Origin of the sequence: Microvirga terricola (assembly GCF_011777495.1) — a bacterium.
Classification (GTDB): domain Bacteria; phylum Pseudomonadota; class Alphaproteobacteria; order Rhizobiales; family Beijerinckiaceae; genus Microvirga; species Microvirga terricola.
Window position 1 is genome coordinate 338231 of sequence record NZ_JAATJS010000002.1, and the last position, 57481, is coordinate 395711.

Annotated in this window: 53 protein-coding genes, 1 tRNA gene and 1 pseudogene (2 of these 55 cut by a window edge); 17 read left to right on the forward strand and 38 right to left on the reverse strand. The window is 61.2% G+C overall.

Annotated elements, in window-relative coordinates; all coding sequences use genetic code 11:
• Positions 1 to 257 carry the 3' portion of a class I SAM-dependent methyltransferase gene (locus HB375_RS05960; RefSeq protein WP_167672059.1) on the forward strand. Its footprint begins 571 nt before the window's first position, so 257 of the gene's 828 nt are visible here — the last part of the coding sequence; its start codon lies off the left edge, out of view; its stop codon occupies positions 255 to 257.
• A 3-nt stretch (positions 258 to 260) separates the two neighbouring features.
• Here the strand turns inward: HB375_RS05960 and HB375_RS05965 are convergent.
• Both HB375_RS05965 and sciP read right to left on the reverse strand, forming a co-directional pair.
• Positions 261 to 497 (reverse strand): annotated as a pseudogene (locus HB375_RS05965) (helix-turn-helix domain-containing protein); the annotation flags it as partial.
• A 169-nt stretch (positions 498 to 666) separates the two neighbouring features.
• On the reverse strand, positions 667 to 942 hold the full coding sequence (gene sciP / locus HB375_RS05970) for a CtrA inhibitor SciP (RefSeq protein WP_167672060.1): 276 nt from the start codon (positions 940 to 942) through the stop codon (positions 667 to 669).
• Positions 943 to 1175: 233 nt separating this feature from the next.
• On the opposite strand from sciP, the gene mnmA reads away from it, so the two are divergent.
• The 4 genes from mnmA (at position 1176) to HB375_RS05990 (ending at position 3494) form a co-directional block, all read left to right on the forward strand.
• Entirely contained in the window at positions 1176 to 2327 is a 1152-nt protein-coding gene (gene mnmA, locus HB375_RS05975; protein WP_167672061.1) for a tRNA 2-thiouridine(34) synthase MnmA, read from the forward strand.
• Between the two features lie 21 nt (positions 2328 to 2348).
• On the forward strand, positions 2349 to 2990 hold the full coding sequence (locus tag HB375_RS05980) for a class I SAM-dependent methyltransferase (protein WP_167672062.1): 642 nt from the start codon (positions 2349 to 2351) through the stop codon (positions 2988 to 2990).
• A gap of 82 nt (positions 2991 to 3072) precedes the next feature.
• Entirely contained in the window at positions 3073 to 3291 is a 219-nt protein-coding gene (locus HB375_RS05985; protein WP_167672063.1) for a hypothetical protein, read from the forward strand.
• 126 nt (positions 3292 to 3417) lie between these two features.
• Positions 3418 to 3494 (forward strand) — tRNA-Met (locus HB375_RS05990).
• Between the two features lie 107 nt (positions 3495 to 3601).
• On the opposite strand, the gene HB375_RS05995 is transcribed toward HB375_RS05990, so the two are convergent.
• Positions 3602 to 3979, reverse strand: a complete 378-nt coding sequence (locus HB375_RS05995) for an excalibur calcium-binding domain-containing protein (RefSeq protein ID WP_205800078.1) — start codon at positions 3977 to 3979, stop codon at positions 3602 to 3604.
• 226 nt (positions 3980 to 4205) lie between these two features.
• Positions 4206 to 5876, reverse strand: a complete 1671-nt coding sequence (locus HB375_RS06000; RefSeq protein WP_167672065.1) for a methyl-accepting chemotaxis protein — start codon at positions 5874 to 5876, stop codon at positions 4206 to 4208.
• A 189-nt stretch (positions 5877 to 6065) separates the two neighbouring features.
• Here HB375_RS06000 and petA point away from each other — a divergent pair, with 189 nt between their 5' ends.
• A complete protein-coding gene (gene petA, locus HB375_RS06005; RefSeq protein ID WP_167672066.1) occupies positions 6066 to 6716 on the forward strand; it encodes a ubiquinol-cytochrome c reductase iron-sulfur subunit in 651 nt (216 codons plus the stop codon).
• Here the strand turns inward: petA and HB375_RS06010 are convergent.
• From HB375_RS06010 to HB375_RS06090, 17 genes are all read right to left on the reverse strand, one after another.
• Positions 6713 to 7399 carry a phosphoribosyltransferase gene (locus tag HB375_RS06010; RefSeq protein ID WP_167672067.1) on the reverse strand — a complete coding sequence of 229 codons (687 nt, stop codon included), beginning with the start codon at positions 7397 to 7399 and terminating at the stop codon, positions 6713 to 6715. The two genes, petA and HB375_RS06010, sit on opposite strands and share 4 nt — an antisense overlap.
• Positions 7399 to 8562 (reverse strand): M20 aminoacylase family protein, encoded by a 1164-nt coding sequence (locus HB375_RS06015; RefSeq protein WP_167672068.1) that lies wholly within the window; start codon positions 8560 to 8562, stop codon positions 7399 to 7401. The genes HB375_RS06010 and HB375_RS06015 overlap by 1 nt, the downstream gene beginning before the upstream one ends.
• Positions 8559 to 10337, reverse strand: a complete 1779-nt coding sequence (locus tag HB375_RS06020; RefSeq protein ID WP_167672069.1) for an adenine deaminase — start codon at positions 10335 to 10337, stop codon at positions 8559 to 8561. The genes HB375_RS06015 and HB375_RS06020 overlap by 4 nt, the downstream gene beginning before the upstream one ends.
• On the reverse strand, positions 10334 to 11260 hold the full coding sequence (locus tag HB375_RS06025) for a nucleoside hydrolase (protein WP_167672070.1): 927 nt from the start codon (positions 11258 to 11260) through the stop codon (positions 10334 to 10336). The genes HB375_RS06020 and HB375_RS06025 overlap by 4 nt, the downstream gene beginning before the upstream one ends.
• Positions 11261 to 11271: 11 nt before the next feature.
• A complete protein-coding gene (locus tag HB375_RS06030) occupies positions 11272 to 12300 on the reverse strand; it encodes an ABC transporter ATP-binding protein (RefSeq protein WP_167672071.1) in 1029 nt (342 codons plus the stop codon).
• Entirely contained in the window at positions 12293 to 13072 is a 780-nt protein-coding gene (locus HB375_RS06035; RefSeq protein ID WP_167672072.1) for an ABC transporter permease, read from the reverse strand. Before HB375_RS06035 ends, HB375_RS06030 begins: the two co-directional genes overlap by 8 nt.
• Positions 13069 to 13896: an ABC transporter permease gene (locus HB375_RS06040; RefSeq protein WP_167672073.1), complete on the reverse strand. Its 828-nt coding sequence runs from the start codon at positions 13894 to 13896 to the stop codon at positions 13069 to 13071. The genes HB375_RS06035 and HB375_RS06040 overlap by 4 nt, the downstream gene beginning before the upstream one ends.
• A 68-nt stretch (positions 13897 to 13964) precedes the next feature.
• On the reverse strand, positions 13965 to 14987 hold the full coding sequence (locus HB375_RS06045) for an ABC transporter substrate-binding protein (protein WP_167672074.1): 1023 nt from the start codon (positions 14985 to 14987) through the stop codon (positions 13965 to 13967).
• Complete coding sequence (locus tag HB375_RS06050) at positions 14984 to 16039, reverse strand: LacI family DNA-binding transcriptional regulator (protein ID WP_167672075.1); 1056 nt, start codon at positions 16037 to 16039, stop codon at positions 14984 to 14986. Before HB375_RS06050 ends, HB375_RS06045 begins: the two co-directional genes overlap by 4 nt.
• Before the next feature lie 72 nt (positions 16040 to 16111).
• On the reverse strand, positions 16112 to 17071 hold the full coding sequence (locus HB375_RS06055) for a ribokinase (protein WP_167672076.1): 960 nt from the start codon (positions 17069 to 17071) through the stop codon (positions 16112 to 16114).
• A gap of 151 nt (positions 17072 to 17222) precedes the next feature.
• The gene (locus HB375_RS06060) at positions 17223 to 19016 is read right to left on the reverse strand and encodes a gamma-glutamyltransferase family protein (protein ID WP_167672077.1); all 1794 of its coding nucleotides are present in this window, start codon (positions 19014 to 19016) and stop codon (positions 17223 to 17225) included.
• A gap of 23 nt (positions 19017 to 19039) precedes the next feature.
• A complete protein-coding gene (locus HB375_RS06065) occupies positions 19040 to 19909 on the reverse strand; it encodes an ABC transporter permease (protein ID WP_167672078.1) in 870 nt (289 codons plus the stop codon).
• Positions 19906 to 20853, reverse strand: coding sequence for an ABC transporter permease (locus HB375_RS06070; protein WP_167672079.1), 948 nt, complete (start codon positions 20851 to 20853; stop codon positions 19906 to 19908). The genes HB375_RS06065 and HB375_RS06070 overlap by 4 nt, the downstream gene beginning before the upstream one ends.
• 76 nt (positions 20854 to 20929) lie before the next feature.
• On the reverse strand, positions 20930 to 22423 hold the full coding sequence (locus tag HB375_RS06075) for an ABC transporter substrate-binding protein (protein WP_167672080.1): 1494 nt from the start codon (positions 22421 to 22423) through the stop codon (positions 20930 to 20932).
• Between the two features lie 17 nt (positions 22424 to 22440).
• On the reverse strand, positions 22441 to 23535 hold the full coding sequence (locus HB375_RS06080) for an oligopeptide/dipeptide ABC transporter ATP-binding protein (protein WP_167672081.1): 1095 nt from the start codon (positions 23533 to 23535) through the stop codon (positions 22441 to 22443).
• A complete protein-coding gene (locus tag HB375_RS06085; protein WP_167672082.1) occupies positions 23532 to 24587 on the reverse strand; it encodes an ABC transporter ATP-binding protein in 1056 nt (351 codons plus the stop codon). The genes HB375_RS06080 and HB375_RS06085 overlap by 4 nt, the downstream gene beginning before the upstream one ends.
• Positions 24584 to 25357 (reverse strand): FadR/GntR family transcriptional regulator, encoded by a 774-nt coding sequence (locus tag HB375_RS06090; protein ID WP_167672514.1) that lies wholly within the window; start codon positions 25355 to 25357, stop codon positions 24584 to 24586. The genes HB375_RS06085 and HB375_RS06090 overlap by 4 nt, the downstream gene beginning before the upstream one ends.
• A gap of 750 nt (positions 25358 to 26107) precedes the next feature.
• Here HB375_RS06090 and HB375_RS06095 point away from each other — a divergent pair.
• Complete coding sequence (locus HB375_RS06095; RefSeq protein WP_167672083.1) at positions 26108 to 27646, forward strand: family 16 glycosylhydrolase; 1539 nt, start codon at positions 26108 to 26110, stop codon at positions 27644 to 27646.
• 123 nt (positions 27647 to 27769) lie between these two features.
• Here the strand turns inward: HB375_RS06095 and HB375_RS06100 are convergent, their stop codons facing one another.
• The 8 genes from HB375_RS06100 to HB375_RS06135 form a co-directional block, all read right to left on the reverse strand.
• Entirely contained in the window at positions 27770 to 28003 is a 234-nt protein-coding gene (locus HB375_RS06100) for a hypothetical protein (protein ID WP_167672084.1), read from the reverse strand.
• Between the two features lie 212 nt (positions 28004 to 28215).
• Positions 28216 to 29274, reverse strand: a complete 1059-nt coding sequence (locus HB375_RS06105) for a polysaccharide deacetylase family protein (protein WP_167672085.1) — start codon at positions 29272 to 29274, stop codon at positions 28216 to 28218.
• 11 nt (positions 29275 to 29285) lie between these two features.
• A complete protein-coding gene (locus tag HB375_RS06110; protein ID WP_167672086.1) occupies positions 29286 to 31499 on the reverse strand; it encodes a family 16 glycosylhydrolase in 2214 nt (737 codons plus the stop codon).
• Positions 31496 to 32674, reverse strand: coding sequence for a glycosyltransferase family 2 protein (locus HB375_RS06115; RefSeq protein ID WP_167672087.1), 1179 nt, complete (start codon positions 32672 to 32674; stop codon positions 31496 to 31498). Before HB375_RS06115 ends, HB375_RS06110 begins: the two co-directional genes overlap by 4 nt.
• On the reverse strand, positions 32671 to 34104 hold the full coding sequence (locus tag HB375_RS06120; RefSeq protein WP_167672088.1) for an O-antigen ligase family protein: 1434 nt from the start codon (positions 34102 to 34104) through the stop codon (positions 32671 to 32673). Before HB375_RS06120 ends, HB375_RS06115 begins: the two co-directional genes overlap by 4 nt.
• Positions 34105 to 34121: 17 nt before the next feature.
• The gene (locus tag HB375_RS06125; protein ID WP_167672089.1) at positions 34122 to 35438 is read right to left on the reverse strand and encodes a GumC domain-containing protein; all 1317 of its coding nucleotides are present in this window, start codon (positions 35436 to 35438) and stop codon (positions 34122 to 34124) included.
• A 127-nt stretch (positions 35439 to 35565) separates the two neighbouring features.
• Positions 35566 to 36474, reverse strand: coding sequence for a glycosyltransferase (locus tag HB375_RS06130; protein ID WP_246728369.1), 909 nt, complete (start codon positions 36472 to 36474; stop codon positions 35566 to 35568).
• Positions 36471 to 37193, reverse strand: a complete 723-nt coding sequence (locus HB375_RS06135) for a sugar transferase (RefSeq protein WP_167672090.1) — start codon at positions 37191 to 37193, stop codon at positions 36471 to 36473. The genes HB375_RS06130 and HB375_RS06135 overlap by 4 nt, the downstream gene beginning before the upstream one ends.
• A 647-nt stretch (positions 37194 to 37840) precedes the next feature.
• On the opposite strand from HB375_RS06135, the gene HB375_RS06140 reads away from it, so the two are divergent.
• The gene (locus HB375_RS06140) at positions 37841 to 38572 is read left to right on the forward strand and encodes a LuxR C-terminal-related transcriptional regulator (RefSeq protein WP_167672091.1); all 732 of its coding nucleotides are present in this window, start codon (positions 37841 to 37843) and stop codon (positions 38570 to 38572) included.
• A 359-nt stretch (positions 38573 to 38931) separates the two neighbouring features.
• On the opposite strand, the gene HB375_RS06145 is transcribed toward HB375_RS06140, so the two are convergent.
• Positions 38932 to 39222 carry a DUF6894 family protein gene (locus tag HB375_RS06145; RefSeq protein ID WP_167672092.1) on the reverse strand — a complete coding sequence of 97 codons (291 nt, stop codon included), beginning with the start codon at positions 39220 to 39222 and terminating at the stop codon, positions 38932 to 38934.
• Between the two features lie 348 nt (positions 39223 to 39570).
• Between HB375_RS06145 and HB375_RS06150 the strand changes: the two genes are divergently transcribed.
• The gene (locus tag HB375_RS06150; RefSeq protein ID WP_281409326.1) at positions 39571 to 40380 is read left to right on the forward strand and encodes a LuxR C-terminal-related transcriptional regulator; all 810 of its coding nucleotides are present in this window, start codon (positions 39571 to 39573) and stop codon (positions 40378 to 40380) included.
• Positions 40381 to 40393: 13 nt separating this feature from the next.
• Here HB375_RS06150 and HB375_RS06155 read toward each other — a convergent pair whose 3' ends face one another.
• The gene (locus HB375_RS06155; protein WP_167672094.1) at positions 40394 to 41320 is read right to left on the reverse strand and encodes an NAD-dependent epimerase/dehydratase family protein; all 927 of its coding nucleotides are present in this window, start codon (positions 41318 to 41320) and stop codon (positions 40394 to 40396) included.
• A 300-nt stretch (positions 41321 to 41620) separates the two neighbouring features.
• Here HB375_RS06155 and HB375_RS06160 point away from each other — a divergent pair, with 300 nt between their 5' ends.
• The gene (locus HB375_RS06160) at positions 41621 to 43036 is read left to right on the forward strand and encodes a mannose-1-phosphate guanylyltransferase/mannose-6-phosphate isomerase (protein ID WP_167672095.1); all 1416 of its coding nucleotides are present in this window, start codon (positions 41621 to 41623) and stop codon (positions 43034 to 43036) included.
• Positions 43037 to 43292: 256 nt separating this feature from the next.
• The gene (locus HB375_RS06165) at positions 43293 to 44780 is read left to right on the forward strand and encodes an NAD-dependent succinate-semialdehyde dehydrogenase (RefSeq protein WP_167672096.1); all 1488 of its coding nucleotides are present in this window, start codon (positions 43293 to 43295) and stop codon (positions 44778 to 44780) included.
• Between the two features lie 52 nt (positions 44781 to 44832).
• On the opposite strand, the gene HB375_RS06170 is transcribed toward HB375_RS06165, so the two are convergent.
• A complete protein-coding gene (locus HB375_RS06170; RefSeq protein ID WP_167672097.1) occupies positions 44833 to 45630 on the reverse strand; it encodes an HAD family hydrolase in 798 nt (265 codons plus the stop codon).
• Positions 45631 to 45814: 184 nt separating this feature from the next.
• On the opposite strand from HB375_RS06170, the gene HB375_RS06175 reads away from it, so the two are divergent.
• Complete coding sequence (locus HB375_RS06175; protein WP_167672098.1) at positions 45815 to 46858, forward strand: aldose epimerase family protein; 1044 nt, start codon at positions 45815 to 45817, stop codon at positions 46856 to 46858.
• An 8-nt stretch (positions 46859 to 46866) separates the two neighbouring features.
• Positions 46867 to 48114, forward strand: a complete 1248-nt coding sequence (locus HB375_RS06180; RefSeq protein ID WP_167672099.1) for a glycerate kinase type-2 family protein — start codon at positions 46867 to 46869, stop codon at positions 48112 to 48114.
• 9 nt (positions 48115 to 48123) lie between these two features.
• On the opposite strand, the gene HB375_RS06185 is transcribed toward HB375_RS06180, so the two are convergent.
• From HB375_RS06185 to HB375_RS06200, 4 genes are all read right to left on the reverse strand, one after another.
• Complete coding sequence (locus HB375_RS06185) at positions 48124 to 48786, reverse strand: sensor histidine kinase (protein WP_167672100.1); 663 nt, start codon at positions 48784 to 48786, stop codon at positions 48124 to 48126.
• 471 nt (positions 48787 to 49257) lie between these two features.
• Positions 49258 to 49479, reverse strand: a complete 222-nt coding sequence (locus HB375_RS06190) for a sulfurtransferase TusA family protein (RefSeq protein ID WP_167672101.1) — start codon at positions 49477 to 49479, stop codon at positions 49258 to 49260.
• 26 nt (positions 49480 to 49505) lie between these two features.
• Positions 49506 to 50138, reverse strand: coding sequence for a molybdenum cofactor guanylyltransferase MobA (gene mobA / locus HB375_RS06195; RefSeq protein ID WP_167672102.1), 633 nt, complete (start codon positions 50136 to 50138; stop codon positions 49506 to 49508).
• 9 nt (positions 50139 to 50147) lie between these two features.
• Positions 50148 to 51281: a P-loop NTPase gene (locus HB375_RS06200; RefSeq protein WP_167672103.1), complete on the reverse strand. Its 1134-nt coding sequence runs from the start codon at positions 51279 to 51281 to the stop codon at positions 50148 to 50150.
• A gap of 226 nt (positions 51282 to 51507) precedes the next feature.
• On the opposite strand from HB375_RS06200, the gene HB375_RS06205 reads away from it, so the two are divergent.
• The 4 genes from HB375_RS06205 to HB375_RS06220 all read left to right on the forward strand — a co-directional run bounded on the left by HB375_RS06205 (position 51508) and on the right by HB375_RS06220 (position 55656).
• Positions 51508 to 52767, forward strand: coding sequence for a PQQ-dependent sugar dehydrogenase (locus tag HB375_RS06205; protein ID WP_167672104.1), 1260 nt, complete (start codon positions 51508 to 51510; stop codon positions 52765 to 52767).
• Between the two features lie 75 nt (positions 52768 to 52842).
• Complete coding sequence (pncB, locus tag HB375_RS06210) at positions 52843 to 54135, forward strand: nicotinate phosphoribosyltransferase (protein WP_167672105.1); 1293 nt, start codon at positions 52843 to 52845, stop codon at positions 54133 to 54135.
• A gap of 9 nt (positions 54136 to 54144) precedes the next feature.
• Entirely contained in the window at positions 54145 to 54909 is a 765-nt protein-coding gene (locus HB375_RS06215) for a LamB/YcsF family protein (protein ID WP_343232372.1), read from the forward strand.
• A gap of 3 nt (positions 54910 to 54912) precedes the next feature.
• Positions 54913 to 55656 (forward strand): class I SAM-dependent methyltransferase, encoded by a 744-nt coding sequence (locus tag HB375_RS06220; protein WP_167672107.1) that lies wholly within the window; start codon positions 54913 to 54915, stop codon positions 55654 to 55656.
• 28 nt (positions 55657 to 55684) lie between these two features.
• On the opposite strand, the gene ade is transcribed toward HB375_RS06220, so the two are convergent.
• Entirely contained in the window at positions 55685 to 57397 is a 1713-nt protein-coding gene (gene ade / locus HB375_RS06225) for an adenine deaminase (protein WP_167672108.1), read from the reverse strand.
• Positions 57398 to 57412: 15 nt separating this feature from the next.
• Positions 57413 to 57481, reverse strand: the final stretch of a protein-coding gene (locus HB375_RS06230) for a D-Ala-D-Ala carboxypeptidase family metallohydrolase (RefSeq protein ID WP_205800080.1). The gene runs 306 nt beyond the window's last position; the window shows 69 of its 375 coding nt (coding positions 307-375); its start codon lies off the right edge, out of view; it ends in the stop codon at positions 57413 to 57415.

A 57481-nucleotide genomic window follows, 5' to 3' on the forward strand; every position in this document is an offset into this window, starting at 1 on the left:
CGCGCCTTGCTTCCGGCGCGCTCGTCCACATCCACGACATCACGCTGCCCGAGGCCTATCCGGAGGCCTGGAGCTGGCGGTCCTACAACGAGCAGATCCCGGTCGGAACGCTGCTGCAAGGCGGCGGCTATGAGATCGATTTTGCCAGCCATTTCGTCGCGCGGCACATCCTGCCGGGCCGGGAGGGTGGCATTCTTGCAGAGTTGCCGCTGCCGGTCGGTGCGTTCGAGACGAGTCTCTGGCTCAGAAAACGGTGAGGGTTAGGCGGCCTGGCGCCGCTGCCCCGGCTCCGGCACCAGGATGCCCGCTTCCATATATTCGTTCAGCTTGTTGCGCAGGGTCCGGATCGAGATTCCGAGGATCTTGGCCGCATGGGTGCGGTTGCCCACACAATAGTCCAAGGTATCGAGAATGAGATGCCGCTCCACATCGGCCACGGTCCGGCCGATCATGACCCAGCGGGCCGTTTCCGGGCCCGGAGCGGGGGAGGGGGACGCTGAAAGGGGCTGTTCCGACAAATCGCGATCTCTTGCAAGCTTTTGGCAAGAGCGATTCATGCCCGAAACATGGTTAGTGAACCCTTAATGGGCGGGCAAAAGTCCACCAAAGGAAAAGGCGCCGCCTGGAAGGCAGCGCCTCGTCCCTTGGAGGTCAGGGGGAAAGGTTTTACTGGCGGTATTGCTGGATGCGCGTGGTGCGCAGGCCGGCCAGGCCATGCTGATCGATGGAAAGCTGCCAGCTCAGGAATTCTTCCGTGGTCAGCGTGTAACGCTGGCAGGCTTCCTCAAGGCTCAAGAGGCCCCCGCGGACGGCGGCAACGACCTCAGCCTTGCGGCGGATGACCCATCGACGCGTGGAAGATGGGGGAAGATCGGCAATCGTCAGGGGACTGCCGTCAGGCCCAATGACATACTTGGCCCTTGGGCGGTGGGGTTCGGTCATGATACGCTCACACAAAAATTCAACGACCTCGTTGAGCCTGAAACTACGCGACGGGGTTTAATGTTTTCCTAAGCGCGCAAAAGACGTTGCGGGGCGTGCCTCGATTTGGCCCTAATGGTTAAAGCGCCCTTATTTCGGTGCTCCGTCACTGGAACATTGGAACCGCAATCGCTATAGAAGGCCTTTGGCCCCCCTCCCGTGCGCCGCCTTGAACGGCGCCTCTGGACGGAACGATGCTCAACTCACTCGATCTTCCCAAGGACCCGTCAAAGACCCGCGTCGTCGTCGCGATGTCGGGCGGCGTGGATTCCTCCGTCGTCGCAGCCCTTCTCAAGCGGGAAGGCTATGACGTGCTCGGCATTACGCTTCAGCTTTACGATCACGGCGAGGCCGCGCATCGCAAAGGCGCCTGCTGCGCGGGACAGGACATCTATGATGCCCGCCGCGTCGCCGAAGCCATCGGCATTCCCCATTACGTGCTCGATTACGAAGCCCGCTTCCGCGAGGCGGTGATCGACCGCTTCACCCAGAGCTATCTCGCCGGCGAAACGCCTATTCCGTGCGTGGAATGTAACCGCTCCATCAAGTTCCGCGACCTGTTGGAGACGGCGAAGGAGCTGGGCGCGGATATTCTGGCGACCGGGCATTATGTGGCCAGCCGGGCCCTGCCCGATGGCCGCCGCGCGCTGCACCGCGCCGCCGATCCGGACCGGGACCAGAGCTATTTCCTTTATGCCACGACGCCCGAGCAGCTGAGCCTGCTGCGCTTCCCCTTGGGCGAATTGCCGAAGGACGAAACCCGGGCACTCGCCCGTGAGTTCGGCCTGACGGTCGCCGAGAAGGCCGACAGCCAGGATATCTGCTTCGTCACCCAGGGGCGCTACAGCGACGTCATCGAGCGCCTGAAGCCGGGAGCCGTCCAGGGCGGCGAGATCGTCCATGTGGACGGCCGGGTGCTGGGACGTCACGAAGGCATCATCCATTATACGGTCGGGCAGAGGAGGGGGCTTGGCCTCTCCACGGGCGAGCCGCTTTATGTGGTTCGTCTCGACGCCAAGGAGGCGCGCGTCATCGTCGGCCCCCGCGAGGCGCTGGCGACCCGGCTCATCCGCATCGACGAGGTGAACTGGCTCGGCGACCAGCCGCTCGAGAGCCTGGGCGAGGAGGGGCTGGAGGTGGCCGTGCGCGTCCGCTCCACCCGCGAGCCGCGCCCGGCGATCCTGCGCTATGGCGTGGATGGCGCGACGGTGGAGCTTTTGGCAGCGGAAGATGGGGTGTCTCCCGGTCAAGCTTGTGTCATCTATGAGAGCGATACTCCCCGGGCCCGCGTGCTCGGCGGGGGCACCATCGTTCGCACCGTTGCCGAAGCCGCCGCCGCGGCCTGAGGCCTCATTTAAGGGACCCGCATGACGGAAGGACCGACCACGGCCCTGATGCGCAAGGCTTATGCGCGCTGGGCGCCGATCTATGACCTTATCTATGACAAGCTGACCGAGCCGGCGGCTCGGGCCGCCGTCAACGCGACCGTTGCCTGCGGTCCGCGGGTTCTGGAAGCGGGCGTCGGCACCGGCCTGTCGCTTGGTTACTATCCAAAGACCGCCGAGGTTTATGGGGTCGATCTGTCCGAGGACATGCTCAAGCGGGCGCAGGAGAAGGTCGAGAAACGCGGCCTGACCCATGTCAAAAGCCTGCAGGTCATGGACGTGACCCATCTCGCTTTCGCCGACGAGATGTTCGATGCGGTCACCGCGCAGTTCATCATCACCCTCGTGCCCGACCCGGAAAAGGCGCTCTCGGAATTCGCCCGCGTGCTGAAACCCGGCGGTGAGATCGTGCTCGCCAACCATTTCGGCCAGCCCTCCGGCCCCATTGCGACGCTTGAGGAAATCGCCGCGCCGCTTGCCAAGGCCATCGGCTGGAGCTCGTCCTTCAAGGCTACGCGGGTCGAGGAATGGGCGCGCAGCACCGGCTGCATGGAGGTCGTGGAGCTGCGCTCGCTCTTCCCAGCGGGCTTCTTCAAGCTCATGCGGATTAGGAAACGCGCTTAAAGCCCCTCTCGACTGACTTTCGGCGGCCAAGCCCTATCTATTTGAAGAGCGACGCGGGTTCCTCAGGACGGAGGATGCTCCCATGCGTATTTTCATGTTCTCCTCGCAGAGCAGGGACGATCTTCATGCTTTCGCGGGCGACGAGGCAGGCAGCAAGCTGCCGACCAAATACGGCCCCTGGGGCCTGACCGGCACCCTCCATTCCCGCGAAGCCCCGCCCCACAACTTCGCCCGCCGCGCCATCGAAAAATCGATTGCAGCCGAGGGGTTCCAGCTTTGGCGCACGAAGCCGAAGGGGTGAGGTTGAAAAGGTGTGGCACCTAATTCGCGACAAATCCGCAGCGTAGCCGCGGGTCTTCCTTGACACCGGGCCAGAACCTTTTCTATATCGCCCTCACTTGACCTCGGGGCCTGCCCCGGTGCCTGTGGCGGAGTAGCTCAGTTGGTCAGAGCAGAGGAATCATAATCCTTGTGTCGGGAGTTCAAATCTCTCCTCCGCTACCACTCTCTAAAGACCTGCATTTCTCAGTAAAATACTGAAAGGTCTCACGAAATTGCGGCTCTCGTTTCGGCGGCCTGTTGCGCCGCATGTTTGCGTGCGAAGTGATTGCCTAGAACGGATACGGTTCACACGCGATTCCGTCACGGTCTCGGTCAAGGCTTTCTCTGTATCCCGCGAAGCCCTTGTACAGGGGCGTGACACCGATCAGCCGAGCAGATGCGCAATCGGGAATGTAGCGGGCCTGAAGCAGCGCTTGGTTCGACGGCCAGAGGTTGGAATTCCAAACCCAAGCGTAGAGAAGATAGGCCGCGATAGCGAACAGCGCGGCGAGAATCATGGCGCTGTTCGAGGACCAGCGCTTCTTGCGAAAATTCCGTTTCTTGAAACTCGCCTCCGAAACAGCCTGAAACCGGCGCTTGAGCTTCTGCGCTTCTTGCCCGGGGTCACGGCCCGTGTGAACGGACCAACCTTTTGCTTTGCCCTTCATCTTTCCCCCAGTAATGCGCAATGAGACCGTTCTGGCCAGCATTCAGTTGTCGAGGGGTTCTGCACTCGAAGGTTAGCTTATTGGCCTCGTTGGCACAGCCGACGGTCGTTCAGTCTTTCGGAGTAGAGAAGGCTTCAGCTCGATCTGACGGAAGTGCGAGAGGGCGCTGTCGCGCCCTCTCTTGAAATGAGTTCGAAGCGCGGCTCATCGTGGAACCGCCCTCGCTCTACGCCACCCGGACGCCTTGGAGGAAGTTTTCGACCTCGTCGCTGAGCGTTGATGAGTTGTGCGCAAGTTCTCCGGCCGCTGACAGCACTTGCGAGGCGGCTGAACCCGAGTGGGTTGCCGCCCCCTGAACCTGGACGATGTTTTCTGTCACCTCCTGCGTGCCGCGCGCCGCCTCGCTGACATTGCGGGCGATTTCCTGTGTGGCCGCTTGCTGTTCTTCGACAGCGGCGGCAACGCTCAGCGCAACTTGGTGCACCTCCTCGATCGCGAGGCTGATCTCCTGAATCGCCTCGACCATGTCTTTGGTCTCGTCCTGAATCCGGGTGATTTGAGTTGTGATTTCCTCAGTGGCCTTTGAGGTTTGGTTCGCGAGTTCCTTGACTTCGGAAGCAACGACGGCAAACCCCTTGCCGGCCTCGCCAGCACGCGCCGCCTCAATGGTTGCGTTCAACGCCAGAAGGTTCGTCTGACTTGCAATGGTGTTGATGAGCGCAACAACATCGCCTATCTTCTGCGCCCCGTCCGCCAGAACCGCGACGCGGCTGTTCGTTTTACGCGAGCTCTCAACGGCTTTCGCCGCGGCCTTCGACGTTTGAGTCACCTGAGAACCGATCTCGTTCGACGACGCAGCCAATTCCTCCGTAGCCGAGGCGACGGCCTGGACGTTTGTTGAGGTTTGCTCCGCAGCCGCTGCAACCGAGTTGGCCTGCTGATGGGTTTGCTCCGCAGTGGATGACATCGTGCGCGCCGTTGCCTCCATCTGCTGGGCAGCGACCGACAGATGCTGAGCCAAAGCGCCAACACTCCCCTCGAATTTCCGCGCGAGGGTCATCATGTCCGCCTTGCGCTGCTCAGCCATCTGCATTTCCGTATTGGCCTGTGCGTGACGAAGCCGGTCTGCATCCCGCATCGCATTGGCGAAAACCTGAGTTGCTTTCCAGATGTCGCCGATCTCGTCCCTGCTGTGCCTGATTTGCGGCAGGTTGTAGTCGCCCGAAGCAAGTCTCTGGATTGCTTGCGTGACGCCTTGAAGCGGTCGAGCGATTTGCCGGTGGCCGACGAGCCACCCGATCAGGAGTGCGACAACAGTGCCGCCGAGCGCAATCGACACGAGCTGTTTCAGGCGCTGGCCATAAAGCGCCTGCGCTCCCGCCTCGACGGTCGTAACCTGCTCGCTGCCGCGTTTGGTCAGAGTATCGATGCTAGTCTGGAATGCCTTCCGGTTTGCACGGTTGGCATCGTTGTTACCTTGTGCATTGGCGGCCTCCGGTGAAACCTCAGCCCCGAGGCGAACCGTCTCGCTCCTGAACACTTTGAATTCCGCCGCATCGCGGACCACCGCATCGAACAATGCGCGGTCATCGCTCGGAACCAGAGGTTCCCATTCCTTCAGGAGGGCGTCGATATCCTTGAGGGCAGACACGAGACCGTCGCCGAACTTCCGAGCCTCCTTTGTGTCCTTGGAGGCATATATGCCGCGTGCTTCCATGACGACATGCGTCACTAGTCTGTTGAGGCGCTCGCCATAAAGCGCGCGGGTCGCCGCAACCTTCACGTCCTCAACAGCTTGGTTATAGGCGCGTAAGGTGCTGACGCCGACGCCGGCGATGAGAATGGCGACCAAGCTGAGTGCTGCTACAAGCGCAATGATCTTTGTTCGTATCTTCATTACATTTCCCCCCAAGGCCCGAGACGCGACGGGCCAGATGCTAACAAAGAGGCATGTCATTACTGCGTGGTTAAGGGGACGAGCGTTTTCATCGGAACCGTCATATGGCGACGGCGTTTCGCCCGATGAGCGAATATACTTACGCTTTCACCGCGTCGTGTTTTCGCCATGTCGGAAGGGAGACGCGCCATGTCCGAAGCGTCTGACGTCGGAGAGGCGACGGAGAGCTCCGCCACGCGGCGCGATGTCCTGTTCATCGCCACCGGTGCTTTTGTCACGATTGGCACTGGGGCATTCATCTGGCCGTTTGTTTCCTCGATGCTGCCATCTGCCGACGTGCTCGCTGCCGGCGAGCCGGTGACGATTGATGTCTCGCAGCTTCAACCGGGGCAGCAGATCTCGGTGACGTGGCAGGGAAAGCCGATTTTCATTCTGCATCGGACCGAACAGGCGCTGACCGAGCTGAAGAACAAGGATCTTTTGGCAAGGCTTAGCGATCCGGATTCGCAGGTGCTTCAGCAGCCGGGCTATGCGAGGAACTGGTCCCGCTCAAGCCGGCCCGAGTTTCTGGTCATCGTCGCGATCTGCACGCATCTCGGCTGCATTCCCTATGTCAAGGAACAACCGGGAGACACCACCATCGACGCGTCGTGGCCGGGCGGATACTTTTGTCCGTGCCACGGATCGAAATATGACCTCGCTGGGCGCGTGTTCAGGGGTGTGCCGGCGCCTTACAATCTGCCAGTGCCGCCTTACCGCTTTGTCGACGACAAGACGCTTGTGGTTGGCGAGAACCCGCCCGGCGAGAACTTCTCGCTGTCGTCGGTCGTACAGCTCTAAGTGTCCGTCCAGCCACCTTGGTCGGTGCGCCGCAGCAGCGGCGTGCGCAACACACCGATAACATGCTCATCCCATCTCGCGTTGATGGCGGCGAGGCGGCTGCGCCATCTGTCGGTCTGAAGCATGGCCGTGCCGATGGCGATGGGGGTGATGTCGCAGAGCGTCAGGAGTTCGAGTGCGGCGACGATGGAGGTCCCGCTGCTGATCACGTCATCGACCAGGAGCACGCGCCTGTTCTCAAGCAGAGCCAGCATGCGCGGGTCGACATAAAGCCGCTTCGCGTGACCGGGGCTTGTGATCGACGTCAGTGGGACGGAAAGCTCCTCACGATACCAGAACTTGCGCGATGTGCCGAGCGGAACATAGCGGGCGTGGCCGAGCGCCGCCGCGGTGCCGCGTGCAAGTGTGAGGCCGAGCGTCGGCAGGCCGACCACGACATCCGGTTCATAGGTGCGAACTTTCTCCGCAAGATCAGCGCAGAGCGCAGCTTCCACCGCGAAGCTTGCCTGGTTGATGATGAGCGAGGCAAGGGCATGTTCGCCGTCCGACAATTCGCGGATGGGCAGGCGCAACTGCCGCCCGTCGTCGAAGTTGGCTGGGAAGAAGGTGCGATGCCCCTCCGCCGGATGACGCGCGAAAGTCGCGGGCGGGTGGATCCCCTGCCAAAAGTCATGTGGCTGCATCAGGCTAGTTCCTGCTCGACGAGCGTCGCCCAAAAAGCAACGCCAGTCGGAATGGCATCGTCGTTGAAGTCATACGCCGTATTGTGGTGCAACGCGCCGTCAACGGCGGGGCCGTTGCCGAGCCACACATAGGCGCCCGGCGTGGCCTCACCGAAAAAGGCGAAGTCGTCGCCCGCGGTCGAGGGCGGGAAGTCGGTGACGACGTTTTCGCCGCACACGGCGCGCGCTGCGTTCAGCGCTCGCGCGGTTGCATCGGGATCGTTCACGACCGGCGGAATGCGGCGGATGAAATCGTAAGTGACGTCGATGCCGAACATCGCGGCCACACCGCGCGCCAGACGCCCGATCTCAGTTTCCAGCTGATCCCTGACATGGCTCGAATAAGCACGCGCGGTGCCGCCGATCTCAACAATGTCGGGAATGACGTTGAGCGCCTTTAGGTCGCCTGCATGGACGGAGCACGCGCTCACGACCGCCGGCTGAAGTGGGTCGACGACACGACCAACGATGGTCTGGAGCGAGGACAGGAAATGCGCGCTTGCCGTGATCGGATCCTTGCCAAGATGCGGCTTCGCGCCATGGGTACCGACACCTTTGAAGGTCACGAGCCAGCTGTCGGAGGAGGCAAGTTGCGGTCCGGCGACGACAGCCATCTGGTTGGTGGCGAGACCCGGCATGTTGTGAAGGCCATAGACGGCATCGCATGGAAAGAGGCTGAAGAGCCCATCTTCGACCATCTTCTTTGCGCCGCCGCGCCCTTCCTCCGCCGGCTGGAAAATGAAGTGCACCTTGCCGGAAAAGTTACGCGTGCGCGCGAGATAGCGCGCCGCGCCAAGCAGCAGCGTTGTGTGCCCGTCATGACCACAAGCGTGCATCTTGCCCGGAACGGTGGACTTGTAGAGGCGATCCGCCATCTCAGGCATGGCGAGCGCATCCATGTCCGCACGCAGGCCGACGCTGCGCGTTCCGTCGCCGATCTGCAGCGTGCCGACGACGCCCGTCTTGCCGAGGCCGCGATGCACTTGAAGTCCTGCTTCCGTCAGCAGAGACGCCACGATGTCGCTTGTGCGCTCCTCCTCGAAGCCGAGCTCAGGATGCGCGTGCAGGTCCCGGCGCAGATCGCGCAGAAATGTCAGGTCGTCGAGGATCTGGCGCGGAATCAATCCAAAATCTCCAGAACAGGGCTTTCGAGAACCGCATTCGTCGCCACATCGGCAATGCCGCGATCCGTCTGGTGCGGACCGGCGTTGCAGGCGAGCGTTGCGCCGAAGCAGGCCTTGAACACGAGATAGGGCGGCTGCCAGGGTGCGATGCGGTCGACCGCCGTGCGAATGGCGCGGAAACCTTCGGCGACATCGCGCATGGAGGCTTCGGAGACGAGGCCGCCGACGGGCAATTCCAGAAGCGCATCGAGCTTGCCGTTGGACGCCACCGCCATGCCGCCGCCCGCCGCGATCACCGCGTTTGCCGCAATCATCATGTCACGCGGATTGCCGCCGAAGACCGTGAGGTTGTGGCTGTCGTGCGAGACGCTGGTGCAGAACGCGCCGGTCCATTGACCCCACGACGTCAGAAGGCCGACGCGTGGGCGGCTATCCACTTTGCCATGACGATGAACGACGGCGATTAACGCTGCATCGTCCGGCGGTACGATGAAGCCGTCGCGGATCTCTGCAGTTCGCTCGCCCCATTGCGTGAAGCGAGGCCTGTCGATGGTGGCAACGCGCGCTTTCCTGCCGCGCGCGGGAATCATAAAATCCGCCTCGCTCAACGACTCGAGCTTCATCGTGTCGCGAAGCGATGCGGGCGGGAGCGGCGCCGTCACTCGCCCATTGACTGCAATGCGCTCCCCATTGGCGAGGACGTGGCGCGCTTTGAAATCGGTCAGATCTTCGAAGATGACGATATCGGCCCGACGTCCGGTGGCGATGAGGCCGAGATCGGCACGGCCCAGGCGGGTCGCGGCGTTCAGGGTTGCCGCGCGCAAAGCCCATTCGGGGCGTAGGCCATAGCGAACGAGGCGGCGCACCACATCGTCAAGGCCGCCGCCTTCATCGAGATCGTCCGGGAAGACATCGTCAGTACATAAAGTCACTGTCTGCGGCAAATGGCCAAGCGCATTCAGCGCTGCGACGAACTCGGGCAATAGGTGATCGTGCGAGCCGCGCAGTTCGATGGTGAGACCTGCCCGCAACTTCGCCATCAGATCGGCGGCGGAAATCAATTCATGGTCGGAACTCACGCCCGCTGCCATGAAGGCATTCAGGTCGCATCCATGCAACCCGCGGGCATGACCGCAGACGAGCTTGCCGGAGGCAAGCCCCGCCTGCACGATGCCGGTCATGCGTGGATCGCGGTCGATCACGCCGCGCATATTCATGACTTCGGCGAGCCCGCCGATCTCCGGCCATGAGAGAAGCTCTTCCAACTCTGCCGGGCCGAAATCCGCGCCCGCCATTTCAAGACCTGGCTCGGAGGGAACGCAGGAGGGCGCGAGCGTGATGACGCGCAGCGGCAGATCGCGGGACGCGTCAATCGCCCACCGCACACCAGCAAGGCCGCTGACATTGCCGAATTCATGCGGGTCCCACACGATGGTGGTGACGCCGCGCGGCAGTACGGCTTCGGCATAGGTCGCGGGCGTGACCATCGAGCTCTCGATATGCATATGCGTATCGATCAGCCCCGGCGCGATGAAGGCGCCGGCGGCGTCGACAGTTTCGCTTGCCCTGTTCAACGTGCCCGGCTCATGCACGCTTGCGATCAACGGGCCGACGAGGCCGACATCGGCAAGGCGCAACTCTCCGGTCACCATATCGACCACGGTGCCGCCGGTAATCAGCACATCGAAGGGCGCATCGCCACGCGCCGCCATAACAGCCCGGTTGCGCAGATCGCGCTGGTTCAAATCCGTAGGCTCTTCCATGCGGGCGCTCATCGTGCGGCCTCCCGGCGCAGTGCTTCCAGCGTCATCGTGCGGGCACGCTCCACGCCAATGGTGTTCGCAACTTCAGCGTTGAAGGCGGCGCTCGGGCGGCTGTCGACAACGGTGCGTCCGCGCGTCAGAAGACCGCCAAGTTCCACCTCGATCTGCGCGGGACGGAAGCGCACCACGTCGGGTGTCGTGAAGGCGATGGCCGCGATGGGATCGTAAATCGCCATCGCCGGCCGGTTGCGCTTGATGGCGATGTCGACGAAACCTGCGAGCATGTCGGCCAGCGCTGCGGCGTGCCGGCCCTTCTCTGCACGGATGGGAAGAGCGGCGGATGGTTCGACCAGAACCTTTCGGCAAATGTCGAGATCGACCATGCGAAGCGGGATGCCGCTTGCGAGCACGATGGCGAGCGCTTCCGGATCCGCATAGGCGTTGAACTCGGCGGACGGCGTGTGGTTGCCGCTGGTGACGCCGCCGCCCATCCAGGTGAGGTCGCTGATCCTCCGCGCGAGGTCGGGCCGTGCGAGAGCGAGGGCGGCGATGTTGGTGAGGGGGCCGAGGGCGAGAATGCGTCGCGTTTCACCCTCCGGCGTCTCCTCCAGCCAACGGCTCAGCGCCGTGAAGGCATCGCTGTGCGGCAGCGGCTTTGCCTCTGGCAGGGTGCCCCCTGTGGTCGGGATGCCGTTCTCGCCCAAAATGCGCTGCGCGGTCTCGATCTTGCCGAGGGTCGAGCGTGCGCGGCCTGCGTGAACCGGAAAGGACCAGCCGAAGGCCGCGACCGCGCGGGCGGCGTTGTCTTTCACGAATTCGAGTGGCGCGTTGCCGAAAACAAGCGAGACGCCGTCGATGACGAGATCCGACTGACTGACGATGGCGACCGCCAGCATGTCGTCGAACCCCATATCGGTGTCGATCCAGACTCCCATTTTTTCCGACCTCACGCAAACCGCGCGAGTGGCGCGGCGTCCTGAACGGGCAGGTCGAAGGAGAGCGTGGTGCCGGGCGCGTGGCCGGGAACGCTCGCATCGATTTCCGCCTTGATGGGACCGAGCGGCGTATCGAGAAGATATTCGCGCGTGCGTCCGGCGAAGGACGTGCCGAGCACCGTGCCCGAATAGGGGCCTTGGTCGAGCTTTACGGTGTTGGGGCGCCAGGCGAGGCCGGCCACGGCTGCTGGCGCGGGGCTCGAAAGAGAAATTGGGCCGCGCGGCGTCTTGAGCTGTCCGTCTTCCAGCGCAAACACGTTCTCGAAGCCGACGAAATCGGCGACGAAGGATGAGGTGGGGCGGTTGTAGATGTCTTCCGGTGTGCCGATCTGCTCGATCAACCCGTCGCGCATGACGACGATGCGGTCGGCAAGCGCGAGCGCCTCGACCTGATCGTGCGTCACGAAGATCATCGTGATGCCGCTTTCCTTCTGCACGCGCTGCAATTCCGTGCGCATCTCCAGCCGCAAGCGGGCATCGAGGTTGGAGAGCGGCTCGTCGAGCAGCAGCACCTTCGGCTCCATGACCATGGAACGCGCCAGCGCGACACGCTGCTGCTGGCCGCCGGAGAGTTCGGCGGGCTTGCGCGCCGCGAACTTGCTCAGACCCACCGACTTCAGGCCGCTTTCGACGCGGCTCTCAAGTTCATGCTTCGGTACCTTCTTGAGACGCAGGCCAAAGGCCACGTTCTCGAACACCGAGAGATGAGGGAAGAGCGCGTAGGACTGGAACACCAAGCCGACCGCGCGCTTGTTGGCGGGAACGCGGGTGATATCGGCGCCGTCGAGACGGATCGCGCCCGATTTCGGCTGCAGAAGCCCGGCGATGGAGCGCATGGTCGTGGTCTTGCCGCAGCCGGAAGGACCGAGCAGGGCGACCAATTCGCCGCGCTTGATGCCAAGGTCGAGATCCTTGACCGCGATGGTGTCGCCATAGGCGAGGGTCAGCCGCTCGAGGGACAGAAAGGAAGCATCAGACATAACGAGAGAATCCCAAAAAGCGTTCGGCGAGAAACACGATGCCGATGGACATGAATGCGAGAAGCGCCGACAGCGCCGCGACGGACGGATCGTAGGTGGTTTCGAGATAGGCAAGCATGTCGATAGGCAGAGTTCGCACGCCGGGGCCGGAGAGGAACAGTGAGACGGGGACCTGATTGAAGCTCGTCACGAAGCCGAGGATGAAGGCCGCGAGAATGCCGCCGCGAATGCTGGGCATGACGACACGGGAAAAGGCCCCGAGGCGCGAGCAGCCGAGAAGCACGGCTGCCTCCTCGATGTCGCCGCGCAGGTTCACCATGCTGGCCGAGACCACGCGCACCGCGTAAGGCAGCACCAGCGCCGTGTGCGCCATGAACAGCGCGAACGAGATGTTGAAGCCGAGTGGAATGACGAGGTAACGCAGGAGCGCCAGGCCGACGATGATGCCCGGGACAATGATCGGCGCGGATACGATGGTCCGCACAGTTTCTCCGAACGGCATCTTGTAGCGCGCGAGCGCATATGACACCGGAATGCCGATGGCGAGCGCTGCGAGCGTCCCGAGGATCGCGAGCATCATCGACATGGCGAAGCTCGCCCTGAAGCTTTCGATCTCGAAAACTTTCAGCACCCATTTGAAGGAGAGCCCTTGCGGCGGAAAGGCGAGGTTGTCGCCTGCCGACAGAGATGCCGCGACGATGATCAGAAACGGTCCGATCAGGAAGAGCATGACGATCGAGAGAACGAACGCCGACAGAAAGCGGGATGTCATCGCTTGGTCCTCGCGGTTGCGAGCCGCTTCAGCAAAAGGTTCGCCGCGAAGCTCATGACGATGAGGATCATCGCGATCACGCTCGCGGAGGCGAAATCATTGGCGACGGTCACGCGCTGGTAGAGCAGCGTTTCCAGCATGAGAACCTTCGATCCGCCCAGGATGGCGGGGGTGATATAGGCCGTGAGCGACCCGGTGAAGACGAGCGTTCCACCGATGACGAGCCCTTCCTTGGTGAGGGGAAGAATGACCTTCCAGAACACCTGGAGCCAGTTCGCGCCCAGCACCCGTGCGGCGGGAATGGCATCGCGCGGCATGTTCTCGAGCGCGCTGATGAGCGCGATGATCATGAGAGGAAGAAAGAGCTGCAGCAGGCCGATGAAGACGGCGGTTTCGGAAAACAGAATGCGGATCGGGCCATCGGTCAGGCCAAGCGCGGTCAGCGCCTGGTTGACGAAGCCGGTGCGGCCCAGAATGACGATCCACGCATAGGTGCGCGCCACGGGGGAAATCATGAGCGGCAGAACCACCAACCCCACCATGCGCCCGCGACCCTTCGGCGGCAGGTTCACGATGCACAAAGCTGTCGCATAACCGATGATGGCGGCGGCCACCGTCACCATTGCGCCGAGCTTGAGGGTGCGGATGAAGACCGTGAGATTGAGCGGCGTCGTGAAGAAAGTGATGTAGGACGCTAGCGACCAGCCTTCGGAATTGCGCAAGCCTTCCGAGAGAAGGATGACGACAGGCGCAATGAAGACCAGCGCCGCGAACAACGCGGCGGGAAGCGCAAGAGCCAGGGATTCGGCTCGGTTCTGGAACATGAGGGATCAGCCCGATGTGATTGGGGCGCGACGGCTCTCGTGGAAGCGAAAGTCGTCGCGGCTTGTTGTTATTGGCCGACCTTGGCGTTCCACTGGGCGAGCCAGTTGTCGCGATTGTCGAGGATCGATTCAGCCGATTGCAGATCGAGCGCCTTCACGAGGTCTTCGCCGTAGGTCAGGTTGTCGGCAATCGCCGGGGGAAGCTTCACTTCCTTGTTCGCCGGGCTGTCGATGAGGCGCTCGGCGAGTTTGGTCTGGATTTCGGTGGAGAGCCAGTAATCCATGAATTGCAGCGCCAGATCCTTGTTCTTTGCACCCTTGACCAGCACCATCACGTTCATGCCGCCGGTCTGACCTTCCTTGGGCGAGGCCCACTTGATGGGGAAGTTCATCTTGGCGAAGCCTTCCCAGGCGAAGCGGCCGATGGGCGCCGCCCAGATTTCTTCCTGCTGCATCAGTTGCACGAGCTGCGAGGAGCGGACATAGAAGGTGGTGAAGTCATCCTTGTGCTCCGCAACCTTGGCGATGGACGCCTTCAGGTCAGGCGTGTTCTGACCCATGGCCTTGCCGATCATGTAGAGCGTTGGCGGGCCCTGGTTGGTGGTGACATTCGGGAACGCGACGCGACCAGCCAGCTCCTTCGAGAACAGGTCGTTCCACGAATTGATGGTGACCTTGTCGGCGCGGTAGACGATGGACGTGGCATAGAAGGTGTAACCGACGCTGAGATTGCCGCCGATTGGGTCCTTCGCGATGTCGTAGAGCTTGTCGTAATTCGAGAGCTTCGACGTATCGATGCGCTCGATCAGGCCCGCGCGGGAAGCGGCGAGAGCGTCCGGCGTAGAGACGACGGCCATGTCGATGACCGGGTTGTTCTTGTTGGCTTCGAGCTTCGCGAGGCGCTCGACGCTGTTGCCGGATTCAACCACGACCTTGCAGCCGCATTTCGCCTCGAAGGGATCGTAGAGGATGGTCTTGAAGGCGTCCTGCGCGAAGCCATAAACGGAAATGACGAGCTTGCGCTCTTGGGCCTGAGCCGCATGTGTCAAGAGCATCAAGGCTGCGCCAGATGCCAGAAGTGCCTTTTTCATAGGACCGCTACTCCTCCAGAGGTTGAAAGTCGGCGAACGGGTGCCGGGCCGCTCGATTGACGGATCACGAGCTGCATGGGGACGCTTGAAATGTGTGGCTCCGGCTTCTCACTCGGAGACTTTGCACCACCTTCGGCCTCAATGGCCTCAAGCAGGCGCGCGACGGCGATGTCGGCGATGGTCGCCATGTCCATGCGCATGGTGGTGAGAGACGGTGTGACGACTGGCGACCAGATGAGATCGTCGAAGCCGGTGACACTCGCGGCCTTCGGCACGTCGATGCCGCCGCGTTGCAGTTCCATCAGCGCGCGCAAGGCGTGAAGATCGGACACCGCGCAGAAGACCGTCGCGCCCTCGCGGGCCTTCGCGACGAGGCCAAGATCGCAGCCCTTGCCGTTCTTGCTCTCAATATCCTCGATCCAGATCACTTCACTCGTCGCATCCGCAGGCAGCGACGAGCGGATGCCGCCGACGCGGTCGTTCTGCACGTTCGAGGTGGCGCTTCCACCAATGATGACGAAATGGCGATGGCCTTGAGAGAGAAGGTACTGCCCAATCTGCTGCCCGCCATTCCAGTGATCGGCCGCAACAGTGTTTCTGGGAGTCGAAGGGCTGTCGATCACCACTACGGGTCGGCCGATATCGCCGACGCGTGTGCCCCTGCGCGGCACAACGACGAGACCGTCCGCTCCGCGCTCCAGAAGCCGGTTGATCGCTCCCGTCTGCGTTGCGATGTCACCGCGCGAGTCGGCGATGAGAACGCCGTATCCGCAATTCGCGGCAGCGAATTCGACGGCTTGCGCAATCTGCGGGAAGAGGGGATGGGCGATATCGGCCAGCACAAGGCCGAGCACGCCGCTTCGCCCCGTGCGCAGGGCCTTGGCCGGCAGCGAGGGGATATAGCCGGATTCAGCCGCCGTTTTCCGGATTTTCTCGATCAGTTCGGGCGAGACGCGTCCCTTGCCCGACAGGGCGTTGGAGACAGTCGCCGCAGACACACCGAGCGCCGCGGCGAGGTCGCTCAAATTGGGGCGCGGGCGCGGATTGGACATGAATCGAGGAGGGTTTGATTAAGCGTTTAATCACCTTACTTTACTTGGCAGAAATGTCGAATCCTAATTTGGCTACGGGACGCGCTTCGCCGCGGGAGCGACCTTTTGGGCCAGAGCGCGCTCGATCTCGTCCCGCCCCGGCATGCCGGCCTGGGCTCCCAGTTTCAGGCAGGAGAGGGAAGCGGCAGCGCAGGCTCGCTCCATCGCCGGTGCGAGGTCGAGCCCTTCACCGAGGGCGGCGGCCATGACGCCGACAAAAGTGTCTCCCGCGCCGGTCGTGTCTGCTGCTGTGACCGGAAGAGCGGCCGCGTGAAGCCGAGTGCCGTCGGGCAGTACCGCCTGAGCGCCGCGCGATCCACGTGTGACGACGCAAGTGAGGCCGAAGGACTTCGCGAGGTAAGAGGCCGCTTGCTGTTCGTCTCCACTCTTCGCCGCGCCCAAAAGAGCTGCGGTGGCGATGGCCTCATGCTCGTTCACGACGAGGATATCGGTGACAGCGAGCAGGTCGGGAATAAGATGCTGGTGTTCCTCGCCGGGTGTAGGCGCGAAATTCCAGATGACTTTGCAACCGTGTTCACGCGCACGCCGCGCGGCCGCGAGGCTTTCCTCGACTGGCACTTCCATTTGCAGAACGAGCACGGATGTTTTGGCGAGAAGAGCATCATCGAGGAACGCGGCGCGGACGGCCAGATTGGCGCCACTGGCCACGGTGATGGCGTTTTCGCCGCTTTCATCGACGGTGATGAAGGCGCAGCCGGTGGGCTCGGCAACGGCCTTGAGGCCTACGGCATCGACGCCGTTATCTCGCAGGTTCATGAGGCACGCCTGACCAAACGGGTCGTCGCCGACCGCGCCCACCATCGCGACATCGAGAGCGCCGCGCGCGGCGCGCGCTGCGGCGACTGCCTGGTTCGCGCCCTTGCCGCCGAAGAAGCTGTCGGCACGGCGCGAGAGAACCGTCTCGCCCGGTCGCGCGATGGCGCTCACGCGTGCAACAAGATCCATGTTGATCGAGCCGAATATCGAGATCATGCCGTGCCCCATCCGATTGCGGCTGTCGACCTGCCGCTAAGGGCGGTTTAGTCCCAAAGTCGGGCTGCGGTCAAAGCGCGTTTGAGCACTGAGAAATGAAAAAAGGGCGCATCGGCTTGCGATGCGCCCCGTCCTTTTTCGTCAACCTCTGTTAGCGGCCGACTGCGTAGGCCTGCATAAGCCGCGGGGTCGCCGCGCCGTGGAGCAGGCCATCGGCATCGCGGCTCGCTGCGACGAGGCGGCCGACGGTCCAGGCCGGAACGGCTTCGACCTCGTGGCCGCGTGCACGCAACTCGTCGAGAACCTCCGTGCCGAAGGATTCCTCCGCCGCCAGATGGCCGGGCTTCTGCTCGCGCGGATAGAACGAGGAGGGGAAGTGCGCCGTGTGCGCCATGGGCTGGTCGATCGCTTCCTGCAGGTTGAGCCCGTGATGCGCGTGGCGCAGGAAAAGCAACAGCTGCCACTGCTCCTGCTGGTCGCCGCCGGGCGAGCCGAACACCATGTAGGGCTTGCCGTCCTTCTCCGCGAGGGTGGGGGTGAGCGTCGTGCGCGGGCGTTTGCCCGGTTCCAAGCTCGCAGGCAGTCCGTGCTCCAGCCAGAACATCTGCGCACGCGAGTTGAGCATGAAGCCGAGCTCCGGAATCACCGGCGAGGACTGCAACCAGCCGCCGGAGGGCATGGCAGCGATCATGTTGCCGAAACGGTCGACGACGTCCACATGTACCGTGTCGCCGCGCCGTGCGGAGCGCATGGAGGCAAGCGTCGGCTCGCCGCCTGTCACCTTGCGGTCGGTGGTGGAGAGATCGCGCAAAGCCTTCATGGCGCGCTCGACCTGCAACTCGTAACCCTCGACATGGCCGGGGCGCAGTTCGAGCGAGGCGCGATCGCCGATCAGCTTGCGGCGCTCGTCGTTGTAAGCGTCCGATAGAAGCGTTTCCATCGGCACCTTCACGAAGTTCGGATCGCCATAATAGGCCTCGCGATCCGCGAAGGCGAGCTTCATGGCTTCGACCACCGTGTGTAGGAAGGGCGCGCTAGAGTGGCCCATCGACGCGAGGTCAAAGCCTTTGAGAAGCGCCAGCGTCTGCAGGAAGACCGGGCCTTGCCCCCACGGGCGGATCTTGTTCACGCGGTAATTGTGATAGTCATACGTCTGCGGCGCATCATAGGTCGCGGACCAGGAGGCCAGGTCATCGGCCGTCAGCACGCCGCGATGGCGTGAGCCGCTCTGGTCCATCACCTCGGTCTTGCGGACGAACGCATCGATGGCCTCGGCCACGAAGCCCTTATAAAAGGCTTCACGCGCGGCTTCGATTTCACCTTCGCGATTGCGGCCCTTGGCTTCCGCCTCGCGCAGAACGCGCTTCCATGTGTCAGCAAGAGGCACGTTGCGGAAGATCTGGCGCGGAGCCGGCGCGTTGCCGCCGGGCAGGAACAGCGCGGCGGAGGTCGGCCACTCGGTTTCGAAGAAACCCTTCAGCCCTTTGATGGTGTCCGCGACGCGCGGCAACAGCGGGTGGCCCTGCTCGGCATAATAGATGGCGGGCTCCAGCACATCGCGCAGGCGCAGGGTGCCGTGGTCTCGCAGCAGCAGCATCCAGGCATCGAAGGCGCCGGGAATGACGGTGGCGAGCAGGCCGTTGCCGGGGATCAGGGACAGGTCCTCATTGCGATAGTGCTCGATGGTCGCGCCCTTTGGCGCGGTGCCCTGACCGCAGAGCACTTCCACCTTGCCGGTCTTCGCCGAATAGAAGACAGCGGGAACTTCGCCCGCCGGACCGACGAGATGCGGCTCGACCACCTGCAGAACGAAGCCCGACGCGACGCAGGCGTCGAAGGCATTGCCGCCCTTCTCCAGCATCGCCATGCCGGAGGCGGAAGCGAGCCAATGGGTCGAGGTGACGACACCGAAGGTGCCGAGAATTTCAGGCCGTGTTGTGAACATGAAACTGATCCGAGCTGACGAGACTAGTTTTCGCGGGGGTCGAGGGCATCGCGCAGGCCGTCACCCATCAGGTTGAAGCCGAGCACGATGAGGAAGATGGCGGAGCCGGGGAAGAATGACATCCACGGCGCCTGGCTCATGAAGTTCTTTGCCGTGTTCAGCATAGAACCCCACGACGGGTTCGGCGGCTGCTGGCCGAGCCCGAGGAAGGAGAGGCTGGCCTCCGCAATGATCGCCGAGGCGATGGTCAGCGTCGCTTGCACCAGGATGGGCGGCAGCGCATTCGGCAGGATGTATCGGGCAATGATCCAGAAATCCGGCAGGCCGATGGCGCGTGCGCCTTCCACATAATCCTCCGCGCGGACGGACAGAACCTGTCCGCGCGTCAGGCGGATGAAGATGGGCATGGCGGACAAGCCGATGGCGATCATCGCATTCGTCAGGCTCGGGCCGAGGAAAGCGGCGAGCGCGATGGCGAGGATGAGGAAGGGGATGGACAGCAAAGCGTCTGTCGCACGCGAGATCGAGGCGTCGAGCCATCCGCCGAAATAGCCGGAGATCAGGCCGAAGGGCACGCCGAGAAGTATGGCGATGCCAACCGAAATGACGCCCGCGCTGAGTGACGCACGGGTTCCGAGCAGCATGCGCGAGAACACATCGCGCCCAAGCTCATCTGTGCCGAACCAGTAGAGCGCGGAGGGCGCCTTGCGGATCGTCGAGAAACTCGGCTTGATCGGATCGAACGGCGCGATGAGCGGCGCAATCAGCGCGATCAGGACAAAGAACAGCACGACCCCAGCCCCAAAGACCGCAGCACGGTTCTTCAGGAATTTGGCAAGGATGCGGTTGCGCTTCTTCGGAAGGGCGATTTCGTCGGTAATGGCGAGAGTCATCGGGCGTGCCTCAGGCGAGGATTGACGAGGACATAGAGAACGTCCGCAAGAAGATTCATGAAGATGAAGCCGACAGCGGTGCACAGCACGACACCTTGCACCACCGCGTAGTCACGGTTGAAGACCGCGTCGACCACGAGCTTGCCGAAGCCTGGAATGGTGAAGATCTGCTCCGTCAGCACCGCACCGGCCAAGAGCTCGCCGAAGAGCAGGGTGGCGAGCGTGATGATGGGCATCAGCGCGTTGCGCAGGGCATGTTTCCAGATCACGACCGGTGCCAGCAGGCCCTTGGCGCGCGCGGTGCGGATATAGTCTGAGCGCAGCACGCCGAGCATGGCGCTGCGGGTGTGGCGCATCAGGCTCGCGGCAAGACCAGTGCCAAGCACGAAGGAAGGCATGATCATGGTCTTGATATTGAGCCACAGATCCTCGCTCGGCGGCACGAAGCCGGAAGCGGGCAGAAGCTGCCACTGTACCGAAACCAGCATGATGAGAAGAATGCCGAGCCAGAAATTCGGAATGGAGAGGCCGGACAAAGCCACGACGTTCGTGGCGTAGTCGATGGCCTTGCCCTTCTTGACGGCGGAGATGATGCCGGCGGGGATGCCGATGGCAAGCGCGATGATCATCGCGAAAATCGCAAGCTCGATCGTCACCGGCAGCTTGGTGAGGATGAGCTTCAGAACGGGAATGTCGGTGCGCAGCGAGATGCCGAGATTGCCCTGAATGACCTGGGTGAGCCAGGCGAAATACTGCACCGGAATCGGATCGTCGAGGCGATACTTTTCACGCAGGAAGGCCAGCACCTGCGGGTCGCGCTCTTCGCCCGCCATGGTCAAAACGGGATCGCCTGGCAGAAGCTGTTGCAAGGCAAAGACCAAAACCGACACCAGAAGAATGGTCGGAAGGGCGATCAGAAGGCGTCGAGCGATATAGCGGAGCATGAGGCTCTGTCATCTGCTGTGAGAGGGAAGGCGGGGGCGTGCCCGGCTCAATCGCCGGGCACGCGATTCATGATCGTCAGGAAGCGAACTTCACGTCCTTCAGACGGATGAGGCCATCCGGGTAGGGCTTGAAGCCAGTCACCTTCTTCGACAGTGCGAAGGGCCAGGGCTGGTAGTAGGTGTAGATGATCGGCAGTTCGTCGAGCAGGACGGCCTGCGCCGCATCATACAGCGCCTTGCGCTTGCCTTCGTCGGTGATCGAGCGGGCTTCGTTGAGGATCTTGTCGATCTCCGGGTTGCAATACCGGCCGTCATTGAGAGCGCCCTTGCAGGTGGCGAAGGCGTGGATATTGCCGTCGGGGTCGACGCGACCGGACCAGCCGATCACGTTCACATCGAAGTTACCGGCTGCGGCCTCCTTCTGCATGGCCGCGAATTCGGTCGGACGAAGGGTGATCTCGAAGCCGGCCTCGGCGGCCATCGCCTGGATCATTTCCGAGATCTGCTGCGCGGTCGTGCTGGTGCCGTAGGTCAGCTCGAACTTGACGCGCTCTTGCCCCGCTGCCTTCAGAAGAGCTTTGGCCTTCGCGACGTCGCGCTTGCGCTTGTCATACTTCGGATCGTGATAGGGGCTGGCGAGCGGGAAGGGCTGCGTCGCCGGGGGATAGATGCCTTGTCCGACGACCTCGTTGATCACATCCATGTCGATAGACAGCTCAAGTGCCTGACGGATGCGCTTGTCCTGCCCGAGCGGCGTCTTGGAGCGATCGCCGTTGTTGGTGTTGATCGTCAGGCCCTGATAGCCGATGCCGTTGACCGGCGCGAAGATGAGCTTTGCATCGCCCTTCACGCTCGGCGTGTCGCTCGGGGCGAGACGTTCAAGCATGTCGATGTTGCCCGCCTTCAGGTTGGCGAGCTTCACGGTGGTGTCCGTGATCGGCGTGAAGACGACGCGGTCGAAGTTGTATGCCTTGGCGTTCCAGTGCTCCTTGAAGCGCTCGAGAACGATGCGGTCGTTCTGCACGCGCTCGACGAACTTGAACGGGCCGGAGCAGACGGGCTTCTGGGCGAAATCGCCGAAGGCTTTCGGCGACAGCATCATGCCGGCGCGGTCGGAGAGCTGCGACAGCAGCGTGCCGTCCGGCCGGGCGAGCTTGATGGCGACAGTCAGATCGTCAACGACCTCGACGCTCTCGACTGAGCTAAGTTCGCTCTTGCGGAGGCTGTCCTGAAGGGTACGCGCACGGTCGAGGTTCGCCTTCACCGCTGCCGCGTCGATCTTCTCGCCGTCGTGGAAGGTTGCGCCGGAGCGCAGCTTGAAGGTCAGCGTCTTGCCGTCCTCGCCCCACTTCCATTCTGTGGCGAGTTCGGGTGTGAATTTCAGGTCGGGCGTGATGTCGATGAGCTTGTCGCAGAGCGACGCGAACACGATGCGGCCTGTGAACGTGCGCGCGCGGTGCGGATCGAGCACGTCCGGGTCGTCGTTGAGGGCGATCTTCAGGGTCTGGGCCGAGACGGCGGTGCTCATCAAGAGCCCGACGGCCATGGCCATCATAGAAATAGGTTTCATGGATTTTCTCCTCTGGTTTAGCGGCCCGGCGCGCCGGCCTTGTCCTGCCGGTCACGCCAAGTTCTGTAGAGTTCGAGACGTTTGGTGAGTGCGGGGCTTGCGGGCGGTGCAGCCAGAGCACCCGCGCCCGCATTCTGGATGTCGCGCCAGAAATGGCAGGCGACCTTGCGTCCGCCTTCAGCGGTTTCGAGTTTCGGATGCTGCTCCTTGCACAGCGCCTTGGCGTGCGGGCAGCGCGTGTGAAAACGGCAGCCCGGCGGCGGCGCGGTCGGGCTCGGCACGTCGCCTTGCAGCAGCGGCTTGGGTGAGCGATTGACCGGGCTCGGAACCGGGATCGCGGTCATGAGCGCCTGCGTGTAGGGATGAAGCGGATTGTCGAAAAGATCGTCCGTCTCGCTCAGCTCGACGGCCTCGCCGAGATACATCACCGCGATGCGATCGCTCATGTGACGAATGACGGCAAGATCGTGCGCGACGATCACGAGAGTGAGCCCGAACTTTTCCTTCAGATCTTCAAGCAAGTTGATGATCTGCGCCTGGATCGACACGTCGAGCGCCGAGACGGGCTCGTCGCCGATGATGAGCTTCGGCTCGCCGGCCAGCGCGCGGGCGATGCCGATGCGCTGACGCTGGCCGCCGGAGAATTCATGCGGATAGCGATCCGCATGCGCCGGAAGGAGGCCGACGGTCCGGAGAAGTTCGTCCACGCGCTTGCGCCGTTCCTCTCCGTGAGCGAGCCCATGCAGGGCGATGGGCTCGGCGATGATGTCCCGCACGGTCATGCGCGGGTTGAGCGATGCGAACGGGTCCTGGAAGATGATCTGCAATTCGCGGCGGAGGCGGCGCATGTCGCGTTGGTTCAGCGCGCGGATAGAGCGCCCTTCATAGAGCACGTCGCCTGCGGTCGCTTCGATCAAGCGTAAAAGAAGGCGGCCGAGCGTGGACTTGCCGCAGCCGGATTCGCCGACGATGGCAAATGTCTCACCGCGCTTGACCTGAAGCGAAACGCCGTCGACCGCGCGCACGACGGTCGGGGAGGAGAGAAGACCGCCGCCGCCGAAATGTTTGACGAGGCCAATGCCCTCAAGAATGATGTTGTTCGTGGTCGTCACAGAACCGCTCCCCGGTGTTGTTCGAGCGGCGCGTACCAGCAGCGCGCCTGATGCCCCGACGTAACATCGACGAGGGGCGGCGGTTCGGTTGCACAACGCGCTTCCGCGAAGGGGCAGCGAGGCGCAAAGCGGCATCCCTTCGGCATCAGTTCCGCCGGGGGCACGGAGCCGCGGATTGTCGCGAGGCGACCTTGGCGGCGACCGAGAGAAGGCACGGAGCCCATGAGGCCGATGGTGTAAGGGTGCTGCGGGTCTTCGAAGATGGCCTCGACGGAGCCGGATTCGACCACGCGGCCCGCATACATCACCGCCACTTCGTCCGCGACTTCCGCCACCACGCCGAGATCGTGCGTGATGAGGATCATCGACATGCCGCTCTCTTCCTGCAGGCGGCGGATGAGCGAGATGATCTGCGCCTGGATCGTCACGTCCAGAGCCGTCGTCGGCTCGTCGGCGATGAGAAGCTGCGGATCGTTGGCAAGCGCCATGGCGATCATCACGCGCTGGCGCATGCCGCCGGACATCTCATGCGGATAGGCCTTCAGGCGCTTTTCCGGGGCAGGGATACGCACACGCCGCAGCATTTCGAGCGCGCGCTCCCACGCTTCCGCCTTCGACACCTTGCGGTGCCGCATGATGCCTTCGGCGATCTGGTCGCCGACGGTGAAGGCCGGGTTGAGCGAGGTCATCGGCTCCTGGAAGATCATCGCTGTCCGGTTGCCGCGCACATCCGCGCGTTCGCGCTCGGTCAGGCCGAAAAGGTCCTTGCCCTCGAAATAGGCCGCGCCTTGAACGATGCGCGCCGGTGGGGTCGGAAGAAGTCCCATCAGTGAAAGCGCAGTCACGCTCTTGCCGCAGCCGGATTCACCGACGATGCACAGCGTCTTACCTTTGGCGAGCGAGAAGGACACGTCGTCGACGACATTGACACCCTTCGGCGCGCCGTCGAAGCGGATCGAGAGATTCTCGACGCGCAGAAGCGGTTCTGGCGAGGGCCGGGGAGCGACGGCCTGGTCGGTTTCTCGCGACCGGAGAGCAGCTTCATTAATCATGCCGCAGGTCTTCCTTGGTCATTGGATGGTTGCCCGTTTGCGGTTTGAATGTCGTAATTGTCTTGCGCAGGCTTCGTCATGATTTTGACGAGGCTCTCACGGACGGCTTCCAGATGTTCGCGCATGGCTTGTTCGGCACCGCGGCCGTCCCGGGCCGCAATGGCTGCGACGATCCGATGATGGTAATGCACGTAAGTCCGCTCGCCTGCAGGGCTGCGGGCCTGTTCACGCAGCCGCCGCCATGTCGGGTCCTGGCGGATCTGGTTGATCATGTCCATGAACGCGAAGAGCAGACTGTTGCCCGCAGCTTCGGCGATGGCGCGGTGGAACGCGCCGTCCCAGAGTTCGCGATTGTCCGTATCGGTTGCGGCGGAAGTACCCGTCTTGTGGGCGAGATGCTCCAGGCGCTCGATGTCTCCGTTCGAGGCGCGCAGGGCTGCTAGGCGCGCGAGCATGGGCTCGATGCCGAGGCGCGCTTCCATGACCTCAAGCGGGTTGGTGCGGCTGGAAAGCTCCTCCACGCTCGTATCCGCCCGCGCCGGGCGGGGGCCGAGAAAGGTGCCTTTGCCCTGGTGGCGCCAGAGCCGACCTTCAGCCTCCAACACGTCGAGTGCGCGCCGCAGCGTCCGCCGGCCGACACTCAATTGGAGGGCGAGGGCGCGTTCCGGCGGCAACTGCTTGTCATCGCCCGCCGCCCGGGAATCGAGCAGGGCGCGCAGCTGCCGGAGGGCAAAATCCGAGCTGTCCGAGGGGCGTTCATCCTTGGTCATCCGGATTTCCTGGAATGAACCAATGTTATCATTGGTGCTGTCCCGACTTGCCTGTTCTTGCCAAAATGATCGACTGTTTGAAATGAAGCTAAGCTGATTGCGAACCAATTGGCAATTGGTTTCATGGTCGAAGCTGTGCAACGCGTGCCGCTTTCGCGTGCATGTTGCCGTCTGAATCGGCCGGACGGCAGAGGGGCGGGGAAAAGGTTCCTCTTGGGCGTCTTGGTCTAACTGCCCGTTCACCCACTCTCGCGCCGTCAGACTTTGGTCTCGGCGAAGAGAATAGAAAAACTTAAGTATTCATCTGCATCATTCCGCCCCGTGATGGCATGTCGAGCGCCGGGAGGATGCAAAGATGAGCCGTTTTTGTGAGGTATATTGTCTTTTTATGGAATCCTAGAAGCCTCTCTTTATTCAGAAGAAGTGGGGCGCAGCAAGGCCCCGATTCCTGGGATTTTTGGCCTCCCGACCGATCGGCCGATCTCCATTCCGTTACGCTTTTTCAGCCTACACCAACGGTGGAAAGCTTATGGATAAGCCGTTGCTCTCCAATGGCATAATAGTGTTTCATTTCAGGCTATATCTCTATGTGATCATGTTCAAAGAAAGGTATAACTTTCCCGCCCATGTATTTCCTGTCTCTCAATCGCGTAATTTGAATTTATAGAGCACTTTTTCCTAAAACAACGAATTCCATAAGGACAAATAAAGCTGACCAAAGAATTATACTTTGGAAGCATGGGGTATTAAATGGCAATCGATCCAAAGAATCTTGCCGGGACGGCAACATTGACGTTTGGCGATGAGTTCAATTCGTTCAGCTATTGGAACGGAAAGTCTGGCACGTGGGACACCGGCTATCCCTGGACCGCAGCGAATGGCGGTACCAACGCGGGCAACAATGAGGAGCAGTGGTACATCAACGCCAACTATGCACCGACGCAGGGGCTGGGAACCTACTCCGCAAGCAATGGCATCATGAACATCAACGCCGCGCCTGCTTCCGCGGCGACGAAGTCCTTGATCAACGGCTACAACTACACCTCGGGCATGATCACTACGGCCCACTCGTTCAGCCAGACCTACGGCTACTTCGAGATGCGCGCCAAGCTTCCTGCGGGGCAGGGCCTGTGGCCGGCCTTTTGGCTGTTACCGACCGACGGCTCGTGGCCGCCGGAAATCGACATCATGGAGGTGATCGGCAGCTCGCCGAACCAGCTCGAGACCACTGTGCATTCTAATTCCGGCGGCTATCAGATGAACAACAAGTCGACGACTGTTCAGGGAATGACCACCGGCTTCCACACCTACGGCGTGGACTGGGAAAAGGACAAGATCGCCTGGTACCACGACGGTGTGAAGATCTATGAGACCGCCACTCCTGCCGACATGAACAAACCCATGTACATGCTGGCCAATCTGGCGGTCGGCGGCGATTGGCCGGGAAGCCCGAACAGCAGCACGCACTTCCCCGCAACCATGCAGATCGACTACATCCGCGCCTACAGGGCCGGCGCGACCCCAGGCGGCTCGACTCCAGGCGGCAGCACGGATCAGCCGACGCCTGCGCCTACGCCGAATCCTATTCCGACTGGCCAGAAACTCTTCAGTTTGCCGGGCAGCGCCGCGACGACGAAAACGATCATCGGCACGTCGGCTGCAGACTACCTCAAAGGGTCGTCCAAGCATAACGCGATCAACGGCAAGGCCGGCGCGGACGCCATGTTGGGCGGCTCGGGAGACGACACGTATTACGTCGACCACAAGGCGGACAAAGTCATCGAGAGCGCGGGGAAGGGCATCGACACGGTCAAGACCGCTCTTGCCTCCTACAAATTGTCGGCGAATGTTGAAAACCTCACCTTGTCCGGCAAGACCAGCCAGACCGGCGTCGGCAACGAGCTGAGCAACCGGCTCATTTCGAACGGTGTTGCCGCCAATAAGCTTTCCGGTGGTGCAGGCAACGACATCCTGTACGTCGGCAAGTATGCCGACATCCTGACGGGTGGTTCGGGACGCGATCAGTTCGTCTTTAAGAGCGCACCAGTGAAGGCGGGCCACATCACCGACTTCACGGTCGGCGTTGACGTCCTCGACCTGCGTGGCCTGTTCGTCGGCTACAAGGGAACGAACCCAGTTTCCGATGGCCGCCTGAGCTTCGTGGACACCGGCGCCGGCGACACGATCGTCAAGTACAAGTCGGCGGCCGGAACTGTGTCGACAGTCACGACACTCGACCACGTCACCGCGAGCCAGCTGCACGCGAAGGCAGACTACTTCTGGGCGTAAGTGTTCACACCTCTCACCCCTCGTTCGTCGAGGGGAAGACCTGCAATTGAGAAAAGCCCCATCGCTTGTCTCGATGGGGCCTTTTTCAGTGGTGTCGAGGTCCGGATCGCTTTTTGCGCGGCTTCAAGACGTCAGGTCCGTCCGTGCCTCGGTGACGTTGCCGAGAGCGTCGCGGCCTGACGCATTGGGGGTTTGTGTCGGGTGCGTGGATTGGCGGTACAGATAAAGGGCCGTCAGCCCCGCAACAAGGCTTGCACCAAATGGCGCGCCCATCAGAGCGAGGAGAGGCCCGACGGGCCACAGCAGCGCGAAGGTTATCGCTCCTCCGGCGACAACAGCACAAAGCAGCACGATCACAACAAATCTCCTGCCGGCTGGACTCCCGTGATGCGTGACTGTCCGTCCCGTGCATCAGAAAGCCTCTGTCTTGCGCATGATTCTGGAACAGTGATGCGAACGCTCTACGCTGCAAGCGTTTTCTCTCAGCCGGCAAGGTCGCATAGGACCGTGGCGGCTACTCTAGCGTGGCATGATGATTGTGGCATCTTGAAGGTGCGTAGAAAGGTTGCCTAGGCACTTAGGCTGCGATGCTTGACGAGATCCAGGGCCATGAAAGGGACGCCGGAGAGAAGCGCCCGAAGGGCCGCTTCGTTCTGGTGCAGACCGTTGATCGAGACGCGGGGGAGGGCGGTGGGGTGGGCGAGATGCCTTGTGAAAATGTGGCCGGGACGTGTCGTGACCGCGGCTTCATATCCGCTTTGTTGAGCGAGCCCGAATTCTCGCTCTCCGGCCGAGCTAGGATCGCCGTGCGGATAGGCGATATGACGAACGCGCCGGCCAAGTTGGCTCTCGATGAGGAGCTTGCTTCTCGAGATCTCCGCCGCGGAGAATTTGGCGTCGTGCCGGGCTAGGATCGGGTGGCTCAGCGTGTGCGATCCGATGGTGACGTCGGGGTCCCTCGCGAGCAATCGCACCTCGTCCCAGCTTGCGCAAAGTTTTTTGACGAGGCTATCGGGATCGAGGTCGATCTGTCGTGAAAGATCGCCGATGACGGCGAGCAAGTGCTCCTCAGGTCCCGCTTTCAGGCGACGGCGTAGCAGCCCGAACGCCTCCGACTTCTGCGCTGTCGTGCCAGTCGTCAGCACAAGTCTTTCCTCATGCAGCGTGACTTCAATATGATCGAGCTGCGCGATCGCCATTTCTAGCTCGAGCCACCAGAGGCGACCGTGTCCGCTCGCGAAGTCATTGACCACGAACATCGTCCACGGCGCCTTCAGCCGTTTCAGGATTGGCCACCCATATTCGATGTTGTCGCGATAACCGTCGTCGAAGGTCAGGACGGCGAAGGGAGGATGAGAGCGCGTCGAGCGTAGTCGGTCGGGGACTTCGTCCAGGGAGATGATTTCGAAGCCGTCCTTCCTCAGCGTGGCGACGGTCTTTGCAAGAAACTCGGGCGTGATTTCGAGGAAGCGGTTCGGTGTGAAGGGCTTCTCGTGCCAGGGCCTCACATGGTGAAACATCAGAATAACGCCCGCGCCCCTGGCAAGAGGGCGAAGCCAAATATCGGCCCGCGTCGCCGAGATGGCGGAAAAGCCGGTTGCGAAAAGGTGATGCCGCCAGGATGGCACTTCTGCTCCTCTCAAAGCTTTGCCGTTCTTGCCGCACTTGGTGGAAGAAAGACGCGAATGCGATCAATGCGCAGGTCTGCTGGAAACGGCGTCGTGGTGTCGGGTGCGCCTGGCCAGGATCCACCGACGGCAAGGTTGACGATGAGATACATCGGCCCGTGCATGTCGGGAGGCGTCGGCAAGTTGCTGACCGCGCGCCCATCGAAATACCAGACGATTTCCTCCGGGGTCCATTTGACGCCGTAAATATGAAAGGCCTCCGCGAGGTCAGGTGTCGGGATTCGAATTTGCGACCGGGAAGCGAAGCCGAGGAAGCCCCTCGTGTGGGCAGTCACGACATTGGTGCGCGTGTCATGCCCAAGCACTTCCATGACGTCGATCTCGGGCGGCCAGGTCTGATCCGCGGGTGCAAGCCAGAAGGCGCTCCAGAGACCGCGGCCGCGCGGCACGCGGGCACGGATTTCGGCATAGCCGTAAGTGAACGAAAAACTCTTGGCCGTTGTCAGGAGGCCTGACGTGTAGCGTAGGCCGGTTTGCCAGGCCTGATCCGCCTTCCGCGTCGCGCGTGCCCGAATGACGAGAGAGCCGCCCTCGATTGAGAACGGACTTGGTTCGCCCGCCGCCCCCGTGTTCACGCCCAACCGCGGGTCGATATAATATTGAAGCTCGCCATTGGAGGCGTTCGTGCGTCCGCCCCATGGATAGTGCGGCTCCCAGATACCCGATGCGCCGTCATTCCACAGGCGAAGGCCTTTGCCGAAGCTATCCTCGAAGGCCAGCTTCCATCCGCTCGGTGGCACGCTGTCTCCCACGCGGGTCGTGTGGATGGCCGCCACGACCTTTTGGGAGGGGCCGGGCAGAAAGGCGATGACCGTCAGCGCAATCACCAGCAATACCTGAACGGCATAAATCCGCGCGGCGGACCGCCGGTTGAGGACTCCGAGCCAGAACATGCGCAACACGAGGCCGCCAAACAGGAAAAGCCCGGCGGCGACGCAGCCCCATGCCTGCCCTTCGATGCCGGCGAGGCGGCTACCCAGAGTCATCGCACCAACGAGCACGAAAAATCCGGGAACGAACATGAATGCTGAATCCCGTTTCGGGCTGGACGACAAGGCGATGACGACCGGGATGAGCCACGCGATCACGCCAAGGGAGATGCATGAGACGGCAAGCGCAATGGTCGAGGCCGTTGCCGCCTCGAAATGGGGGAAGACGAGCGTGATCAGGCGGTGTGTCGCGAAATGCGCAATGACGGCGATCAGTGCAAGTCCCGGGCCGAGAATGAGCGCATGGCGCTCGACCAACCCCGAGCATGTACCGGGGGATGCGCGCGCAACGTGGCCAAGGAGCTTGGGATAGTAGACCTGGGCGATCGTCGAGATCATTCCGAGTCCGACGAAGGCAAGATTAGCTCCGAACGCGAACAGGCCGAGATCGTCCGGCGAGGAAAGGGAGGCCGCGATCCAGCGATTGGCGCTCAAATAAACAAACCAGAGCGCGTTGAAGATGAAGAGCGGCAGCGCCGAACGAACCAGCGGCCAGATGCGAGCCGGACGCGTCGATGCGTGTAAGCCGGTGCGCGCAAAGAACATCGCGAAACCGCCATACCACAACAGCAAAACGGCGAAGCAGCCCGTGATCCCGCCAAAGACGAGGCCGGCGAGGCGTGGTGCCGTCATGCCGACCTGCAGGGTCAAAGCCACAGCCGTGAATTCCCACACCTGCGCACCGGCTCTGAAAATGGTGACGGGCGCGTTGGCCACCATTCCGAGTCCGCCACCGGCAATCGCAAGAGCGGTATCAAATGGCGAGAGCCCGCCGCTGATGGCCGCCGCGAGCGAGGCGAGCGGCATGATGACCAGGAGGACGATTCCGCCGATGGCCCAATTGGCCCGGAGAATATCAGCGCCGCGCTCGATGGCAGGTGCGCCTTCTCTCGTCAGGTCACGATCGGCGAGTTGCGACAGGCCGAGATCGAACTTGCTCGCGAACTGGAACAGGCTCGTTAGCAGAGCGAAAGCGCCGAAGGCCGCTGGTCCAAGGAGAGAGGGCGCTACGAGCGATGTGCCGATGCTCAGAAAGCTCGTGACCGCGGTGCCGATGGTGTAGACGAGAGGGTGACCGAGCCACGCCAGGCTGCGTGACGCACGGATCGACTGAACGGCCCCCGGCAGCGGGAACGATTGCTCCGCGCCGACATCCGGATTCAGAGTCGGCGTCATATGTGGCTCCGCCTAGGGAACGGGATTGCCTCGCCAAAGCTGACGACGTCATTGTCAGTTTCATCCAGTTGCGTCGCGTCACAGCAACTTGCCGGAACATTTCCATTCTTGCGGGATCGCCGTGCGGCGAACGCATCGAACCGGGGCGAGCTTTTCATGATGCCCAGTCTCTCCAGCTCATCGTTCGAGCGATAGTTTTCGCTTCCCTCAAAGAACAGCGTTGTCGCAGGTTCGTCGGTGAGTAGAGACGCGTATCGGACGTATTCCGCGCCGCCGTCCCAGTGCTGTTTGCGTGTCGCCTCGGTGATCGCGCGGTTGTGGAAGTCGGCGAAGAACTTGAAGTGCAGCAGCGCGCCTCTCACCTCGGCGAGTTTGAGCGGAGTGGTCCGGTGGTTCGACACCCAGTGGCGACCCGCGCGCCCCTTGATGAGGGGGATTTTGGTGAGATCCGGCGGCAGGGCACTGCCCCATTTCGTCCGCCGCAGACCCAGCGCCGAGCCGAGGGGATGGCGCCTCAGCTTGCGGAGCGCGCGGTGCAGAGCCATCTGCCAGACGCCGGCATGAAGGAACTCGGGATAAAATTTCCGAAGTCGCGGACCGCCGACCGCCTCGACTTCCGCAAAAGTACGTTTGACGGACTTCAGCCCGACCTTGCGTCTGATGTGGTAACTCTTGTCGAAGTGCGGGCAGGTTTCCAGGAAGGGGGTTCCCGGCGCATAGACCGCATCCGCGATGGGGCCGCGGTTGTACATGTCGAGCAAGAGTGCAAAGGCACCCTCGTTGCCGGTCTGATCGAGAAAGCGGCAGAAATCGGGAAGGGAGAGTTCGTCTGCGTGCGGGAAGGTGAAAAGCTCGTCGGCGTCGAGAAAAAGGCACCAGCTGCCGATACCAAAACGCTCGACGAGAAGGTTTATCCAATGCATGCCGTAATTCGCTTCGCCAAACGACGCGAATGTTTGAAAGACATGGCAATCGGGCTGTGAGAGCAGGAAATCGACGGTGCCGTCCTCAGACCCGTTGTCGACAAAGAAAAATCGATCGACCCCCAAAGTCCGATGATAGGCAAGATGGTAGGGAAGTCGGGAGACTTCGTTGCGGACCACCAAGAACGCGCCATGGCTTCCTGCGCTGCTGCTGATCGGGCGCGTATCCAGGCGTGAAAGATCGGCGCTCACGGATGGGCTCCTTCCGGTGCGATTACGAGGGTCTTTCCGGCGTTGTCGGACGAAGCCAGTCGACGAGCGCTGCCCCCGCTCGCGTCCCGCGCGAGGAAGAAGAAGACGGCCAGCGTCAGAAGAACCGGGCTCGCGAAAATCTCGACCTCACCCAGGCCGACAATGAGCATGAAGACGGCGAACTGATCCCGGGCCGGATCGGGAGACAGAAAGAAACGCGCTATCAATAGGGCGATGGAGCCGAAACCGGGCAGGGATCCGAGGATCCCGATGGACAGCAGGCTTTGCAGAAACATGTTGTGCGCGTTCACAGCTGACCCGACGAAGGAGGCGCTCACGTTGTTGGAGAGCAGTCCCTCAGTTCCGTTGAATCCCCACCCCAACAGCGGCTTCTGGAGAAAAAAACGCCAGACGAGATCCCAGACTTCAGTCCGCCCGGTCAGCGTGAAGATTTCGCTCGTTGTTCCGGTGCGGCTGAGGCCTTGAAGGAGACTGCCGACATCGGCCATTCCTACGACCGCGGAAACGAGGAGCAGGATCGCGACTCCTCCCAGCATGGCAAAGGTCAGCGGAGCGCCATAGCCTCGCTCACGGACGGCTATGAAACTCCATGCAATGGCGACGGCAATTAGTGTCGTCCTGCTGCCGGTGGCGAGTAGCGCCATAAACCCCAAGGTCAGGAACGCCAGATAGGTGAGACGCTGTAGACATCTGAGACGGCGGGCGATGATGGCGAGAGTGATGAAGACGCCGATTTGTTGGCCGAACACATTAGGATGCCCGGCAAGACCCTGAAGGCGATAAACGTTTTCCTCGACGGAGGGTGGAAGCCATGCCGCCTCAGGCGCGACCACTCCTGCCACAACGCCGACGAGGAGATAGACCGCAAGCGTCCAGACCATGACGCGAAGCGCGTTGTTCGCGCCGAGATCGATGATCGCGATGCAGGACAACGCGATATAAGCGAAGATGCCGATGGCGCTCGCGCCCGTATAGGCGGGAACAATGGACCACGCCGAGGAGGCGAGGGAGACACATCCGTAGGCGAAGGCAAGGCCGAGAATCGGTTCCCTGATCAGAAAAGCGATCTGGCGCCATCTGGCGAGCGCGATCGCGATCAAAGCCAGCCACGTCGCAAACTTCAGGCCGCTCTGGAAGTCGAGGCCGGTGACGCCGATTTCCCGTTGGCGAAAATTGAGATTGAGAGCAAGAACGACGAATGCCAGCAAGCACGCCGTCGCGTAACCACGTCCCTGCATGGCGTGCAGCAGTGCGATTCCCGCAAGACCGGAAATGATGACGACGAGCGGGGCTGCGTAGGCAACCTCTCCCAGGCTAGCGGACGTGGCGAGTATCGTTGCCCATCCGACAGCGGCACAAAGGAGGATGCCGACTGAAATCGCCCGGTCGGAGGAAGATGCGAGCGTCATATCCGGCCGCTCCGGTTTCAGTGAGCCGCCAACAATTGACGAGCTTTCACCGACAGAGGACGCCAGACCATGGCCGCTCCCGCCGCGATTCCGGCGAGCAGTGTTCCTAAAAACGCCAGCACGGGATCGGGGAAGGTGGGGCGCGCTGGAATCTCAGCATGTGCCAGGATTTCGACGTCCGGTCCGAGCGAAGCCAAGCGGGCTGATTGCTCCTTGAGACGCACCAGCGCCGCATCGAGGACGCTCTTGTCGGTCGCTGCGTCCTGGCGAAGCTCATCCAGTTTCAGCTCTGCCCGATGCCGCTCGGCGAGTTCTTCTCGAATGGCTTTCATAGCCTTGCGCAAAACCTCTTCTCTCGCCGCCCAAGCCTTTGCCGTGGCGTCCATGTTCATGATTTGAACGGGCGAGCCGAAGCCAAGCTTGTTGTCTAGTAGCCATGTCACGGGTCGAGAGGTGTCGGGCAGGGCAGCATCTTTTGAATCCGCCTCGAAGGAAGGCGCCAGGATTTCCAACGCTCCGCCGATGGTCCGGCTCCTTTGCAGTTCTGCCTGCATCGTCGCGTTGATGTACCGCTCCCGCGCGTCGGCAGCCTCCTTGCTCAATGCCGTCAGTTGATTTTCCAGGGAGGTCCGCGTTGCGCTGTCCACGAGGTCCGACTCGACCGTGAAATCACTGACCGCGCGCTCAGAGCGTTCCTGCCTGGCGCGCAGGTCGGCGACGCGCTTGGACAGGCTGTCGGAAAAGCTCTCTGCCAGCTTCCGTTTGCGTGCCTCCTGGTCGTCCAGATAGGCCCGGAGCAAGCTCTCCGTCATCGCGACGGCTTTGGTTGGGTCCGATGACCAGTAGCCGAACTTGATCGTATACGACCGGCGGTCACGAGAAATGCTCAGCCGCTTCTGAAGGCGATAGCGCAGGTCGGCGGTGGAGATCGTGGGAGCTTTCTTGGGCGAACCGAGGAGCGATGGCAGTGTTTCGTGCGCCCAATCGCTGAGATGCGCTCTCCAGCTCGTCGGGCCCGATCCGAATTCCGGATCGGTGGCCAGGTGGTTTTGTGCGATGACAACCGATGCGATGGCGGGTGACGCCATCAGGTCCATCTCCGACTGAATGGCATTTTCATCAAGCGGCTGGCGGAGAGATTCGCTCCGATCAAGCTGCCCATTCTCATTTGTCGGACGCATGATCACAGAAGCGGTCGCTTCGTAGCGACGTGGCAGCAGCGGCCAAGTCGCAGCGGCTGCAACGGCGACCACCGCGAAGCCGGCAACAAAGCGCCGAACATAAGGAGATTTCAGGAAGCCGCGGTTCATCTTCGCTGTCGCGGGCGGTGCCATATGAAGCTTCTCACTTTTGAGGGTTGACCGCTTCGCGAGAGAAAGATTCTCGAAGGCCGTGTCATTCATGGCGGCGGGTCTCTCTTACGGTTGAGCGTCTCGCCGAGGGCATCGGCCTCGCGAGATCTTAAGTACGAACGAGCGAATAGAGGCGCCGCCGGAGCTGGCCCGAAACGAGGCGGAAGGTCGTGTACATCGCCGTAACCATGACGAGCTGGCGCACATTCAGAAATCCCGATCGGAAGCAGTCGATCCGGAATCGAATTTCCTTGATGCAATAAGCCAGGCCACCGCGGCGAATGCGCTGCTCCGTGCCGGAACGAACGCGGACAAGAACCTTTGGAATGATGTGAAATTTGACGCCGGCCTGCGCAAGTCGAATGAAGAGATCGTAGTCTTCGAGCTTGCCGTAGGTTTCGCGATATCCGCCGACGCGCCGCAGCGCTTCCGCTCTTACCAGAATGGAGGAGTGCACAAGGACGTTTCGCCATCGCAAGGCGCGCACGATGGCATCGTGACTGGCCGGAGAGACTTTGAGATGAGAAGGCGCTCCGTCGTCATAAAACTCTTCGCTCCACGTTCCGATGAGCGAGATTTCGGGATGGGCTCTGGCATAAGCCAACTGCACCTCGATGCGATCCGGCTCGCAAACATCGTCGCTGTCCATGCGCAGTGCGAACTCACCGTAGCAGTTTTCCAGGCCGACATTCATGGCATTCGCCAGGCCGCGGCTCTTCGGCAGTCTGATCAGCGACATGTGCAGAATGCGTCGATCGTTGCGATACTGTGCAATGACGTCCTCCTGGCCTCGATCGACGGGGCCATCGACGACAAGTACGATCTGGTCGGGCGGCACGGTCTGCGCATACAGACTCTCGAGGCTTGCCTTGAGATTTACCGCCGTCTCGGCTGCATAGGTCGACATGAGAACGCTGATGGTCGTCCCTGATTGCAGCCGGCGAATGCGATGAACGTCCGGTCTGAGCTCAATGACTGCCGGCGTTGCTTCGAGGGGAAGATTGACATTCTTGTTCATTTTGCCCCCCGGCGAGAAAGAACCGCGGTAGGAGTCCGGAAGAGGATCAAAAGATCCGAACCGAAGCTCCAATTCTTGACGTAGTGCTCATCAAGCTTCACGCGCGTCTCGTAACCGACATCGTTGCGCCCGCTGACTTGCCACAAACCGGTAATGCCGGGGCGGACGCTCTTGTAGAGCGCGGCCACTGGCCCATAATGTGCCATTTCCGACTGCGTCACTGGGCGCGGACCGACGAGGCTCATCTCGTCTTTCAGAACGTTGATGAGCTGAGGAAGTTCATCGAAGCTGGATTGGCGGAGAAAGCGCCCGACGGCCGTAACGCGCGGGTCGAAGGTCAGCTTTTGATTCCGCGCCCATTCGGCGCATGCTTCCGGATGATACGACAGATACTCTTCGAGGCATTGGTCCGCATCGAGGATCATCGTGCGAAATTTGAGGCATCCGAACGGAACGCCTGCGGTGCCGATCCGCCGGTGGCTGTAGAGGACCGGGCCCCCATCCATCGCGACGAAGACTGCGATCACGAGCAGAAGCGGCAGACTGAGGAACAACGCCAACGATGCGACCAGGATGTCGAGCGAACGTTTGCCGAACCGCGATACGCGCCCAAGGCCCAAGTGAAATGGCGTCGCAATCTTCGATCCCAACACCATCGTCGCATCCAGGCTTCTGACAATGGTGGAGGAGGGCACCTGAGGTACATGCGGCTCACCCATGTGAGATCCCTTTTTGGTAGAGCCCCGCGGAAACGGATGTGTTGTTAACGCATTGAACCGACTGAGCTGCCAGATCCGGGTTAGGATGCGCCGGGCGTGACGGGCAGGCTTGGGTGGAGCATCAAAGTAATCATCCGCATTGATGATTTTTTTAGTTGCTAGCGCATAGTAGTTATGAGTTTGGCATCATACCAACGGTGCGCAACGGCCCAAAAGTGTTAGCAAATAATGAATTAATGTTAGCAATAATGTGCTTATATAACTTTCGGATGTATCGATTATCCCATCGGGTTAATTCAAAGTTTCTACTGATCGCGGAGGGATGTTTTTCCATGCAATAGGATTGCGCCAAAAGAGAAGTCGCTCGACTGGGTGCATAAGCGCAGAAATTTATCTGCCCGTAAGAACAATTACTTTCGTCCTGAAATCCCGTGAGAGTCCAATAATCCTAGAATTATGTTATAAAATATCTTATATTTATGTGAATAACGTTGGTGAAACTATATCAAATTGGAACATAATTTCGTTTTTTTTGGCGTGATTTATACCTCAAAAGCATTATGCTCTACCCCTTTTCCCCGATGGTTAAGGAATGATTGCTTCATATAATTCGTGACCGGGCTCTGTTAGTAGAGAAGGTTTTTCGGATGTACCGAGGCACGCAGCAGGTCGCGACCGCTCTGGTTTGCAGAAACTCCATGCTTCGCGAGGGGCTCAAGCATATCCTCTCAGGGACGCGCTTCAGCGTCGAGGTCGAAGCATTCTCGCTCGAGGCTACGTACGAGCAACTGGGAGAGGCGGCGCCGGAACTATTCATCATTGACGCAAACCTCCATCAATCCGCGACGGGCGATGCGGTGCGTGAGCTGAAGGCGAGATATCCCAGCGCGCGAGCCGTCGCTCTGGCCGACGATTTTGACATAGACTGCATGATGTCGACGCTGCACGCGGGAGGCGATGGCTATTGCCTCGCGACGATCGGATGCGATGTTCTCGTCAAATATCTTGACCTCGCGATGCTGGGCGAAATCGTGTTCCCGTCCGGTGTCTTTCTTTCAGCGTTGTCGACCTATTCCGAAATGTCTCACGCGCAACGGCGCGCTGTTACCGAAGGTGTTGAGGATCTGCAGGCGGCCTCGGCCGATTTGCCGTTGCGGACATTATCGACGCGCGAAGCTGAAATTTTGCATTGCCTCATGGAGGGAGCGCCCAACAAGATAATCGCGCGCAGGCTTGAAGTAGCGGAAGCGACGGTGAAGGTCCACATCAAGGCAATTTTGCGAAAGATCCGCGTAGCCAATAGAACGCAAGCGGCGATGTGGGCAGTAGCTCATCTACCAGGGACGAATGCCGAAGGCGGATGGACTGCCCATCGCTGAAATCCGAAAAACAACTGCTTCGATCATTTCTAAACGAAATATGTTTCTTTTCGTCTTCCCACCGCCGGGCGGCGTGACGAGCGGAAGTTGAATTTGTTGTGTCATGAAAGGTCTCGGCCTGCGCGGGGGCAGGCAGGTAGACGGAGCGTTCGCTCTCCATTCCGGCCGCATGTGCCGAGGCTGTGTCCGTGGATGCCTGCACCGCAGTAATCTCTGGGGAGCCCTTCATGTCTCGGAAGACTGGCCAGACGACATCGCAGAATTTCGAGCCGCCCGATCAGGAGGTAAAGCAACACGTGCGCGCCATGCTGCGAAAGCTGACGGCCCTCAAGCGAATGAGCGCCGCGGCCAAAGCGAGCTCAATGAAGAGCTCCTCCTAATGTGATAGAGAAATAGATCTTTCCGTCGGCGTCCGTGACCTCGAGGCGCCAGTCCTTCCACTCGCTCGCCGACGCGTCGTCCTCAGCGCGCAATTCCTCGATTGCCTTCCACGCTTGCGAACGCGCCTGCTCGATATCGCGAACCTCAATTCCGTCCTGGTCAGCGATCCTCTCATTGCCGTTTACGAGGTGAAAATAGCATCTCATCGTCGAGCGAAGGTACTCCCATTCCGCTGGTGTAATGTTGTTTCTGCTAATTTTCCCGGCCATCGGACGTTGCTCAGTATCGATTCCTGTCTAGGTCTGCCAGCCTGTTCTGTCCAGCCTCGGATCCATATCTCCCCCGTGCCGACCGCTGCGCAATTCCCTCCGACGGATTAGAGCAGAAATAGCCTGTGCATTTAATCCGCACTTTCACTTCTTTGGAACGTGCGAAAGCGAACTTGGGAAAGCTGTGAATTTGATCCGCGCGCTGGGTACTTTGCGTGTGCGGCTGTAATTATTTCAAAAATAATTTGAACATCTGTCTAATTGTCCTAGATCCGCTTGTAGGCTAAATTTTCTTATTGCAAAAAGCGCGCGGCACTCCCGGCGCGTTGGGGCCAGAAGGGCTCTCCCATGCGGAAACATTACGACTTGGATAGCTTGGTCGATCCAAGCAATTTTCCTGAGGGCGATAGCCAAGCGAGTGATATCGACGCTCTGCCGAGTCTCGCTCAGCGTCCGAAGGAGTCCGGAGAGAACTGTGTCACCACCCTTCTCGTTGAGCCAAACGCGCTCGTCAGAGAGGGCTTGAAACGTATTCTGGCCGACACCGCCTATAGGTCAGTCGTTGCGGCTCAAAACCTCGAAGACGTCCGGCGCATGCAGGTGGCGCGCGAAACGCCGTTCCTGCTGGTGGTCGATGCGACGGCCAATCACGCTACGTTGTGTCAGCATATCCAGCGCCTCAAGCAGGATGTGCCGGCCGCACGGGTTGTGATGCTTGTGGACGACTATGACCTGCATCAGGTTCTTGCGGCGTTTCAGGCGGGGGCCGATGCCTATTTGACCAAGACCGTCTCGTGCGAGGTTCTGATCAAGACACTTGATCTCGTCATGCTCGGCGAAACGGTTTTCCCATCGGCCGTTCTCAACCTAGTGCGCGAACGGACGAAAGCGGCGGAGCTGTCCGAGGGCGACGACGATGGTCGGTCCGATGAGAAGATGCCCCCGAAGGGATTGTCCGTTCGTGAGACGGTCATCCTTCGCTGCCTGATGGAGGGCGACTCTAACAAGCTGATCGCGCGCAAGTTTGACATCACGGAGGCGACGGTCAAAGTTCACGTCAAGGCGATCCTTCGCAAAATCCGTGCGAAGAATCGGACCCAGGCTGCGATCTGGGCTGCAAGCCACCTATCGGCCGGCGGTCGTGCTTCGACAAGCTGATTGAATAAAGACGTCACGCATAAGTCAGCATCGACATCAATCCCTCCGAGAGAGAGGTCGATGCTTTGATTCCGAGCATGTTGGATAACCGAGACGGGTCGCCAATCGACGTCTTGATGTCGCCGGGGCGCTCGGGGCCATTCGAGACGGAAAGCCCCGGCCTGATCAAGTCAGTGATGGAATGCGCCAGCGTTTGAATCGAGGTCGCTTGTCCTGTGCAGACATTGCTGATCTCAGCTGTGGCCGACCGTTGGCAGTGCAGCCGTTCCATCGCAGCTTGGCAGACTCTGACAGCATCGGTCACATAGACAAAGTCGCGAACCTGATTGCCGTCGCCGTGGATGAGAACGGGGACGTCATCCCGCGCGCGCTGCATAAAAACGGCGATGACGCCTGAATAGGGCGAATGCGGATCCTGGCGCGAGCCGTAGATGTTGAAGAAGCGCAGGCCGAACGATCTCAGGTCTCTGGTTCTTGCGCCAGCGAGCGCATGAAGCTCCATAGCGTATTTGTCCACGCCATAGGCCGAGATCGGCATCTTGGGGTCGTCTTCGCTGATTGGCGTCTTCTGCACATCGCCGTAAATGGCCGAAGAGGAGGCGTAGACAACCGGGATTTCAGATTCCGCTGCCATCTCGAAGATACCGATTGATGCCGAGAGATTGATGCCGTGAGAGGCGTGCCATTCCTGCGTACAACGTGGCACCGACGCGATAGCCGCGAGATGAAAAATGCCATCGCATCCCGTCGACAATGTTTTGAGCGGGCCGTGATCTCTCACGTCGCCCACCACAAGTTCCACATCCCTTGTCAGGTTTTTGCGATGCCCGGTCGAAAGGTTGTCGATCACGATGACGTCGGCTCCGTCTGCAATCAGAGCTTCCGCTAGATGTGAGCCAATAAAGCCGCAACCGCCCGTGACCAGATATCGCTTCGGCACGGTCCCTCCTTTCGACGGCGCTGCAGATTGAGTTGAGCAAGCTCGGCGAAACACCACCGCACCGACGTGCTGAACCCGCGAGTAACTTAAGGTGCCGAGACGGCCGTTCACAGCGGCTCGAAAGCCCTCTCGTGAGGTAGTTCCTTTTCGCTAAAACGAAATTGCCGATGCCGTAACGCGGGCCTATTGATCGGTAGATATAAAGTAACATACGATGCGGATGTCGGATCGCGGCGTCGCCAAGATCCGTCGTGCCGCCGCGGCTGAGGTTGGGGCGTGGCGGCTTCGCGGAGCGCCTTCATGAAGAAAATCACGCCGGTCATCCTCTCCGGTGGAACGGGAACACGGCTATGGCCCCTGTCGCGGGAGTCGTATCCGAAGCAATTGCTTCCTCTGGTGGCCGAGGAAACCCTCCTTCAACAGACAGCGCGTCGCGTCGCCGATCCGGCGCTGTTCAATGATCTCGTCGTGGTTGCGAATGCAGAGCACCGCTTCGTTATTGCAGAGCAATTGCGCTGTATTGGCATGAGCGCAAGACGCATTGCTCTTGAACCCATGGGGAGAAACACCGCGCCCGCTGCCCTGATCGCTGCGCTTTTCGCTTTGCGGGATGACCCTGAGAGTATCTTGCTGCTGATGCCGGCTGATCATGCCATCAGTGATGACGAGGCGTTTCATGTAACTCTGAAGATGGGCATCGAAAGCGCTTGCGATGCGTCGTTCGTTCTATTCGGCATTGAGCCGACCGCGCCCGTGACGGGATATGGTTATATCCATATGGGAAAGCCGGTCGGGCACGGTGTTCGTAAGGTCCTTGCATTCAAGGAAAAGCCCGATCTCGCAACGGCAGAACGCTATCTGGCATCGCATGACTATGCTTGGAACAGCGGTATCTTTCTTTTGTCTGCGCGTGCTTTGATCGATGAAATGCGGTGCCTGGAGCCTGCCTTGCTCCACGCCTGCGAGCGGGCCATTGAAGCGGGGAGGAACGATCTCGATTTCTTACGTCTCGATGCAGCGGCTTTCGCGGAGGCACGGAGCGTTTCGCTTGATCATGCCCTGATGGAGAGAACGAAGAACGCTGTCGTCGTGCCTGCCCGCTTCTCGTGGTCGGATATCGGGACCTGGTCGGCGCTCTGGCAAAGAGGACACAAGAATGCCGAAGGGACGGTGGTCGAGGGCAACGCGACAGCGCATAATGCGCGGGATTGCTACCTGCGCTCCGATGGGCCTCTTGTCGCGGCGCTCGGCGTGCATGACCTGATTGTCGTGGCGACGCACGACGCCGTTCTCGTCACGACGAAGGGGCGTGACCAGGATGTTCGCCCTCTTGTCGAGATGCTGAGGCAATCCGGCCATGAAACGGCGACGCAGACCGTGCGGACCTATCGACCCTGGGGATACTATCAGATCGTCCATTCCGGCGAGCGCTTCAAGGTCAAGCGGATCACGGTGAATCCGGGCGCGAAGCTGTCGCTTCAGAAGCACGAGCATCGCGCGGAGCATTGGATCGTGGTCAACGGAACGGCGTTGGTGACCCGTGACAACGAAGAGACCTTGCTCAAGGAAAATCAGTCTACCTATCTGCCGTGCGGGTGCATCCATCGCCTCGAAAATCCAGGTCCGGAAATCCTCATCCTGATCGAGGTGCAATCCGGCGCCTATCTCGGCGAGGATGACATCCTGCGGCTGGACGATCTCTACGAACGCGCTTGAGGTGTGACGCCATGTAATCGAATGTTTCGCTACCTGGCATGATCAAGCTCGACCGAACTGACTCGACGTTGGGCTACAGGGTAACTCTAGCGTGCGGCCACGGAGTCCACGATCCTGGCCACCTAGAAAGGCCGACCGTCGGGCAAGGCTGCGACCGCCCCGCCGCGAAAGGCAACCCTGACCGGCGCTGCCGTATGTTCACATCGCTCGTACGAGGGCTTATACCCCAAGTCGATTGCCCTCTTGGAGCTGAGAGATGACCGTTCACCAGAAGCCTGTCGACCGTCGCATTTTGGACCTCAAGGATCCCTCCCTTCTGGTGTCGCAAGCCTATGTGGCGGGCGAATGGATCTCCGCGCCGGACGGCAAGACCATCGCCGTGACGGACCCCTTCGACGGGGCGCTGCTCGCCGAAGTGCCGGATCTGGGTCCCGAGGTGGTACGCCGGGCCATCGACAAGGCCTATGAAGTGCAGAAGGAATGGGCCGCGCGCATAGCCAAGGAACGCAGCCAGATCCTGAAGCGCTGGTATGATCTCATCATCGCCAATGCCGACGATCTCGCGCTGATCCTTACCACCGAGCAGGGCAAGCCGCTGGCGGAGGCCAAGGGCGAGGTGCTGTCGAACGCGGCTTATATCGAATGGTTCGCGGAGGAGGCCAAGCGCATCTACGGCGACATCATTCCGCCGGCGCGAGGCGACCAGCGCATCGTTGTCCTCAAGCAGCCGGTCGGCGTCTGCGCGGCGATTACGCCGTGGAATTTTCCCAATGGTATGATTACCCGCAAGGCGGGTCCTGCGCTTGCGGCGGGCTGCACCATGGTGTTGAAGCCCGCGGCCCAGACGCCGCTTTCGGCCTTTGCGCTGGCTGTGCTTGCGGAGCGGGCAGGGGTGCCGAAAGGTGCTTTCTCGGTCGTGACGGGTGACGCCGCGCCCATCGGCAAGGAGTTTTGTCACAATCCGAAGATTGCCAAGATCACCTTCACCGGCTCGACCAATGTGGGCCGCTGGCTCATGAAGGAAGCTGGCGACAGCATCAAGCGGCTGTCGCTGGAGCTGGGCGGCAACGCGCCCTTCATCGTGTTCGATGATGCCGACCTCGATGCGGCGATTGAGGGCGCAATGATGTCGAAGTTCCGCAATGCGGGCCAGACCTGCGTCTGCGCCAACCGCATCTACGTGCAGGACACGGTTGCCGATGCTTTCGTGGAAAAACTGACGGTGAAAGTGCAGGGTCTCAAACTCGGACGCGGCACTGACGCGGGCGTCACGCAGGGGCCGCTCATTGACGACCGCGCCGTGACGAAGATGGAAGAGCATGTGGCCGATGCTCTCGCCAAGGGTGGCAAGCTCGTTGTAGGTGGCAAGCGCTCAGGTCTCGGCGGCACCTTCTTCGAACCCACGGTGATCACGGGGGTTCAGCAATCGATGAAAGTGGCGAAGGAAGAAACCTTCGCACCTCTGGCCCCGATCATCCGCTTCAAAGACGAGGCCGAGGTGATCGCGATGGCGAACGACACCGAATTCGGCCTTGCAGCCTACTTCTACGCCCGTGACATGTCGCGTGTGTGGCGCGTGGCGGAGGCGCTGGAAAGCGGCATGGTCGGCGTCAACACGGGCCTTCTCGCCAACGAGATGGCGCCCTTCGGCGGCGTCAAGCAGTCCGGCATGGGCCGGGAAGGGTCGAAATACGGCATCGAGGGCTTCCTCGAAATCAAGTATGTCTGCCTGAGCGGCATCTGATCGAAAAAGGGCCTGACGGAGCGATCGTCAGGCCCTTTGTTTTTTCATCTCTTTACTCTCGAGCGTCGAGCACCATGCGCGCAAGTTCGGCGAAGCCCTCGCCGGAGTGACCATCGGTGATGTAAGCGGGCTTATTCGTCAGACGGTGAGCGAAAGCATGGACGTTCGCCACGCCGACGCTCAAGGGAAACGCTGCAAACATCGGCTCGTCATTGGGCGAGTCGCCCGCAAAGACCACGCTCTTTTTTGCCGTTTCCCAATCGATACCGAAGACGTCGGCCAAAAGCGTCTTTGCCATGCTGAGCTTATTATAATCGCCGAACCAGCCATTCACATGGATTGAGCTGACCTTGGCCTGCGCGCCGGCCCGCTCGAACACCGCGACGATCCGGTCGACCTCGGATTCAGGCAAAGCGGGAACGTCCTCACAGAAATCGATGGCGAGGTCGGCCACGCGATAATCCTGGTCGCTCGCAAGCGCGGTCCCGGGAACGGTCCCCAGAACCTCTTTCTCGATCAGGTCGAGGCGGGCGCGGTTGCGAATGCGCTCCTCGCGGCTCGCCCAGAAATGCTGATGCATCTTCTTCTGTTGCCGGTCGTAGCGAAAATAGAAAGCGCCGTTCTCGCCGACGACTGCGTCCACCGGCCACATGCGGGCGATATGATCGCACCATCCTGCGGGACGCCCGGTGACCGGGATCACCAGAAGACCGGCCCGATGCAACTGCTCCAGGGCGGCATAGGCCGAGGCCGTCAACGTACCTTCGGTCGTCACCGTATCATCGATATCGGTCAGGACCGCGCGGATCGCGCGGGCTTCAGCGCGGGAGAATTGCGAAAGGGGCTTCATGCGTCCGCTCCGTGGGTTGCAGGGCGGCGGTCGAAAAGGCGGTCTTGCATGCCGGGGATTTCCCTCGAAACGTCATTGTGTTCTTCTCGTGAGGAGACCTAAAAGACGAGCTTAACGAGATCAAGCGTCTAGTTTAGCCGGCATATGACTTCGCAGGCGGCGGGGTGGCGCTGAGGAGAGCGCAATGGGGATCACGAGGACATCATTCGGCGCCATCGATGGCTCGCCCGTCGACGCTTATGAAATCCATGCCGGGGTCTTGCGGGCCAAGGTCATCACCTATGGCGCGATCCTGAGCGAACTCTATGCTCCGGATCGGAACGGCCGCTCCGAGGATATTGTGCTCGGCTATGACGATCTGGACTCCTACCTGCGCTATCGGGGCTCGGCAGGTGCCGTGTGTGGGCGATATGCCAATCGCATCGCGAAGGCCCAATTCACCCTCGATGGCGAGACCCATTCGCTTACCGTCAATGAGGCGCCCAACCACATTCACGGTGGTTCCAAAGGCTTCAACAAACAGATCTGGAACGCGGAAGCAGACGAGGCGTCAAACACCCTGCGCTTCACACTCGACAGGCCCGATGGGGACGAAGGCTATCCCGGCCGCGTCGAGGCCTCTGTTACCTACCGGCTGACGGCAGAGCCGGCGCTTGAAGTCGTCTTCGAAGCGACGACCGACAAGCCGACCGTCATCAACATGGTCCATCACGGCTATTGGAACCTTGCGGGTCATGGCTCGGGCAACGTGTGCGATCAGTTGCTGCTGCTTGAGGCAGATCACTATACGCCGGTGGGGCCGGGGAAGATTCCGACCGGCGAGATTGCGCCGGTCGCGGGTACGGCGTTCGACTTCGGGACCCTGCGGCCCATCGGCGCGATGATCGATGATCTCTCGCAACTGCCAGAGGCGGCATACGACCATAATTTCTGCATCAACGGCGAGAAGGGAACGTTGCGCCGTGCCGCCCACGCTGCCGATCCTCGCTCAGGGCGTGGGTTGGAGATCTGGACCGATCAACCTGGCGTGCAGTTCTACACCGCCAACCATTTCGAGAAACTGCCCGCCATCGGAAAGGGTGGCGTGCCTTATGGCAAACACGCGGGCTTCGCGCTGGAAACCCAAGTCTATCCGAACTCACCCAACGAGCCTCACTTTCCCTCTGCCGCTCTGCGACCTGGCGAGATCTATCGCCATGTCATGCGCGTACCCTTCTTCACCCTATGATCACGACCATGCCGAACGATTCTGAAATCCTGCATGCTCTTTTCCGCGCGGCGCTCGACGCGGCGTTGCCCGACGGCAAGTTCGAGGGGCGACTGCCCGCGATCCCGAAGGGACGCACCATCGTTCTCGGCGCGGGTAAGGCGTCGGCGCGCATGGCTTCGGCATTCGAGGAGGCCTGGACGCGCCATGGCGGAACCTGCGAGGGGCTTGTGGTGACGCGCTATGGTCATACCACCCCGACGCGCTTTGTCGAGGTCGTGGAAGCTGCGCACCCCGTCCCCGACGAGGCGGGGTTGGATGCGGCGCGGCGCATTCTGACATTGGCGCGCGAAGCTGGGCCTGACGATCTCGTGGTGTGTCTGATTTCAGGCGGGGCGTCGGCACTGCTGTCGCTTCCCGCCGAAGGCATTTCACTGGCCGACAAGCAGACGATCAATCGCGCCCTGTTGAAATCTGGCGCGCCGATTGGCGAGATGAACCTCGTGCGCAAGTCGTTGTCCGCGATCAAGGGCGGCCGCCTCGCGGCGAGCGTTCGTGGTGCGCAGCTTGTGACGTATCTGATCTCCGACGTTCCCGGAGATAACCCATCGAGCATCGGCTCGGGGCCGACGATTCCCGAAGCCGTCGATCCGGAAGTTGCGCTGTCGATCCTGCGCAATTACTCCATCGACGTAGCCGACTCCGTCGTTGCGGCCATACGCGCCAATGCTTTGGAGAACAGCGCAGCAGGTGGCGTCGTGCACATGCTGGCGACGCCAAAGATGGCACTCGATGCGGCAGCAGTGAAGGCACGTGAGTTCGGATTGCAGCCGCTTATTCTCGGCGATGCTATCGAGGGAGAAGCGCGCGAGGTTGCGCGCGTGATGGCGGGCATTGCTCACTCCGTCGTTCAGCATGGAGACCCGATCAAAGCACCGTGCGTCCTGCTCTCCGGCGGTGAAACCACTGTCACCGTGAGGGGGAAGGGGCGGGGAGGTCGCAATGCCGAGTTCTTGCTGGCGCTGGCGCTTAAAGGCGAAGAGCGGGTGTCTGCCATCGCTTGCGACACGGACGGGATCGATGGATCCGAAGACAATGCCGGTGCATGGTTCGATGCGAAGTTGCTCGATGATGCGCGCGTCAGAGGGATCAACCTCGCATCATATCTCGTGAATAACGATGCCTACACGGCCTTTGCGCAGCTTGACTGCCTCGTCATCACGGGGCCGACGCTGACGAACGTCAACGACTTCCGTTGCATTCTCATCCGCCCTTGAGAGAGCGGCTTAAGCCTTCGGCAGGATGATCGTCACGGTCGTGCCGCTATCTCTTGCACTCTCGATCTGCAAGCGGCCGCCGTGAAGCTTGAGAATATGCCACGCGAGGCTAAGGCCTAAGCCCGTTCCGGGAATGGACTTTGCGTTCTCTCCGCGGAAGAAAGGCTGCATCAGGAAGGGGAGGTCATTCTCTCCGATGCCTATTCCCTCGTCTCTGACGGTGACCGTCACTTCGTCGCCTTTCATGTCGCCGATGACATGAATCGGACGATCTAGGGGCGAGTACTTCGTGGCGTTGGAGAGAACGATAATCAAGACCTGTTCAAGCAGGATCGGATCGGCGGTGATGAGTGGCGGCAGGTTGCGGATCTTGAGATCGAAAGTCCGCGGTGAAGCCTGCGCGCTCTGTTCTGAACAGACGCGACGCAACAGCGCTTCGATGTTGAATTGACTGCGGTCCGGAACAATCGCACCGGCATTGGCGCGCGTATAGGACATGACCGTGTCGATCAATTCCTGAAGACGCTGGCTGGCGCGCCATATCTTTTCCGCGCGCTCGCGAATGTCCTCCTGACTAAGCTGATCGGTGCGCCGCATCATACCTTGAGCAAGGGTCGAGATCGTCGAGAGCGGCGTCGTCAATTGATGGGCGAGAAGAGCCAGTCGGCTCATCGGGCGGGCGGTCTCCTTTTCCGCGCTGTGATCATAAGACTGTCGAGAATGTATTTCGGGCCTGGGCAATCAAATAGCTCGTCAGCGGGCATTAAAAGATTATAACATATACACAAGATACTCTGTTCCGCCAAGCTGAGCCTTTCGTGGGGCCGTGTAGAGTCGAACCCAGGCCATTAATGACTGCGGAAACATCAAATTCGCTGCCGAGCTGAACGTATTTCTGTTCGCCGATGTGATGTGCGACTATTATTTCGCTATATCGCAACGAATTGTTCAACTGTGAATGTATAAATATTAATAAAACTGCGCTGAGAATATGCAGAGATCGCCATTCGCGTCATATTCTATGCTGCGATCTTGCTTCTATGCTTAAGATAATGGAATCGGTAAAGATCGCATTGAAAGCGCAGCAACCGCGATTGATTATTTGAAATGCAATAGGGCCCGGCCTCGCGCCGGGCCTTTTTGTTATCCCGCCTTGCGAATGACGAAGGCGAGCTTCGTTCCGTCCTGCTGCTGGTCTTCCAGAACATCCCCTGTCTCGCGAATGAGATTGGGAATATCGATGGAGGCGAGAGGGTCGGTGCAGACGACGCGCAAGGTCGCGCCAGGCTCAAGGGTTCGAAGAACCTTGCGTGTCCGCAACACAGGCAGCGGGCATTTCAGTCCTGAAAGGTCGAGTTCGATCATCCGCGACGCTTCTCCTGGCACTGCCTTTAGAGGCGATCCGCGAATTGCTCAACCATTGCCTTGGCGGAAACAAGATCCTCGGGCGTGTTGATATTGAAGAAGGGGTCGAACGGAGTTGTCGGCCAGACAGCCCGCGCGACTCTATGCCGTCGCGTCCAGTCTTCCACACGACGCAGGTGATCAACTGTAACGGCTTGGTGCAGATCGTGCCGCAAATTCACCGGCCAAAGGCCGATGGCGTGGTGAGATCGATCACTCGAAGCGGCGCACGCGAGAGGAGCCTGCTCCGCATCCCGCACCCGATGCAGGCGCGTCACCAGATCTTGGGGGACGAACGGCGCATCGCCTGTCACGCTCACGAGCCATTCAATTGACGGGCGATGGATGGCCGCCCAATCGAGCGCCGCGAGCACGCCCGCCAACGGACCCGCATAGTCAGGGACATCGTCCTGGATGATTGGCAGTCCCAGGTCGCGAAAGCGGTTTGCATCGCCATTCGCGCTGATGATGAGCCCCTCGCATTGTGGTGACAGCCGTTCCACGATCCGCGCAATGAGCGTGCAGCCTCCTAGCGTGAGAAGCGGCTTGTCAATGCCGCCCATGCGCGTTGCGCGCCCGCCCGCCAGAATGACGCCGAGTGTCGCGGGATGCTGCGTCATCACGTGTGTTTATTCAATCACGATGCGCGGCGCGGCGCGCGCGGCTGCGGTTCCTGTCAACGAGGCGAGAACCTGACGGGCGATGTCCTTGTAAATCTTCGCATGAGGTCCTTCGGGATCGGCGACGACGACGGGGTGGCCGGAATCCGACAGCTCGCGGATTGTCATGTTGAGAGGAACCTCGCCGAGGAACGGAACGCCGAGGCGCTGCGCTTCCGCGCGAGCGCCGCCGTGGCCGAAGATGTGGGAGGTCTGTCCGCAATGGGGGCAAACGAAGGTCGCCATGTTCTCGACGATCCCGAGGATAGGGATTTCCACCCGCTTGAACATGGCAACGCCGCGTCGCGCATCAATGAGGGCGAGATCCTGAGGAGTCGAGACGATGATGGCGCCTGCGAGCGGAGTCGCCTGCGCCATGGTGAGCTGCGCATCGCCGGTGCCGGGCGGCATATCGACCACCAAAACGTCGAGGTCGCCCCACGCGACTTCCCGCAGCATCTGCGTGATCGCCGACATGACCATCGGCCCGCGCCAGATCATCGCGGCCTCCTCATCAACGAGGAAGCCGATGGACATGACCTTGATGCCGTAGGCCTCCATCGGTTCGAGGATGCGCCCTTCGAGCAGATTGGGCTTGCCGTGGATGCCGAGCAGCTTCGGCATCGAGGGGCCGTAGATATCCGCATCGAGAAGGCCGACCCTCAGGCCCAGCGCTTTCAGCCCGAGGGCCAGATTGACAGCCGTCGTCGATTTGCCGACGCCGCCCTTGCCGGAGGCCACGGCGATCACGTGGGTGACGCCCGGAATGCGCTGCGTCTTGGATTGCTGCGCCGCTGCAGGACGCCGCGCCTCGCTCCCGCTGGAGCGTACCACCGTCGGGCCAGAGGAGGCGGGGCGCTCAGCCGTCAGGCTGGCGAACACCGCCTTGACGCCGGGCAAGCCCTGCACCGCCGTTTCCGCCGCGCGGCGGACGGTTTCCATGCTGGCGGCCTCCGCGGGCTCGATGAAGATCGAGAACATGACCCTGGCGGCCTCGTCCACCACCACCTCCGACAGGCGGCCCGACGTCACGAGGCTTGTCCCGCTCGCGTCGACCGGAATGGTCGAGAGGGCCTGGAGCACATGTTCACGGGTAATTGCCACGATGGGGCCTCCTCAGCGGTTCTGTCGATATTCTGTCCTACCATGTATAGGCTCGCAGCCGTCCCGTTAAGGCGTTTTCTTCGCCGGCTTGGCATGCACGCGGCCTTCCCTTGAGATCATAAGGCAGTGACTAGCGGGCCCAAGGGCGCGCGCGTTGAAACTGATCGCCCCGGCAAGCAGTTCAGTCCTGTGTTTTTGCATTCCCTGAGACGCGATGGAGGGAAGGATGAAGCCGATCCGGCTGGCTGTGGCTGCGGTCTTTCTCCTGGCCTCTCCCGCCCTCGCCCAACCAGTGGCGCAATCGCCTACCGGCAATCTGGAGAAACTGTCCCCTGGCACCGGAACCGTCGCGCCGAGGCCTATTCCGCAGGGCGGCCGGCGGGCGGAGGTCATTCGCAAGCATCTCGAAAACATCCGGTTGCCGCCGGGCTTCAAGATCGGCCTCTATGCTATCGTGCCGGATGCCCGGCACATGGCGGTGGGGCCATCGATCGGCATCGTCTTCGTAGGAACCCGTAAGGGCCACGTCTATGCGGTGGCGGACCGCGACAAGGATCGGATAGCCGACGAGGTGACGGCCTTCGCGCCTCCCATCCAATTCAGAGTGCCGAACGGCGTCTGCTTCTCACGAGACGGCGTGCTGTTCGTGGTCGAACAGAACCGCGTCCTCGAATTCCCGGCCGCCGAGTCTCTCTTTGAGCGACCAGATATTGCCGCGTTCGTCGTCACCAAGCAGGGCGAACTCATTCCGCCCTCCGAGGAGAGCTACAATCACACCGCCCGGGTGTGCCGCATCGGGCCGGACAACAAGCTCTACATCGCGCTCGGCCAGCCCTACAACGTGCCGCCGCGGGACAAGATCGCCCTCTACAACAAGGTTGGCGTGGGCGGCATCATCCGCATAGACCAGGACGGGAAGAGCCGTGAGGTCTATGCGACGGGCATCCGCAATTCCGTTGGGATGGACTTCAACCCAGCCGACAAGACCCTGTGGTTCACGGACAATCAGGTTGACGGTATGGGCGACGACCGGCCCCCGGAGGAACTGAACCGCGCGCCCCAGATCGGTCAGAATTTCGGCTTCCCCTATTATGGCGGAGACAGGGTGCGGACCAACGAGTACAAGAACGATCCCCTCCCGGCGGGTCTCGTCCCGCCTCAGGTGGAGATGGCTGCTCACGCCGCCAATCTCGGCATGACCTTCTATACGGGGACGATGTTCCCTCAATTCTACCGGGGCGGCATCTTTACGGCCCAGCACGGCTCCTGGAACCGCACCAAGCCGATTGGCGCGCGCGTGATGTTCACCTCCCTCAAGCCGGACGGCACGGCAGACCAGAGCGAGGTCTTCGCCGAAGGCTGGCTGACGGAAAACGGCGAATATCTCGGGCGGCCCGTCGATGTGGCGATGTTGCCGGATGGGTCGCTCCTCGTCTCGGACGACACGGCGGGCGCGATCTATCGCATCTCCTATGAGGGACAATGAGGGTGCTGCGAGCTTGAAATCGTAGGCGGCCCTTCGCTATTGTCGCGCCTTTCTGAAGGCGGCTAGGAGCAGGCGATGGTGGACATCGCGACCAGGGTCTACAACCACACTTGGAAGATCGACCCGATCGTCAGGTCCGTTCTGGACACGGATTTCTATAAGCTCCTGATGGCGCAGACGATTTTCCGTCGCCACCGGGACGTGCAGGTCACTTTCGGCATCCAGAACCGGACGACCCGCATCCGCCTGGCCGACATCATCGACGCAGGCGAGTTGCGCGAGCAGCTGGACCACGTGCGCTCCTTGTCCCTGACCCGGGGCGAGTCGACCTGGCTGCGCGGCAACACCTTCTACGGCAAGCGGCAGATGTTCTCGCCGGAATTCATGGATTGGCTGGAGGCCTTCCGCTTTCCGGATTACCTGCTTGAAAAGCAGGACGGCCAATATGTCCTGACCTTCCACGGCCCCTGGATCGAGACCACCATGTGGGAGATCCCGGCGCTCGCCATCCTGAACGAGCTGCGCTCGCGCGGCATCCTCAAAGACATGGGCAAGTTCGAGCTTCAGGTGCTCTATGCCCGGGCCATGACGCGGGTGTGGGAGAAGATCGAGCGGTTGAAGGCCTTACCCGGCCTGTCCATCTCCGATTTCGGCACCCGCCGCCGCCACGGCTTCCTGTGGCAGGACTGGTGCGTGCAGGCGATGATCGAGGGGCTGGGCTCCTCGTTCCTCGGCACATCCAATTGCCTCATCGCCCTTCGGCGCGAGGTGGAGGCGGTAGGCACCAACGCGCATGAATTGCCGATGGTCTATAGCGCGCTGACGGATGACGAAGCCGACATGGCGCAGGCGCCTTATCGCGTGCTGGCCGACTGGCAGGAGGATTACGAAGGCAACCTGCGGATCATCCTGCCGGATACCTACGGCACCACGAATTTTCTCAAAAATGCGCCTGACTGGATTCCGTTCTGGACCGGCATTCGCGTCGATTCCAAGGACCCCATCGAAGGAGGCGAAGAGGCCATCGAGTGGTGGCGCTCGCGCGGGCAAAATCCGCAAGAGAAACTCGCGATCTTTTCCGATGGTCTCGATGTCGATGTGATCGAGCGTATTCACAAGCATTTCCACGGCCGCATGCGCATCGGTTATGGCTGGGGCACGCTTCTGACGAACGATTTCCGTGGCCTCGTGCCGGATGGCGGACTCGATCCGATTTCGATTGTCTGCAAGGTCATCTCCGCCAATGGGCGGCCGACCGTGAAGATTTCCGATAATCCCACCAAGGCCCTGGGGCCGAGGGCCGAGATTGAGCGTTACAAGCGTGTGTTCCATGTGGGCGCGCAGAGCGCACAGCCTGTTCTGGTGTAAATCATGAGCATAACCGTCGATTTGAATTGCGACATGGGCGAAGCATTCGGCCCCTGGCCCATGGGCGATGACGAGGCGATGCTCGACATCGTGTCCTCTGCCAACATCGCTTGCGGTTTTCATGCGGGCGATCCGTCCATCATGTTCCAAACGGCGGAAACGGCGAAGCGTAAGGGGGTCGCTATTGGCGCGCATCCCGGCTTCAATGATCTGCAAGGGTTTGGTCGCCGGGTGATCCGTGGCGACAGTCCCGCGGAGATCGAGCGCATGATCGCCTATCAGATCGGCGCGATGCAGGCGGTCGCCGCTTTGGCGGGACATCACGTGACCTATGTGAAGGTGCACGGTGCGCTCAACAACATGGCGAACGAGGACGAGGATCTGGCGCTGGCCATCGCCCGCGCCGTCAAGGGCGTCGATGCAAGCCTCGTCAATGTCTGCATGCCGGGCCTCTTGATGGAAAAGGCGTCGCATCAAGTCGGCGTCAGAGTCGCGCGCGAGTTTTTTGCCGACCGGACCTATGAGGAAAACGGCACCTTATCGAGCCGCAAGAAGCCGGGCTCTGTTCTCCATGATGCTGACGCGGCGGCGGAGCGTGTATTGCGTGCCTTGCAGGACAAGGCAGTGACAACCCTTTCCGGCAAGCGCATCCCCATTGAGATCGACACCATCTGCGTTCATGGCGATGAGGCGAGCGCGGTCGCGATGGCGCGCACGGTTCGTGCCAAGCTGGAGGCTAATGGCGTTTCCATTGCGCCATTCTCCAGGCGCTGAGAGATGTCGTTCAAAGACCATTTTTCGACCAGCTCTGCCGGCTACGCCATCTATCGACCCACCTATCCGCGTGAGCTTGTCGATTATCTGGCGGACCTCTGCACCGCGACCGACGTCGCGCTCGATGTGGGGTGCGGAACAGGGCAGCTCTCGGTGCTGCTCGCGGACCGCTTCAAGCGCGTCATCGCCACCGATGCCAGCGCACAGCAGATCGAAAAAGCTGGACCGCATGAGCGCGTCGAATACCGCGTCGCGCCGGCCGAAAGCAGCGGTCTTGCCGACCATTCTGTCGATCTTATCACGGCTGCGCAGGCCGCCCACTGGTTCGATCTTCCAGCCTTCTATGCAGAGGCGCGGCGCGTGGGGAAGGCGGGCGCGGTGCTGGCCCTCATCTCCTATGGCGTCGTGCAAGCTGACACCGATATCGATCCCGTCATTCAGCATTTCTACAAAGCCGTGCTCGGCCCTTATTGGCCACCGGAGCGTCGGCATGTGGAGATGGGTTACCGCTCCCTCGACTTCCCATTTGAGGAACTGACTACGCCGCCCATGGCGATCGAGGTCGCATGGCGCGCGTCCGATTTCACGGGCTATGTGGACACCTGGTCGGCGGTTCGCGCCATCGAGAAAGTGCTCGGCCGCGCGCCCATCGAAGCTTTCGAGCGTGAACTCATCGCCGCATGGGGCGACCCTGAGACGCGCCGCATCATCCGGTTCCCGCTCTCGCTGCGCGTTACAAAGCTTTAGGGCTGTTCAGAGCGGGAGGCGCGTGGCTTCAATGCACCAACTCCATGCGGTTCACATCCACAAGGCCATAATCGGTGATCTTGAGATGTGGGATCACCGGCAGAGGCAGGAAGGCGACCTGTAGAAACGGCTCCGGTAGCGTAACGCCCAGCGCTTTGGCGGCATCGCGCAAGGGGTTGAGCGCGTCGCGCACCTCCTCATAAGGCCGGTCGCTCATGAGGCCCGCGATGGGCAGGGCCAACTCCGCGCGGACGACACCATCGGACACGACGACGAAACCGCCCTGGATGTCCCGCAGGCGATTGACCGCAATTGCCATGTTGGCGTCGCTCGCGCCGACGACGCAGATGTTGTGGCTGTCATGCCCGACGGAGGATGCAATCGCGCCGCGCTTCATGCCGAAGCCATGCACGAAGCCAAAGCCGATATTGTCGTTGATGCCGTGACGGGCGACGACGGCGACTTTCACGACGTCCTGTCCAAGATCGATCTGCCGAACACCGTCGCGAACGGGGAGGGTGAGGTGCAGATCCTCTGTAATGATCCGGCCCGGGATGACGCCGATCACTCGGGTCTCGCCGGAGGTTGCTTCGATTCTGAACTGATCGGCGCTGACAACGCGAGACTTGACACTGTTGAGGCCGACGGGCGCAATCATCTCGCGGCTCTGGAACAAAGTCTCGTTCACCAATCGGCCACCGGAGATCACGTCCGAAACCGCACAAGCTTCGAGATCGTCGAGAAGCACGATGTCGGCCCGCTTGCCCGGTGCGATGATGCCGCGATCCGTCAGGCCGAACGCCTGCGCTGCGCTGAACGAAGCGGCGCGATAAACCGCAAGCGGCTCGCACCCCAGCGAGATCAGCGTCCTGATCATGAAATCAAGGTGCCCTTCCTCGGCGATGTCGAGGGGATTGCGATCATCCGTGCAGAGCGCGAGGAAGGGAGATGTTGCGACGGTGAGAAGGGACGCGAGCGCGTGCAAGTCCTTCGAGACCGATCCCTCACGGATCAGCACCGTCATGCCTTTGCGGATTTTTTCCAGGGCTTCGTCGGCGCTCGTCGTCTCGTGATCGGTGCGAATACCGGCTGCGAGATAGCCGTTCAAATCGAGACCGCGCAGCAGCGGCGCATGCCCATCGATATGCCGGTTGGAAAAGACTTCGATCTTTGCGAGGCAACCAGGATCTGCCGCCAGGACGCCGGGAAAGTTCATGAACTCCGCAAGGCCGATGACCTTGCGATGATCGCGATAGCGCAGAAGATCGGCGGCTTCGATGCGTGCGCCCGCTGTCTCAAGATGTGTCGCGGGCACGCAGCTCGAAAGCTGCACACGCAGATCCATGATCGTACGTTCGGCGCAGGACAGGAAATAATCGAACGCGGCTGTGCCGATGACATTCGCCATCTCGTGCGGGTCACAGATCGCCGTCGTCACGCCATGCGGGAGAACGCAGCGGTCAAACTCGAAGGGGGTGACGAGGGAGGACTCGACGTGCAGATGAGTGTCGATGAAGCCAGGCACCGCGATGCGCCCGCGCCCGTCGATGGTGCGGGCACTGCGGTACCGTCCATATGTTCCGACAATGGTGTCGCCGCAGATGGCGATGTCGGTTGGAGTCAGCGTGCTGGTGACGAGATCGAACAGGCGCACGTCGGTGATGACGAGGTCGGCGGAAGCGGAACCACGGCCCTGCGCGATGCGGGCTGCGATGGCCGTGGCGTCAATCTGTCTCGTCATGCTGCGCGAGGGTCCTCACCAACTTCGGCGCTCTCCATTGTCGATATGGATCAGGCCGTTGCGATAGATCTTAAGCCCGCCGAC

Coding starts and splice junctions, on each gene's coding strand:
- sciP (WP_167672060.1), bottom strand. CDS start 942: ATGACCGAACCCCACCGCCCAAGGGCCAAGTATGTCATTGGGCCTGAC.
- HB375_RS06145 (WP_167672092.1), bottom strand. CDS start 39,222: ATGGCCGGGAAAATTAGCAGAAACAACATTACACCAGCGGAATGGGAG.
- HB375_RS05995 (WP_205800078.1), bottom strand. CDS start 3,979: ATGAAGGGCAAAGCAAAAGGTTGGTCCGTTCACACGGGCCGTGACCCC.
- HB375_RS06140 (WP_167672091.1), top strand. CDS start 37,841: ATGTACCGAGGCACGCAGCAGGTCGCGACCGCTCTGGTTTGCAGAAAC.
- petA (WP_167672066.1), top strand. CDS start 6,066: ATGTCCGAAGCGTCTGACGTCGGAGAGGCGACGGAGAGCTCCGCCACG.
- HB375_RS06010 (WP_167672067.1), bottom strand. CDS start 7,399: ATGCAGCCACATGACTTTTGGCAGGGGATCCACCCGCCCGCGACTTTC.
- HB375_RS06175 (WP_167672098.1), top strand. CDS start 45,815: ATGGGGATCACGAGGACATCATTCGGCGCCATCGATGGCTCGCCCGTC.
- mobA (WP_167672102.1), bottom strand. CDS start 50,138: ATGACGCAGCATCCCGCGACACTCGGCGTCATTCTGGCGGGCGGGCGC.
- mnmA (WP_167672061.1), top strand. CDS start 1,176: ATGCTCAACTCACTCGATCTTCCCAAGGACCCGTCAAAGACCCGCGTC.
- pncB (WP_167672105.1), top strand. CDS start 52,843: ATGGTGGACATCGCGACCAGGGTCTACAACCACACTTGGAAGATCGAC.
- HB375_RS06125 (WP_167672089.1), bottom strand. CDS start 35,438: ATGGCACCGCCCGCGACAGCGAAGATGAACCGCGGCTTCCTGAAATCT.
- HB375_RS06065 (WP_167672078.1), bottom strand. CDS start 19,909: ATGACTCTCGCCATTACCGACGAAATCGCCCTTCCGAAGAAGCGCAAC.
- HB375_RS06050 (WP_167672075.1), bottom strand. CDS start 16,039: ATGTCCAATCCGCGCCCGCGCCCCAATTTGAGCGACCTCGCCGCGGCG.
- HB375_RS05980 (WP_167672062.1), top strand. CDS start 2,349: ATGACGGAAGGACCGACCACGGCCCTGATGCGCAAGGCTTATGCGCGC.
- HB375_RS06025 (WP_167672070.1), bottom strand. CDS start 11,260: ATGGGAGTCTGGATCGACACCGATATGGGGTTCGACGACATGCTGGCG.
- HB375_RS06000 (WP_167672065.1), bottom strand. CDS start 5,876: ATGAAGATACGAACAAAGATCATTGCGCTTGTAGCAGCACTCAGCTTG.
- HB375_RS06220 (WP_167672107.1), top strand. CDS start 54,913: ATGTCGTTCAAAGACCATTTTTCGACCAGCTCTGCCGGCTACGCCATC.
- HB375_RS06055 (WP_167672076.1), bottom strand. CDS start 17,071: ATGATCTCGATATTCGGCTCGATCAACATGGATCTTGTTGCACGCGTG.
- HB375_RS06190 (WP_167672101.1), bottom strand. CDS start 49,479: ATGATCGAACTCGACCTTTCAGGACTGAAATGCCCGCTGCCTGTGTTG.
- HB375_RS05985 (WP_167672063.1), top strand. CDS start 3,073: ATGCGTATTTTCATGTTCTCCTCGCAGAGCAGGGACGATCTTCATGCT.
- HB375_RS06030 (WP_167672071.1), bottom strand. CDS start 12,300: ATGTCTGATGCTTCCTTTCTGTCCCTCGAGCGGCTGACCCTCGCCTAT.
- HB375_RS06060 (WP_167672077.1), bottom strand. CDS start 19,016: ATGTTCACAACACGGCCTGAAATTCTCGGCACCTTCGGTGTCGTCACC.
- HB375_RS06075 (WP_167672080.1), bottom strand. CDS start 22,423: ATGAAACCTATTTCTATGATGGCCATGGCCGTCGGGCTCTTGATGAGC.
- HB375_RS06185 (WP_167672100.1), bottom strand. CDS start 48,786: ATGAGCCGACTGGCTCTTCTCGCCCATCAATTGACGACGCCGCTCTCG.
- HB375_RS06095 (WP_167672083.1), top strand. CDS start 26,108: ATGGCAATCGATCCAAAGAATCTTGCCGGGACGGCAACATTGACGTTT.
- HB375_RS06045 (WP_167672074.1), bottom strand. CDS start 14,987: ATGAAAAAGGCACTTCTGGCATCTGGCGCAGCCTTGATGCTCTTGACA.
- HB375_RS06035 (WP_167672072.1), bottom strand. CDS start 13,072: ATGACATCCCGCTTTCTGTCGGCGTTCGTTCTCTCGATCGTCATGCTC.
- HB375_RS06070 (WP_167672079.1), bottom strand. CDS start 20,853: ATGCTCCGCTATATCGCTCGACGCCTTCTGATCGCCCTTCCGACCATT.
- ade (WP_167672108.1), bottom strand. CDS start 57,397: ATGACGAGACAGATTGACGCCACGGCCATCGCAGCCCGCATCGCGCAG.
- HB375_RS06020 (WP_167672069.1), bottom strand. CDS start 10,337: ATGAGCGCCCGCATGGAAGAGCCTACGGATTTGAACCAGCGCGATCTG.
- HB375_RS06085 (WP_167672082.1), bottom strand. CDS start 24,587: ATGATTAATGAAGCTGCTCTCCGGTCGCGAGAAACCGACCAGGCCGTC.
- HB375_RS06120 (WP_167672088.1), bottom strand. CDS start 34,104: ATGACGCTCGCATCTTCCTCCGACCGGGCGATTTCAGTCGGCATCCTC.
- HB375_RS06170 (WP_167672097.1), bottom strand. CDS start 45,630: ATGAAGCCCCTTTCGCAATTCTCCCGCGCTGAAGCCCGCGCGATCCGC.
- HB375_RS06205 (WP_167672104.1), top strand. CDS start 51,508: ATGAAGCCGATCCGGCTGGCTGTGGCTGCGGTCTTTCTCCTGGCCTCT.
- HB375_RS06130 (WP_246728369.1), bottom strand. CDS start 36,474: ATGAACAAGAATGTCAATCTTCCCCTCGAAGCAACGCCGGCAGTCATT.
- HB375_RS06180 (WP_167672099.1), top strand. CDS start 46,867: ATGCCGAACGATTCTGAAATCCTGCATGCTCTTTTCCGCGCGGCGCTC.
- HB375_RS06135 (WP_167672090.1), bottom strand. CDS start 37,193: ATGGGTGAGCCGCATGTACCTCAGGTGCCCTCCTCCACCATTGTCAGA.
- HB375_RS06110 (WP_167672086.1), bottom strand. CDS start 31,499: ATGACGCCGACTCTGAATCCGGATGTCGGCGCGGAGCAATCGTTCCCG.
- HB375_RS06090 (WP_167672514.1), bottom strand. CDS start 25,357: ATGACCAAGGATGAACGCCCCTCGGACAGCTCGGATTTTGCCCTCCGG.
- HB375_RS06165 (WP_167672096.1), top strand. CDS start 43,293: ATGACCGTTCACCAGAAGCCTGTCGACCGTCGCATTTTGGACCTCAAG.
- HB375_RS06040 (WP_167672073.1), bottom strand. CDS start 13,896: ATGTTCCAGAACCGAGCCGAATCCCTGGCTCTTGCGCTTCCCGCCGCG.
- HB375_RS06150 (WP_281409326.1), top strand. CDS start 39,571: ATGCGGAAACATTACGACTTGGATAGCTTGGTCGATCCAAGCAATTTT.
- HB375_RS06160 (WP_167672095.1), top strand. CDS start 41,621: ATGAAGAAAATCACGCCGGTCATCCTCTCCGGTGGAACGGGAACACGG.